Source organism: Sandaracinaceae bacterium, from assembly GCA_020633055.1.
In the GTDB taxonomy this organism is placed as follows: domain Bacteria; phylum Myxococcota_A; class Polyangia; order Polyangiales; family Houyiibacteriaceae; genus JADJJE01.
On sequence record JACKEJ010000005.1, the window covers coordinates 288358 to 346028 of the forward strand.

General features: G+C 70.8%; 49 protein-coding genes and 1 pseudogene (2 of these 50 only partly in view). 26 read left to right on the top strand and 24 right to left on the bottom strand.

Annotated elements, in window-relative coordinates; genetic code table 11:
• On the bottom strand, positions 1-290 hold the 5' portion of the coding sequence (gene erpA / locus H6726_06065) for an iron-sulfur cluster insertion protein ErpA (protein MCB9657201.1). The gene continues 40 nt to the left of window position 1, outside the view; only the first 290 of its 330 coding nucleotides appear in the window; the start codon lies at positions 288-290; its stop codon lies off the left edge, out of view.
• A 212-nt stretch (positions 291-502) separates the two neighbouring features.
• Between erpA and H6726_06070 the strand changes: the two genes are divergently transcribed.
• On the top strand, positions 503-1345 hold the full coding sequence (locus tag H6726_06070; GenBank protein MCB9657202.1) for a sigma-70 family RNA polymerase sigma factor: 843 nt from the start codon (positions 503-505) through the stop codon (positions 1343-1345).
• A gap of 138 nt (positions 1346-1483) precedes the next feature.
• On the opposite strand, the gene H6726_06075 is transcribed toward H6726_06070, so the two are convergent.
• The 4 genes from H6726_06075 to H6726_06090 all read right to left on the bottom strand — a co-directional run bounded on the left by H6726_06075 (position 1484) and on the right by H6726_06090 (position 5057).
• The gene (locus tag H6726_06075; protein ID MCB9657203.1) at positions 1484-3142 is read right to left on the bottom strand and encodes a hypothetical protein; all 1659 of its coding nucleotides are present in this window, start codon (positions 3140-3142) and stop codon (positions 1484-1486) included.
• A gap of 63 nt (positions 3143-3205) precedes the next feature.
• Positions 3206-4141 (bottom strand): OmpA family protein, encoded by a 936-nt coding sequence (locus H6726_06080; protein MCB9657204.1) that lies wholly within the window; start codon positions 4139-4141, stop codon positions 3206-3208.
• A gap of 38 nt (positions 4142-4179) precedes the next feature.
• Positions 4180-4509, bottom strand: a complete 330-nt coding sequence (locus H6726_06085) for a DUF4398 domain-containing protein (GenBank protein ID MCB9657205.1) — start codon at positions 4507-4509, stop codon at positions 4180-4182.
• Positions 4506-5057 (bottom strand): hypothetical protein, encoded by a 552-nt coding sequence (locus H6726_06090; protein MCB9657206.1) that lies wholly within the window; start codon positions 5055-5057, stop codon positions 4506-4508. Before H6726_06090 ends, H6726_06085 begins: the two co-directional genes overlap by 4 nt.
• Before the next feature lie 233 nt (positions 5058-5290).
• On the opposite strand from H6726_06090, the gene H6726_06095 reads away from it, so the two are divergent.
• The 3 genes from H6726_06095 to H6726_06105 are packed head-to-tail and all read left to right on the top strand — an operon-like array spanning position 5291 to position 8112.
• On the top strand, positions 5291-6661 hold the full coding sequence (locus H6726_06095) for a thioredoxin family protein (GenBank protein MCB9657207.1): 1371 nt from the start codon (positions 5291-5293) through the stop codon (positions 6659-6661).
• A 43-nt stretch (positions 6662-6704) separates the two neighbouring features.
• Entirely contained in the window at positions 6705-7652 is a 948-nt protein-coding gene (locus H6726_06100; GenBank protein ID MCB9657208.1) for a diacylglycerol kinase family lipid kinase, read from the top strand.
• A 1-nt stretch (position 7653) separates the two neighbouring features.
• Positions 7654-8112, top strand: coding sequence for a hypothetical protein (locus tag H6726_06105; GenBank protein MCB9657209.1), 459 nt, complete (start codon positions 7654-7656; stop codon positions 8110-8112).
• Positions 8113-8120: 8 nt separating this feature from the next.
• Here H6726_06105 and H6726_06110 read toward each other — a convergent pair whose 3' ends face one another.
• The gene (locus tag H6726_06110) at positions 8121-9020 is read right to left on the bottom strand and encodes a hypothetical protein (GenBank protein ID MCB9657210.1); all 900 of its coding nucleotides are present in this window, start codon (positions 9018-9020) and stop codon (positions 8121-8123) included.
• A gap of 169 nt (positions 9021-9189) precedes the next feature.
• On the opposite strand from H6726_06110, the gene H6726_06115 reads away from it, so the two are divergent.
• Genes H6726_06115 through pncA form a run of 5 tightly spaced genes read left to right on the top strand, consistent with a single transcriptional unit; the run spans position 9190 to position 16872 of the window.
• Complete coding sequence (locus H6726_06115; protein ID MCB9657211.1) at positions 9190-11772, top strand: AMP-binding protein; 2583 nt, start codon at positions 9190-9192, stop codon at positions 11770-11772.
• Entirely contained in the window at positions 11769-13274 is a 1506-nt protein-coding gene (gene pncB, locus H6726_06120; GenBank protein ID MCB9657212.1) for a nicotinate phosphoribosyltransferase, read from the top strand. The genes H6726_06115 and pncB overlap by 4 nt, the downstream gene beginning before the upstream one ends.
• A 23-nt stretch (positions 13275-13297) precedes the next feature.
• A complete protein-coding gene (prs, locus tag H6726_06125; protein MCB9657213.1) occupies positions 13298-14221 on the top strand; it encodes a ribose-phosphate diphosphokinase in 924 nt (307 codons plus the stop codon).
• Positions 14218-16200: an NAD(+) synthase gene (gene nadE / locus H6726_06130; GenBank protein MCB9657214.1), complete on the top strand. Its 1983-nt coding sequence runs from the start codon at positions 14218-14220 to the stop codon at positions 16198-16200. Before prs ends, nadE begins: the two co-directional genes overlap by 4 nt.
• Positions 16201-16260: 60 nt before the next feature.
• Complete coding sequence (gene pncA, locus H6726_06135) at positions 16261-16872, top strand: bifunctional nicotinamidase/pyrazinamidase (GenBank protein ID MCB9657215.1); 612 nt, start codon at positions 16261-16263, stop codon at positions 16870-16872.
• Between the two features lie 103 nt (positions 16873-16975).
• On the opposite strand, the gene H6726_06140 is transcribed toward pncA, so the two are convergent.
• Positions 16976-17125 carry a hypothetical protein gene (locus H6726_06140; GenBank protein MCB9657216.1) on the bottom strand — a complete coding sequence of 50 codons (150 nt, stop codon included), beginning with the start codon at positions 17123-17125 and terminating at the stop codon, positions 16976-16978.
• Between the two features lie 879 nt (positions 17126-18004).
• Between H6726_06140 and H6726_06145 the strand changes: the two genes are divergently transcribed.
• The 3 genes from H6726_06145 to H6726_06155 are packed head-to-tail and all read left to right on the top strand — an operon-like array spanning position 18005 to position 22025.
• Entirely contained in the window at positions 18005-19291 is a 1287-nt protein-coding gene (locus H6726_06145; GenBank protein ID MCB9657217.1) for a hypothetical protein, read from the top strand.
• On the top strand, positions 19288-20586 hold the full coding sequence (locus H6726_06150; protein ID MCB9657218.1) for an outer membrane protein transport protein: 1299 nt from the start codon (positions 19288-19290) through the stop codon (positions 20584-20586). The genes H6726_06145 and H6726_06150 overlap by 4 nt, the downstream gene beginning before the upstream one ends.
• A complete protein-coding gene (locus tag H6726_06155) occupies positions 20583-22025 on the top strand; it encodes a hypothetical protein (GenBank protein ID MCB9657219.1) in 1443 nt (480 codons plus the stop codon). Before H6726_06150 ends, H6726_06155 begins: the two co-directional genes overlap by 4 nt.
• A gap of 57 nt (positions 22026-22082) precedes the next feature.
• Here the strand turns inward: H6726_06155 and H6726_06160 are convergent, their stop codons facing one another.
• Complete coding sequence (locus H6726_06160) at positions 22083-23846, bottom strand: hypothetical protein (GenBank protein ID MCB9657220.1); 1764 nt, start codon at positions 23844-23846, stop codon at positions 22083-22085.
• A 143-nt stretch (positions 23847-23989) separates the two neighbouring features.
• Here H6726_06160 and H6726_06165 point away from each other — a divergent pair, with 143 nt between their 5' ends.
• Genes H6726_06165 through H6726_06175 form a run of 3 tightly spaced genes read left to right on the top strand, consistent with a single transcriptional unit; the run spans position 23990 to position 25540 of the window.
• Positions 23990-24643, top strand: coding sequence for a hypothetical protein (locus H6726_06165; protein MCB9657221.1), 654 nt, complete (start codon positions 23990-23992; stop codon positions 24641-24643).
• On the top strand, positions 24640-24966 hold the full coding sequence (locus tag H6726_06170; GenBank protein MCB9657222.1) for a YkgJ family cysteine cluster protein: 327 nt from the start codon (positions 24640-24642) through the stop codon (positions 24964-24966). Before H6726_06165 ends, H6726_06170 begins: the two co-directional genes overlap by 4 nt.
• 46 nt (positions 24967-25012) lie before the next feature.
• Positions 25013-25540, top strand: a complete 528-nt coding sequence (locus H6726_06175) for a hypothetical protein (GenBank protein ID MCB9657223.1) — start codon at positions 25013-25015, stop codon at positions 25538-25540.
• Between the two features lie 360 nt (positions 25541-25900).
• Here H6726_06175 and H6726_06180 read toward each other — a convergent pair whose 3' ends face one another.
• The 4 genes from H6726_06180 to H6726_06195 form a co-directional block, all read right to left on the bottom strand.
• The gene (locus tag H6726_06180) at positions 25901-27364 is read right to left on the bottom strand and encodes a NupC/NupG family nucleoside CNT transporter (GenBank protein MCB9657224.1); all 1464 of its coding nucleotides are present in this window, start codon (positions 27362-27364) and stop codon (positions 25901-25903) included.
• A 183-nt stretch (positions 27365-27547) separates the two neighbouring features.
• Positions 27548-27991, bottom strand: coding sequence for a hypothetical protein (locus H6726_06185; protein ID MCB9657225.1), 444 nt, complete (start codon positions 27989-27991; stop codon positions 27548-27550).
• A gap of 247 nt (positions 27992-28238) precedes the next feature.
• The gene (locus H6726_06190) at positions 28239-28724 is read right to left on the bottom strand and encodes a YajQ family cyclic di-GMP-binding protein (GenBank protein MCB9657226.1); all 486 of its coding nucleotides are present in this window, start codon (positions 28722-28724) and stop codon (positions 28239-28241) included.
• Positions 28725-28900: 176 nt separating this feature from the next.
• On the bottom strand, positions 28901-29506 hold the full coding sequence (locus tag H6726_06195; GenBank protein MCB9657227.1) for a hypothetical protein: 606 nt from the start codon (positions 29504-29506) through the stop codon (positions 28901-28903).
• Between the two features lie 319 nt (positions 29507-29825).
• Here H6726_06195 and H6726_06200 point away from each other — a divergent pair.
• From H6726_06200 to H6726_06215, 4 genes and pseudogenes are all read left to right on the top strand, one after another.
• Positions 29826-31851: pseudogene (locus tag H6726_06200) on the top strand (protein meaA).
• Between the two features lie 10 nt (positions 31852-31861).
• Positions 31862-32866 carry a protein kinase gene (locus H6726_06205; protein MCB9657228.1) on the top strand — a complete coding sequence of 335 codons (1005 nt, stop codon included), beginning with the start codon at positions 31862-31864 and terminating at the stop codon, positions 32864-32866.
• A gap of 121 nt (positions 32867-32987) precedes the next feature.
• Positions 32988-34463: a hypothetical protein gene (locus H6726_06210; protein MCB9657229.1), complete on the top strand. Its 1476-nt coding sequence runs from the start codon at positions 32988-32990 to the stop codon at positions 34461-34463.
• A gap of 65 nt (positions 34464-34528) precedes the next feature.
• A complete protein-coding gene (locus H6726_06215; GenBank protein MCB9657230.1) occupies positions 34529-35695 on the top strand; it encodes an HYR domain-containing protein in 1167 nt (388 codons plus the stop codon).
• On the opposite strand, the gene H6726_06220 is transcribed toward H6726_06215, so the two are convergent.
• The 5 genes from H6726_06220 to H6726_06240 form a co-directional block, all read right to left on the bottom strand.
• A complete protein-coding gene (locus tag H6726_06220) occupies positions 35692-36327 on the bottom strand; it encodes a response regulator transcription factor (GenBank protein MCB9657231.1) in 636 nt (211 codons plus the stop codon). The genes H6726_06215 and H6726_06220 overlap by 4 nt on opposite strands.
• A complete protein-coding gene (locus H6726_06225; protein MCB9657232.1) occupies positions 36324-37442 on the bottom strand; it encodes a hypothetical protein in 1119 nt (372 codons plus the stop codon). The genes H6726_06220 and H6726_06225 overlap by 4 nt, the downstream gene beginning before the upstream one ends.
• A 9-nt stretch (positions 37443-37451) precedes the next feature.
• Positions 37452-38591, bottom strand: a complete 1140-nt coding sequence (locus H6726_06230; protein MCB9657233.1) for a beta-lactamase family protein — start codon at positions 38589-38591, stop codon at positions 37452-37454.
• A 228-nt stretch (positions 38592-38819) separates the two neighbouring features.
• Positions 38820-39428, bottom strand: a complete 609-nt coding sequence (locus H6726_06235; protein MCB9657234.1) for a hypothetical protein — start codon at positions 39426-39428, stop codon at positions 38820-38822.
• Between the two features lie 71 nt (positions 39429-39499).
• Positions 39500-40177: a hypothetical protein gene (locus H6726_06240; GenBank protein MCB9657235.1), complete on the bottom strand. Its 678-nt coding sequence runs from the start codon at positions 40175-40177 to the stop codon at positions 39500-39502.
• An 81-nt stretch (positions 40178-40258) separates the two neighbouring features.
• On the opposite strand from H6726_06240, the gene H6726_06245 reads away from it, so the two are divergent.
• The 3 genes from H6726_06245 to H6726_06255 all read left to right on the top strand — a co-directional run bounded on the left by H6726_06245 (position 40259) and on the right by H6726_06255 (position 45041).
• Entirely contained in the window at positions 40259-41224 is a 966-nt protein-coding gene (locus tag H6726_06245) for a pirin family protein (GenBank protein MCB9657236.1), read from the top strand.
• Between the two features lie 97 nt (positions 41225-41321).
• Entirely contained in the window at positions 41322-43895 is a 2574-nt protein-coding gene (locus H6726_06250; protein MCB9657237.1) for a hypothetical protein, read from the top strand.
• A 96-nt stretch (positions 43896-43991) separates the two neighbouring features.
• Positions 43992-45041: a B-box zinc finger protein gene (locus H6726_06255; GenBank protein ID MCB9657238.1), complete on the top strand. Its 1050-nt coding sequence runs from the start codon at positions 43992-43994 to the stop codon at positions 45039-45041.
• A 29-nt stretch (positions 45042-45070) separates the two neighbouring features.
• Here H6726_06255 and H6726_06260 read toward each other — a convergent pair whose 3' ends face one another.
• Both H6726_06260 and H6726_06265 read right to left on the bottom strand, forming a co-directional pair.
• On the bottom strand, positions 45071-47599 hold the full coding sequence (locus H6726_06260; protein ID MCB9657239.1) for a serine/threonine protein kinase: 2529 nt from the start codon (positions 47597-47599) through the stop codon (positions 45071-45073).
• Positions 47600-47717: 118 nt separating this feature from the next.
• Positions 47718-48791, bottom strand: coding sequence for an NAD-dependent epimerase/dehydratase family protein (locus H6726_06265; protein MCB9657240.1), 1074 nt, complete (start codon positions 48789-48791; stop codon positions 47718-47720).
• Between the two features lie 157 nt (positions 48792-48948).
• Between H6726_06265 and H6726_06270 the strand changes: the two genes are divergently transcribed.
• The 4 genes from H6726_06270 to H6726_06285 all read left to right on the top strand — a co-directional run bounded on the left by H6726_06270 (position 48949) and on the right by H6726_06285 (position 52557).
• Positions 48949-49578: a TetR/AcrR family transcriptional regulator gene (locus tag H6726_06270; GenBank protein MCB9657241.1), complete on the top strand. Its 630-nt coding sequence runs from the start codon at positions 48949-48951 to the stop codon at positions 49576-49578.
• Positions 49575-51020, top strand: a complete 1446-nt coding sequence (locus H6726_06275) for a cytochrome P450 (GenBank protein ID MCB9657242.1) — start codon at positions 49575-49577, stop codon at positions 51018-51020. Before H6726_06270 ends, H6726_06275 begins: the two co-directional genes overlap by 4 nt.
• Before the next feature lie 67 nt (positions 51021-51087).
• Positions 51088-51696 (top strand): TetR/AcrR family transcriptional regulator, encoded by a 609-nt coding sequence (locus tag H6726_06280; GenBank protein MCB9657243.1) that lies wholly within the window; start codon positions 51088-51090, stop codon positions 51694-51696.
• Positions 51697-52353: 657 nt separating this feature from the next.
• Positions 52354-52557 carry a hypothetical protein gene (locus H6726_06285; protein ID MCB9657244.1) on the top strand — a complete coding sequence of 68 codons (204 nt, stop codon included), beginning with the start codon at positions 52354-52356 and terminating at the stop codon, positions 52555-52557.
• Positions 52558-52844: 287 nt separating this feature from the next.
• Here the strand turns inward: H6726_06285 and H6726_06290 are convergent, their stop codons facing one another.
• The 5 genes from H6726_06290 to H6726_06310 all read right to left on the bottom strand — a co-directional run.
• Positions 52845-53297, bottom strand: coding sequence for a PIN domain-containing protein (locus H6726_06290; protein ID MCB9657245.1), 453 nt, complete (start codon positions 53295-53297; stop codon positions 52845-52847).
• Positions 53294-53551 carry a DUF2191 domain-containing protein gene (locus tag H6726_06295; GenBank protein MCB9657246.1) on the bottom strand — a complete coding sequence of 86 codons (258 nt, stop codon included), beginning with the start codon at positions 53549-53551 and terminating at the stop codon, positions 53294-53296. Before H6726_06295 ends, H6726_06290 begins: the two co-directional genes overlap by 4 nt.
• A 67-nt stretch (positions 53552-53618) precedes the next feature.
• Complete coding sequence (locus tag H6726_06300; protein MCB9657247.1) at positions 53619-54452, bottom strand: hypothetical protein; 834 nt, start codon at positions 54450-54452, stop codon at positions 53619-53621.
• Entirely contained in the window at positions 54449-55918 is a 1470-nt protein-coding gene (locus H6726_06305) for a hypothetical protein (GenBank protein MCB9657248.1), read from the bottom strand. Before H6726_06305 ends, H6726_06300 begins: the two co-directional genes overlap by 4 nt.
• 247 nt (positions 55919-56165) lie before the next feature.
• Positions 56166-57671, bottom strand: the 3' portion of a protein-coding gene (locus tag H6726_06310; GenBank protein ID MCB9657249.1) for a sel1 repeat family protein. It continues 294 nt past the right edge of the window; the window shows 1506 of its 1800 coding nt (coding positions 295-1800); its start codon lies off the right edge, out of view; the stop codon is at positions 56166-56168.

Consider the following 57671-nt stretch of genomic DNA (forward strand, 5'->3'; position numbering starts at 1 on the left):
GCGGCAGGATTCAGGAACTTGAAGCCGGCGCCGTGGAGACCCTCGACGTAGTCGATCTCGGTCCCCTCGAGATACTGGTAGCTCATCATGTCCACGTAGATGGGGATCCCGTGCGACTCGAAGGTCTGGTCCATCTCCGTGGTCTCGTCCTCGAAGAAGAGGTCGTACGAGAAGCCGCTGCAACCACCACCGATGACGCGGACGCGCAGCCCTTGGTTGCCGAGGTCCTCTGCCTCGCGGATTTCACGAACCTTTTCGGCGGCTTTGGTGGTCAGGGTGAGGTCGGACATGGGCGTGGGACTCCAGGGCTGGGGACCGCCGAACTATAGGGCGCCAGCCCGGTGCGTGCCAGCCGGAATGTCACGTTAGGGGACCCACGTAACGCTCCGACACGGAAAAACGACCTGTGTTCATTCTCGGGCTTGACGTTCTCCAGCCTAAACATTACGTAACGTCACGTTAGTTTTGAGACGTCAACGTCAGAAAGTGTTCTAGGTGTTCCATGATGATGCCGCGTGACGCATCGCTCGACCGATACATCGACCGCGTCAGGTCCCTGCCGAAGCTCTCCCGCGAGGAAGAGCACGAGGTGGCCCTGCTCGCGCGCAACGGTGACGAGCAGGCGATCCACCGGCTCGTGGAGGCGAACCTACGCTACGTTGTGGCCATCGCCCTCCAGTACCGGCGCTACCCGATCCGCATGGGGGACCTCATCGCCGAGGGCTCCCTGGGGCTCATGACCGCGGTCACCAAGTTCGACCCCGAGCGGGGCACGCGCTTCGTGACCTACGCCGGGTACTGGATCCGGGCCTTCGTGCTCGAGTGCGTCGTGCGCTCCACCACCATGGTGGGCGGGGGCACGGGAGCGCTGCGGTCCAAGCTCTTTTTCCGGCTGCGGCGGGAGCGGGCGCGCATCGCCGCGACCGAGCCCAACACGGACCGGCAGGTGGAGCTGCTGGCCGAGCAGTTCGACACGACCCCGGAGCGCATGCGCTCCATGCTGGGTCAGCTGGACGCACGGGAGCTCTCCCTGGACACCCCGGTGCACGACGAGGGTCGCGAGACCCTGGGCGCGATGTTGCAGGACAGCGCGCCGTCTGCGGACGAGCAAATGGACCGGTCGCGCACGGACGCGCGCGTCTCGGCCATCCTCGAGCGCGCCATGGCGGAGCTGGATCCGCGCGAGCGGTACATCGTCGAGCAGCGCATGCTGGCCGACAACGACGACGAGGCCTCCCTGGCGAGCCTCGGGCGTGAGCTGGGCGTGAGCCGTGAGCGCGCCCGCCAGCTCGAGTCGCGAGCGAAGCAGAAGCTCCGCAAGCACCTCGAGGCCGTCACCGCCTGAGCGCGAACATGCGCGCGACGCCCAGCTGGGTCACCGGCTGGGCGTCGTCGCATGACGCTGACTCGTCTGCGCGGGGGCGCACGGCCGTGCTGGGGTCCAGCCGCATCCGCGGTCGGCCCCCAAGAGCACCTCAACGCGTCAGAAGGCGATCTCGACCCCGACCGCCATGTCGAACCCCCAGCTGAGCTTGTTGCCGGCCCCCATGGGGACGAGCACCACGAACTCCGGCTCGATGTAGAAGCCGAACCCGTTCAGCACGCGGTAGGACAGCGTGAGCCCGGCGCTGCCGGAGAGCAGACCCGTCTGAATCCAAGGCTCTTTCATGCGCACGTCGGGTGTGGCCGGGTTCGGAGACTGGGACGGCTGCAGCTGGATCTGACCGATGCCAGCGCCCGCGTGGAGCGCGACGTTGAGACCCGTGAAGCGCGGGCGAGTGAGCTGCAGTTGTCCGCGGATGTTGAACATCACACGTGACAGTGTCCCCAGCCCTGCCTTGACGTTCACGCGCACACCCGCCGCGATGCCCACGCGGTCCGTGAAGTACCCGCCGATCTCGATGTCGAGCTGGTAGCTGGGGACGAAGCCAGCGCTGGTGACGCGCACGTAGCAGTCGTCCTGCTGCGCGTACGTGACGCCATCGATCACGCGATCGGGACCCGGGTTGCAGCCCGGCAGGCCAGTGCTCGGGTCGATGTACGAAGCCCACTCGGCCGAGTTCCAGTCGCCGGGCGGGATGGCGGGGTTGTTGTCGGGGGGCGGGAGTCCGTCTGCCACCATTCCGCTCGTGGCCCAGAACATCCCGGCGCCTCCCCCGAAGTGGAAGAAGACGTTGGGGCCAGGCTCCGCCGGCATGGACGCACGATCCCAGGTGCAGAGTCCCTCGTAGCATTCGAGGCCTTCGGCGCACTCGACGCTCTCGGTACATGCGGCGCCTTCTCCCTGCGGCGCGCTGTCGTCGCACTCGTCCAGAGCGCACTGCGGTTGCCCGACACACTGCGCCGCGGGCTGTTGACCAGGGAGCGCTGGAGCGGCCATCGAGCGCTGCGCGGAGACCACCACCTCGTACGGTTCGTTGGCGCTGCCCGCGAAGCCCACCGAGCTGCCCCCTTGGCCGAACACGACGATGTAGTAGCGCACCGAGGGCGCGACGACACGCCGACAGGGGATCTCGGCGCCGTAGCCGCCGGCCATCTGAGTCATGGCGACACGCTCGTAGCGCCGCATGCCCGACGTGCGGTAGTAGAGCATGACCTCGCTGACGCTCGCGCCCGACGGGATCTCCAAGTAGACCGGGATGGGCGTGTTCACCAGCTGCTCGGCGATGGGCTCGTGCTCGAGCGCGAGCCCGTGGCCGCCTGCGGCGGCGCCCGCAGTGGTGCCCCCACCGCGGCTGTGTCGCTGCTGGGCCAGCTGGAAGCGCGACTGGATGTCGGGCGAGCTCAACGCAGGGTCCAGCTCGATGTGCTCGTCGGCGTTCAAGGCCTGGACGAAGAGGTCCAGGCCGGCGCCCGTGTCCTGCCGCGCCCCGATCGCGACGATGGCGAGGTTCATGTACGTGCGCGCGAGCGGGGTGTCCGTGATGTTGTGCTGGCGGCACAGCGCGAGCGCCTGCTCGAGGAGCTCCTGAGCGCGGTCGAACTCGAAGCTGCTGTACTCGTTCATCGCTTGGATGTTGAGCGCCGACACCGCCTCGCGCTCGCGTGCCTGGGCGCCCACGGGCTGGGCGACGCAGAGGACCACAGCAGCCAGTACCCACGGCGTGAGTGCCGCGAACATCCTCGTTCGGAGACCTTCCATCGGCGGCATCCTATCGTGGTTCCGCACGCACGTCGCGCTCAAAGACGCGCGCTGAACGTGCGCTCAGAAGCCACTCGCACCAGCGTCCATTCGCCGCATCTCGATGCGGTCGTTCGCGGCCCGCCCCTCCGGCGTACCGTTGGACTCGATCGGGAGCTCTTCCCCGTAGCCGCGCGCGTGGACCCGCTGGGGGTCGGCCCCCAGTTGGACGAGGAGCGCGCGCACCCGCTCGGCGCGGCGCTGAGACGACGCCAGGTTCTCCAGCTCGGTGCCGTCCGAGCTGGTGTGTGCCCCGACCTCGAGGACCATGGCAGGCCGGTCCCGCAGCGCATCGACGACGGCGCGCAGCAGAGCGCTGGTGGCCTCGTCTGGTGCGCCGCTCGGGTCCAGCACGACCTGCCGCAACAGCACCACACGCTCGGACTGCACGACGAGCCCCGCATATCCGCTCGGACACGCGGCGCCCGCCTCACCCGGGACGCCGGGGCACTCGTCCTCCGCGTCGGGTACACCGTCGGCGTCCCGATCCGGCGTCACGGCGCCGTCGGGGACGTCGACCTCGTCGAGCGCAGCCGGTGGGTCGGGCGTGCCGCGCGAGGGTTCGGGGTCCTCGACCGGCAGATCCGCGGCATCCGGCAGGGGCGCCTCGGATGCGTCCGTGGGAGGACCTTCCGAACACCGTCCGGGAGGGCTCAAGTAGACGGCCGCGTCTGCGTTCGGTTCCGACACCGCGAGGTGCTCTTCGGCTCGCGCGCGGTGTCCACGCTCGCGCTCGAAGCGCGCAAACCCCAGGTGGGCACGCGCCAGGGCCAGCTCTCGGGGAGCGCACTGCAGCGCCCCGAGACGCTCCGCCTCGGAGAGCGTCGCTTCGATGGCGCTCACCCGCCGCTCGTAGGCGGGGTCGGCCGCGCACGCGAACGAGACGAGCGCGAGCAGAGCAGGCGCACGGGCGCCCAAGAACGAGCGCCCCACCGCTGTGGCTCCGGCGCAAGAACCCATGCCACCACGCTTGCGGCCGCGGTCCGACCCCCGCTGCGTCACGGCGAGCCCTCCACGCTGCGGCACGATGCCTCGGCGCGCTCCGCGTGCTCCCGCGCCACGCGCGCGTGGTCGGCTGCGTCTTGAAAGGCGGACTCGGCCGCCTCCTCGCGCGCCTTGTCGAGGTGCGCGAGCGCAAAGTAGTAGTCGTACGGCGCGTGTTCTTCCGCTCCCGCGGCCTGCGCGCGCTCGATCGCCCGCGCGGCAGGGCGCAAGGCCGAGAGGTACAAACCCGGGCCGCAGCCGGCGAGCGCCGAGACTGCGAGCATGAGCCCGAAGACGACCGTGCGGACGCCAGCGCGGGCCCACCAGGCCGAGCACCGGCTCACCCGCGCCTCCGCCCCCAGAGGACGCGCCCGACCGTCGCCAAGAGACCGACGGCGAGGATGATGGTCATCACCCACGCGCTGGGCAGCAAGGATCCAGCCGTGAAGTCCGTCAGACCGAAGCCCCGCGTGAATTGCGCATAGGTCCCCACGACGGAAAGGCGCTCGCGCCACCCGAGCGCCAACGCCGCGGTCGCGACGAGGGATGCGACGAGCAGCGCACCGCTGACGGCGTCCCGCTGCGCGCGCGCCAGGGAGGCGCCGGCAGCGAACCCGAGCAGGCCGACCCCCACCAAAATCACGAAGCCCACCAGGGCGAGGGCGGATGGAATGCGCTGCACGTCGACGGTGTAGAGCAGGAACCAGTCTCCGTAGAGAACGTAGAAGTAGATGCCCACAGGCACTACGAGCAAGGTCGCGTAGAGGACCAGCGCCATGGCGCTGGTCGTGAGCAGCACAGGGCGCGGTGAGACGCGGATCTCGGACCGACCAGCCAGCGCGAGCGCGACGCCGGCCGCGAAGACGAAGCAGAGGAGCGACGGAAGGGGCACGCCCCGAGCTAACGCGATGCGGGGCGTTCCCGCAAGTGGCGAGTCGTGCGCCCGGCGCCCCCCCTCCCCGCCGCCACCCACTTCGGCCCCCCTCCCGGGCGTGAGCGACGCGGAGGGAGCGGCAGGCGTGTGGGGGGGACCGGAGGACGGCGGGCCATCGCCGAGACCCGTTCGAGAAGCGCCGTGGAAGCGGGGCTTGCGGGCACGCCGCGTGCTTTCCATGATGGCGGTCCATGCTGCCCCTCCGTCCCTCCCACCCAGGTCGCACCGGAGTCCGCCTCGACCGCGTCATCGCCCGTTGCGCCGCGGCTCTCGGCGCGCTCGGAATGACCTGGCTGCTGGCGTCGCACGCCGACGCCTCGTTCCTCGACGAGATCTCGGAACGCTACCGGGCCGCGCTGTCCGAGGGACGCTATGGGCCAGCGCTCGGAATGACCTACGTGGCTGGCCTGCTCACCGCGCTGACCCCGTGCGTCTACCCCATGATCGCCATTACGGTGAGCATCTTCGGGGCGCGCCAGAGCACCTCGCGTTGGCGCTCGGCGGGCCTCTCCAGCGCCTACGTGCTGGGCATCGCGGCGCTGCTCACGCCGCTGGGGGTGCTCTCTGCGCTCGCGGGTTCGCTGTTCGGCGCGTGGACGGGCAACCCGTGGGTGATGGTGCCCATGTCCGTGCTGTTCCTGGCCATGGGCGCGAGTATGTTCGGGGCGTTCGACCTGGCGCTCCCCAGCAGCGTCCAGACGCGTCTCTCGCAGTCGGGCGGCGTGGGCTTCAAGGGTGCGTTCGTCATGGGGCTGGTCAGCGGCCTCATCGCCGCGCCGTGCGCAGGGCCCGTCATCAGCGCGCTCTTGGCGTACGTGAGCACCACCCGCGACGCCACGTTCGGTGCGCTCAGCATGTTCTCGTACTCGCTGGGGCTCGGCACGCTGTTCTTCGTGGTGGGGACGTTCGCGCTGTCCTTGCCCAAGACGGGCCGCTGGGTGGACGCGGTGAAGAGCCTGTTCGGCCTCGTGATGGTCGTGATGTCCCTGTACTTCGTGCGCGACATCCTGCGACTCCCCGCTGCCGTCACCCGCGACGTGCGCTGGCTCCAGACGGGGCTCGCCCTGGTGCCCGTGGGGCTCCTGCTGGGCGCGGTGCACCTGTCGTTCAAGGAGGGCGCGTGGCACCAGCGCGCCCGCAAGGGGGTGGGGGTGCTGCTGGTGGTGACGGGGGTGTTCGCGCTCATCCGCCATCAAGAGGCGTTGCCAGAGGGTGCTCAGATCGCGTGGGAGACGGACCTGACCGCGGCGCGCGCGCGAGCCACCGAGTCGGGCATGCCCATGCTCGTCGATTTCGGCGCCGACTGGTGCTCGGCCTGCCGAGAGCTGGACCACATGGCGCTCACGGACGCGCGCGTGGTGTCGGAGGCGCGTCGCTTCGTCACCGTTCGGGTGGACTTGTCAGACGCGGGTGACGACGTGGCGCAAGGTCACCTGCGCAGCTATGGGCAGTCGGGCCTGCCCTTCGTCGTGATGCACCACACGGATGGGTCCGAGGGCCAGCGCATCACCGCGCCGATGCGCGCCGAGGCGTTCTTGGCGCTCATGCGGGCGGTGCGTTGACGGTAGCGAAGGTGGCCACGAGCGGGCATCCTCTCGCTCCATCATGATCGATCCCGCGAACACGTACGTCATCGCCAACCCACACGGCCGGGGTGGCTGGGTCGGCCTGAATTGGCATCGCCTCAGCGCCGAGATCCGCGCCGAGCTCGGGGACGGCGTGCGGTTCCTGCAGACCCAGAGCATCGGAGACGGGGTGCGCTGCGCGCGCGAGGCCATCGACGCAGGCGCGACCACACTGGTGTCGTTCGGTGGAGACGGGACGCACAGCGAGATCACGGACGGCATCATGCGCGCAGGCGCGGGGACTGGCGTGTCGCTGGGCATCTTGCACGCAGGAACGGGGGGCGACTTTCGCCGCATGCTCACCAACACCGAGGACCTGAGCGCGGCCTGCCGCAGCATCGCGCGCACGGAGCCCGTCACGGTCGACTGCGGGTGGGTGGAGTACGTCACCGAGGGAGGCGAAGCTCGTGGGCGTCACTTCTTGAACATCGCGTCCTTGGGCATCGGCGGGCTGGTGGACCGCTTCGTAAACGAATCCAAGCACCGCTTGCGCGGTGGCCCCGCGTACGCCCTGGCGACGCTGCGCGCCAACTCGGTGTACCAGCCAGCGGAGGTGGAGCTCGAGGTGGACGGAGAGCCGCTCGGCGTCTTCCGCATCTCGAACATCTGCGTGTGCAACGGGCGTTGGGCCGGCGGCGGGATGATGTTCGCCCCCGACGCACGGCTGACCGACGGCCTGCTGGACGTGGTGGTGCTGGAGTCCGCGAGCACGCTGCGCTCGCTGCCCGTGATGCGCGGGCTCTACAAGGGCACGCACACCCGCTCGAAGCTGGTACGTGTGTTCCAGGGGCAACGCGTGAAGGTCACGCCGCAGCGACACACGGCGTACATGGACATCGACGGCGAGGCCCCGGGTATCGCGCCTGCCTCGTTCCAAGTGCGTGCGGGCGCCCTGCGCGTGCACGGCGTGCGCCCGGAGTTCCTCTGAAATGCCACGGCGTTGGTCGATCGCGCGCGTGAGCGGCGCGCTGCTGGCGGTCGCACTCGTTGGCTGCCTACACGGCAACAACGCACCGAGCGGGCGGGCCGAGCTGCGGGTCAGGAGCAGCCCGGAGGGGTTCCTCGTGAGCTGGCCGATGGGTGAGGTCGTGGAGGTCCAGGTTGGACGCTGCGCCGCGGCCTGTCAGGAGACCGAGCCGTTCGATCCGACCTCCGAGTTCTCCGAGGAGATCCCCGCGCCCGAGTTCGCGGACCTTGCATGGCACGTGACCATTCCGACCGGCGCGGCAGCGCCGCTGCGCCTCGGGGTGTCGCCCCCGAGCGCGACCGTGCTGGTGCCGTTCACCGAACCGACGCTCGACGATGGCGCTTGGGCGGTGTTCGTCGTGCTCGAGACGCCGCGCGGGGACACGGTGCTGGTCCAGACGGGCGTGGCACGGCTGAACTGAGCGAAGCGTCAGTGCATGGGAAAGCCTGCGTTGCGCAGCAGGGCACGCAGGCACGCGTCCGCGTGGTCGCGGACGAACGCCAGGTCGCGGGCGGGGTCGTAGCAGCTCCCTCGCGAGGCGGCGTACGCCGCGCGCAGCAGCCGGATGGTGCCGAGGTGATCGCCCGCCACGCAAGCCGCGCGCGCCGCCAGCCCGAGCCACAGCACACGTCCCTCGGTGTCCGAGCGCAGGGAGCGCTCCTCGACCACGCGCGCCGACACCAAGCCCTCCTCGGCCATGCCGATGGCCTCGGGCGTGGCGCCATCGAGCGTGGCGAAGTGGAACACGACTTCGGCCGTGACCCCGAGCTGCATCAAGATCCGCAGCGTGTAGCGCACGCGCTCCTGGTACACCTCGCACGGCGTGAAGCGCTGGAGCCGGCGCCAGCTCAGCTCGGAGGGGTCCTGCGCGAACGCCGTCACAGCCCGTGCCCAGCCGCTCGGCGCGAGCGAGACCTCCGCCAAGAGCGTCTCGAGCTCCTGTCGGTCCCGCTGCTCGTTCGCGTCCAGGAGCGCGATGGCCATGCTGACAGCGCGGGCGCTGTGCCCGTTCTGGACCAGCAGGCGCAGGTACTCGACATGGGATCCGCCCGCGAGCCAGCGCTCCCGCGCCTCGCGGAGCAGCGCCTCCGGCATCCCGAGACAGGCGTCGATGGTGTCGCGCAGGGTCATCAGCGAGCTGCGTTCGCGCGTCAAAGGGTGACTGTGGTGCAGCGGCACAGGCAGGGTGCGCAGCTGACGCTCCAGCTCGTCGCGGAGCGCGTCGAGGTGCTCACGGGCACTCCGCGCGAGGAGGGAACGCACGAGTCTGACCTCGCCGCACGCTACGCGGCTCATCAGGTGGTCCAAGTCTGCGTTGGGCTGGTCCACGGCTCGACTATACGCCAATCGGCCCACACGGATCGAGAGGTTAGGGCGTCGATGTGTCGACGTGCGCCGGGGATGTCCTGGTGGTCGCTCCCGCGAGCCAAGGCCCGAGCCGTCCGTGGCGCTGCCGCGTCGTCGGCCTCGAGGCGACCAGGGCCGGGACGCGTGGTACATGCCGCCGGTGTCCATGTTGCTCCCCCGCCTGATGGAACCCGACGACGCCGACGCCTTGCGCATCGACGACGTCACACTGAGCTACCGCGCCCTCCGCGCTCGCGTCGACGCGCACCTCGCGCGTCTCGAAGCGGCGGACGTGCGTACAGGCGACCGCGTGGGCGTGTTCACCCACGCGAGCATGGAGGTCGCCGCCGCCTTGCTGGCGCAGCTCACGCACGGGGTGGTCTCCGTGCCGCTCAACCCGGCGCTCGGCGCGCGGGAGCTGGAGCACGTCCTGCGTGACGCCGCGCCGCGCAGGGTGTTCGTCGACGAGGCGCACGCCGAGGGGCTCCGCGCGGCGACGCCGCTGCCGGGGCTGCACGAGGAGCTCCAGCTGCTGCGAGGGAGCGACCTGCCACACGCCACGTCGGAGGGGGCGCTCACGCCGCGCCCCGTCGCGGACGACGTGGCCCTGATCCTCTACACCTCGGGGACTACTGGAGCGCCGAAGGGGGCGCAGCTGAGCAGCCGCAACCTGGCCGCCAACCTCGACGCGCTCGCCCAGACGTGGGGATGGTGCGCGGAAGACGTCGTCGTGCACGCGCTGCCGCTGTTCCACGTCCACGGTTTGGTGTTGGGGCTGCTGGGCGCGCTGCGGGTGGGTGGCGCCCTGCATCACGTGTCGCGCTTCACGCCGCTCGCTCTGAGCGCCGCGTTGAGCGAGGCGCCGGCGGGCAGAGGCGTGCTCTTCGCGGTGCCCACGATGTACCACCGTCTGCTGGACGCGGCGGACGCGGGTGGTCCGAACGCGGCCGTCATCGCCGACGCGCTGCGGCGCGCGCGCCTGCTCGTCTCGGGCTCCGCCGGGCTCTCGACGCGCGAGCACCGCCGCGTCGAAGCGCTGAGCGGGCGCGGCGTACACGAGCGCTACGGCTTGACGGAGACGCTCATCAACTGCGCGGTACCCGCCGACGGGCCGCCCCGTCCTGGGTACGTCGGGCCGCCGCTCCCCACCGTCGCGCTGCGCCGCGTCGACGAAGCGCGCCGACCGCTGCCCCCGAGCGCCGACGACGACAGCACGCTGGGCGAGATCGCGGTGCGCGGACCGAGCGTGTTCCTCGGCTATCTCGACCGCCCCGATGCGACGCGCGAGGTGCTCGACGACGACGGCTGGTTCTACACGGGGGACCTGGCGACGCGGACCCCCGACGGGGCCCTGCGTATCGTGGGGAGGCGCAGCACGGACCTGATCAAGACGGGTGGCTACAAGGTGGGCGCTGGTGAGATCGAGGCTGCCCTGCTGGAGCACCCCGCAGTGGCCGAGGTGGCCGCCGTGGGCGTGCCGGACGAGGACCTGGGCGAGCGCATCGTGGCGTTCGTCGTGCCGCGCGCGGGGGTCGCCGTGGAGGTGGACGCGCTACGCACGCACTGCGCCACGCTCCTGACCCGCCACAAGCAGCCCCGCGCGTTCGAGTTGGTCGAGAGCTTGCCGCGCAACGCGATGGGCAAGGTGCAGAAGCGCCGCTTGCTCGAGGGGCGGGAGCCGCCCGTCCGCGCCCCAGCGGCCCCCGCGAGCACGGCGAGCACGGCACCCGAGGTGCGTGTCGACCGCTTCACGGGCTACCCCGTGATCGTGTCCTCCGTGCGCGCGAAGATTCGGCACGGGCGCGACCCCGGCGCGGGTCTGCCGCAGCCCGCTGGGCCCTGCCCTTTCTGCCCGGGCGCCGAGGACCACACCGAGCCCACCGTGGTGCGCGTGCCGGCCGACCCGACGCAGCCGTGGCGCGTGCGCTTCGTCCCCAACCTCTACCCATGGGTGTTCGAGTCGCTCGAGGGCGCGACCTTCGCGCCTCCTGCCGGCGGTCTCGCCGCGCCAGCGCTGGGGGTGCACGACGTGGTCATCGAGCACCCCGAGCACGCGCTGGACCTGGTGGACTACGACGAAGCGCACATGACGCTGCTGCTCACGGCCCTGCGTGACCGGATGCGTGTGCTGGAGCAGACTCCCGGTGTCGTGAGCGTCAGCCTGTTCCGCAACCGCGGGCGACGGGCGGGCAGCTCGCAGCCGCACCCCCACGCACAGATGATCGGGGCGAGCGTCGCCGGTCCCACCCAAGCCGCGCGCCGCGCGCGCGCCTACGAGCACTTCGTGGAGACCGGGACCAACATCCTCGCCGCGCACATCGCGAGCGAGCGCGAAGCCGCCGTCCGCGTGCTGCTCGACGATGGCGAGTGGTTCGCGTCGTGCCCCTTCGCACCCCGCCACCCGTACGAGGTGCTGGTGGCGCCGACGACCGCAGGCAACGCTCCACCGGCGCCCTTCTCGGCGCTCGACGACGGCGCCCTGCGCGCGCTGGGCGGCCACCTGCAGCGGCTCGCGCGCGCCGCGCTGCAGGCATCGGGCAAGACCGACTACAACCTCGTCTGGCACCAGCTGCCGGTCGCGGAGCGAGAGGCAGCGCACGCCTACTTCGCGATCGAGATCGCCCCACGCGGCGGCGGCGGTGCGGGCTTCGAGCTGAGTACGGGGCTCGCGATGAGCTCGACGCCTCCCGAGGTCACGGCCGCGCGCATCCGTGCGGCGCTCGAAAACCCATGACCGTCGCGGACGCTTCGTGTACGACACGAGCGATGTCCGCACTGTCGCCGCTGCTCACCGACCTGTATCAGCTGACCATGGCGCTCGGGTACTTCCGCGCCGGGATCGCGCAGCGCGAGTCGTGCTTCCACCTGCACTTCCGGCGCTGCCCCTTCGAGGGCGGCTACGCGATCGCCGCAGGCCTCGAGCAGGCGCTCGACTTCCTCGAGGCGCTGCGCTTCAGCGAGGCCGAGTGCGCCTACCTCGCGACGCTGCTGGACGCGCAGAAGCAACGCCTCTTCCCCGACGACTTCCTGCAGTTCCTGCGCGACACCCCCAGCGGGCTCGAGGTGGACGCCATCCCGGAAGGGACGGCGGTGTTCCCGCACGAGCCGCTGCTGCGCGTGAGCGGCCCGCTCTACCAAGCCCAGCTGGTGGAGACGGCGCTGCTCACCATCGTGAACTTCCAGACGCTCGTGGCCACCAAGGCCTCGCGCGTCGCGCACGTCGCGGGCGCCCGGCCCGTCGTCGAGTTTGGGCTGCGGCGCGCCCAGGGAGTGGATGGCGGGCTGGCGGTGAGCCGCGCGGCGTACCTCGGGGGCTGCACGGGCACCAGCAACGTGCTGGCCGGCATGCGCTACGGCGTGCCCGTCACCGGCACCCACGCGCACAGCTGGGTCATGGCCTTCCCGGACGAGCGCACGGCGTTCGAGGCCTACGCCGACGCCATGCCGGGCAACTGCATCTTCCTGGTGGACACCTACGACACGCACACCGGCGTCGGCATCGCCATCGAGGTCGGTCGCCAACTCGAGGCGCGTGGCAACCGGCTGAACGGCGTGCGCTTGGACTCGGGGGACCTCACGGCGCTGTCCAAGGACGCGCGCGCGCAGCTGGACGCAGCGGGCATGTCGGACGCCAAGGTGGTGGCCAGCAACGACCTCGACGAGTACCGCATCGACGCGCTCCAGCGGGAAGGCGCCACGATCGACATCTACGGCGTGGGGACGCGGCTATCGACCTGCTACGACCAGCCCGCGCTGGGCGGGGTGTACAAGCTCGCGGCGCTGGCGGACGAACACGGCGTGCTCACGCCGCGCATCAAGCTCAGCGAGCAAGCCATCAAGGTCTCGCTGCCCGGGCGCCTGCTGGCCAAGCGCATGTACGATGGTGAGGTGCCCGTGGGGGACGTGCTGCTGGACCTCGACCACAGCGCTGGGGCGCAGGACGAAAGCGCGCCCCTCGCGCTGTGCTCGCTCGCGACGGGAGAGCCCGTGGCCACCCCAGAGCACACGCGTATCGAGAGCCTCTCCGTGCCAGTGATGCGGGCGGGCCAGCGGGTCGCGGCGTCACCGGCCCTCGCCGACGTCCGCGCGCGCGCAAAGCGTGAGCTGGCCGGGCTGCCCGCCGCGCTCAAGGCCCTCACGAGCACGGGCGAGTATCCCGTGTACCTGGACGCTCACGTCGCGCAGTCGCGCAGCACGCTGATGTCCGAGCGCCGCAGCACGGAGGCCGTGTCGTGAGCGCGCCGCTCCTCCACGGGCCCGTGCTGGTCTTTGCGACGCGCACCTACGCGTCTCTCGCCGAGCGCCTCTGCGCGTACGAGGAGCTGCAGGCCGGGACGCTCGAGCGGCGTCAGTTCCCGGACGGGGAGCGCTACCTGCGCATCACCGAAGCGTGCAGCAACCGCGACTGCGTCGTGCTGGGCGGCACCATCAGCGACGCCGACACCCTCGAGCTCTACGACCTGGCCTGCGCGCTGGTGCACCAGGGCGCGCACACGCTGACGCTGGTCATCCCGTACTTCGGCTACCAGACCATGGAGCGCGCCGTGAAGCCCGGCGAGGTGGTCGTCGCCAAGACCCGCGCGCGCCTGCTCTCCAGCATCCCCACGGCGGGCAGCGGCAACCGCGTGGTCCTGCTGGACCTCCACGCGGAGGGCATCCCGCACTACTTCTCGGGCAGCATCCGGCCGCTGCACGTGTACGCCAAGCCCGTCATCATCCCGATGCTGCGAGAGCTGGGCGGTGACGACTTCGTGCTCGGCGCGACCGACGCGGGCCGCGCCAAGTGGGTCGAGTCGCTCGCCAACGACATCGGCGTGTCTGCCGGCTTCGTGTTCAAGCGCCGCCTGAGCGGATCGGCCACCGAGGTCACCGCGCTCGCTGCGGACGTGGTGGGTCGCAAGGTGGTCATCTACGACGACATGATCCGCACCGGGGGCTCGCTGATCGGGGCTGCGCGCTCGTACCTCTCGGCGGGCGCGGCCGAGGTCGCGGCGGTCTGCACGCACGGCGTGTTCCCGGGCGACGGCCTCGCCAAGCTGCGCGACTCCGGGCTGTTCACGCACGTGGCGTGTACGGACTCGCACCCCAACGCCGAGTCCTTCGGCGACGACCCCTTCCTGCGCGTGACCAGCATCGCGCCCGTGCTGCGCGACGCGCTCGCGACCCAACGAGGTGCCTCATGAACCGCATCCACGCGGCCATCGCCGTCCTCAACCAGACCCCGTTCGCTTGGGACGAGAACCGCGCCAACATCGAGGCGGCCATCGCCGAGGCGCGCCGCCGTGGGGTCACGCTGCTGTGTCTGCCCGAGCTGTGCATCACGGGCTACGGCTGCGAGGACATGTTCCTGGCGTCGTTTCTCCAGGAGCAGGCCTTCCACACCCTCGAGCGCCTGCTGCCGCTGACGCGTGGGATGATCGTCAGCTTCGGCATGCCCGTGCTGCACCGGGGCTGCGTCTACAACACCGCCGCGCTCGTCGTCGACGGGGAGATCGCGGGGTTCGTGGCCAAGCAGTTCCTCGCGGGGGACGGCATCCACTACGAGCCGCGCTGGTTCAAGCCGTGGCCCACTGGGCGCCGCGCCACGCTGGAGCACGGCGAGCGCCGCTACCCCATCGGCGACCTCACGTTCGACGTGGGTGGCGTGCTGCTGGGCTTCGAGATCTGCGAGGACGCGTGGGTCGCGCGCCGCCCGGGCGCCAGCCTGTCGCTGCAGGGCGTGGACGTCATCCTCAACCCCAGCGCCAGCCACTTCGCGTTCGGCAAGCAGCGCATCCGGCGGCGCTTGGTGCTGGAGGGCTCGCGCGCGTTCGGCGTGAGCTACCTCTACGCCAACCTGCTGGGCAACGAAGCGGGGCGCGCCGTGTACGACGGCGGCGGGATGATCGCGGCCGCCGGCAGCCTGCTGGCCGAGACGGTGCCTTTCTCGTTCGCGGGGTCTGGCGTGTACGACGCGGTGCTGGACATCGACCACACGCGCCTGATCCGCGCGCAGTCGGCCAGCTTCCGGCCCGAGGTGGAGGGGGACGAGCGCTGCGTGCGTGTGCCCTTCGACCACGACCCGGTGCCCGCGCGGCGCCACGAGGTGCAGCCCCCCCCGTGGGTGGAGGGCCCTCACCGCAAGGAAGAGGAGTTCACCCGCGCCATCGCGCTCGCGCTCTTCGACTACATGCGCAAGTCGCACGCCCAGGGCTTCGTCGTGTCGCTGAGCGGCGGCGCGGACTCGGCCGCGTGCGTGCTGCTGGTGTACACGGCGCTCCGGCTCGCGGCCGCCGAGCTGGGCTGGGAGGGCCTGTCCAAGCGGCTCGCGCACCTGCGCAGCATCGGCCGAGCCAGCAGCGTGGACGAGCTGATGCCGCACCTGCTGACCACCGCCTACCAGGCCACCCAGAACAGCGGCGACGTGACGCGCAACGCCGCGCGCGCCATCGCCGAAGCCGTGCACGCGGACCACTTCGAGCTGGACGTCGACGCCCTCGTGAAGAGCTACGTCGCGCTCATCGAGGGCGCCGTCGGGCGCCCGCTCACGTGGGAGCAGGACGACGTCACGCTGCAGAACATCCAGGCACGCACGCGCAGCCCCAGCATCTGGATGCTCGCGAACCTGCGCTCGCAGCTGCTGCTCTCCACCAGCAACCGCTCCGAGGCGGCCGTGGGCTACGCCACGATGGACGGCGACACGAGCGGCGGCGTCTCCCCCATCGCGGGCATCGACAAGGCCTTCCTGCGGCAGTGGCTGCGCTTCATGGAGAGCACCGGGCCGCACGGCCTCGCCCCCACCCCGGCGCTCGCGCACATCAACCGACAGCAGCCCACCGCCGAGCTGCGGCCCCGGGCGGCCGAGCAGACGGACGAAGGCGACCTGATGCCCTACCCGTTGCTGGACGCCATCGAGATGGTGGCCATCCGCGACAAGAAGGGCCCGAGCGACGCGTTCGACCTGATGCGCGCCGAGTTCCCCCAGTACGCCCCCGAGCAGCTGCGCACCTGGGTGGTGCGCTTCTTCCGCTTGTGGTGCCGCAACCAGTGGAAGCGCGAGCGCTACGCGCCCTCGTTCCACGTGGACGACAAGAACCTGGACCCCAAGACCTGGTGCCGCTTCCCGATCCTGTCGGGCGGCTACGAGCTCGAGCTGCGCGAGCTGCTCGACCGCACGCTCTGACACCGGGGGGGCACAGCCCGCTGCGCGGCGCCGCGCGCGAGCACGACAAGGAAAGACACGATGCACGCCGATGACCACGCCCTCGTCCTGGTGGACCTGCAGCCGGACTTCCTCCCCGGAGGCGCGCTGGCCGTCGCCGAGGGTGACTTGGTGGTGCCCTATGCGGTCGCGCGCATGCAGGAATTCGGCTGCATCGTCGCGACGCAGGACTGGCACCCGCCCGACCACGGCTCGTTCGCCAGCCAGCACCCGGGCAAAGAGCCCGGTGAGCTGATCGAGCTGCACGGGCTCACCCAAGTGCTGTGGCCCGACCACTGCGTGCAGGGCACCGCTGGCGCCGAGCTGTGCGCCGAGCTCGACCGTGAGCGCATCACCGCCGTGTTCCGTAAGGGCAGCGACCCGACCGTCGACAGCTACAGCGGCTTCTTCGACAACGGCCGGCGGCACGCGACCGGCCTCGGGGACTGGCTGCGGGAGCGCGGGGTGCGCGCGCTGAGCGTGCTGGGGCTGGCCACGGACTACTGCGTGAAGTTCACCGCCCTGGACGCGCGCGAGCTCGGGTTCGAGGTGACGCTGCTGAGCGCCGGGTGCCGTGGCGTGGAGCTGAAGCCCGGCGATGTGGCCCGGGCGCTCGACGAGCTGCGCGCGGCCGGGGTGCAGATCGCGGAGTGAACGGGGAACGGTGGACCGCGGTCCGCCTGGCAGCCCCGCATGGAGGGCGCCTCGGGTCCCTGCAGGCCCATTCGATGATACAGTTCACCTCTGGTTGTTTCTGCTATCGGTGAGTCGTGCACTTCTGATACACCAGCGCCACGGTGATGGAACGCACGACGAAGGTCTGGTCGACGTGGCTGGGGCTCGCGCTCTTGGCGGGTGCCTCTTGCGGCTGTGGGGACTCGGGAGCCACCCCGCCACGGCCTGACATGGGGCCACCGCCCCGCGACGGCATCTGTAGCCCACAAGAAGGCGCCGTGAACCTCGCGGGCCAGTGGGCGGCGCAGGCGGACCTGCAGGTGGAGCTCACGGGCCTCCCCCGGGCGCTGGTCGCGCTGTGCCCAGACCCTCAGGTGCGTCCGTCTCGCCTGACCATGCGCGCCGTGGTCTCGGACGATGGGAACGGTGACGGCGTGTGGTCGCGCTCCGGGTGTGCCGCCTCGATCACCCACCATCACCGGGAGCGCGTTCCGATGCCCGGAGGATCCACGGCGACGCCGACATCGGATCTGATCAGCGGGCGTTCGGCGCCCTGCTGCCGACGCTGGACGTGGGCTTCAACAGGGCTGCCGATCGAGCGCCGGCGGCACCGCGTTCCGGACCCACCTCTGTGGTGACGTGGGCGCGAACCTGGGCGACACCGGCCCCTCCCGCTGGGACCTCGGCCTGCCAGGCTGCATGACCGCCGGGACCACGGAAGAGTCCGTGCCCGGCTACGAGTCGCCGTTCGGCGAGGACGGCGACGAAACTCGGTGTCACGCCCTGGCCAACAGCGGCGAGGGAGGCCTCGTGGAGGTGAGGCGTACAGTCGCCGTGCGAATCGCTCCGTCGTTCGACGGCATCATCAGAACCCCAACTGTGGACGGCCAGGTGTCGCTCAACCTCGACTTCTCCATCGTGGACAGCGACGTGCGCGTGGTCGGCCTCGGGCTCTCGACAGGCGCGGTGACGCCAGAACATCCCGCCGCTCAACTTCCTCCCCACCAGCCGCTTGCTGCTGCGCGCCGACCAGCAGGGGCTCGACTTCGACGACGGCGACGACAGGACGGTACGTGCGCAGAGATCCTGAACAACGAGGGCAGTTCCAGCGATGAGGCGAACTCCACGGAACAAGGTCGCGGCGGCCGCGCTGCTCGCCGCGCTGGTCTGCGCGCTCGGCGCTCCCCGGGCCCGCGCCAACGCTGGCGACGTCGCGGGCTTCGGTTCGGAGGCCATCGCGCGCGGCGGCGCCATGACGGCGGTCGCGGACGGCGCAGAGGCCCTCCACTACAACCCCGCCGGGTTGATCGCGGCCGAGCGCGCCGAGCTGAGCGTGGGCTACATGCGCTTCCTGTCCACGCTCAGCTGGACGGGGGTCGCGGGTGGCACGCCCGAGACGCACGACGAAGACATCCTGAGCCCTGACAACATCACCGTCGGGCTGGTCGTGCCGCTCGGGCGTGTGTCCATCGGCGCATACATCAGCACGCTGCCCACGGACCTCTTGCGCCTGCGCATCGAGACCACGGCGGACCCCACCTTCGGGTACTACGCCAACCGCACGCAGCGGATCGTCTTCCTGCTGGGCGGTGCGGTGGACCTCGGCCATGGCTTCTCGTTCGGCGGTGGTGTCAGCGTGTTCGGCGGCGTCGATGGTCTCGTGCTCGCGTCCGAGGGCCCCACCCGTGACGTCGAGCCGGGCATCTTCATCAGCGCCGACACCGCCCTGTCGGGGATGCTTGGCCTGCGCTACGAACTCAACGAGCACGTCCGCTTCGGCCTGACCTACCGGCACCGCTTCCGGGTCCCCGTGAAGATCCAAGCAGACAGCACGGTGGGAAACGTGCCGCTGAACATCACCTTCCGACTGGACGGCATTCAGACGCCCTACGAGCTGGCTGCGGGTGCCGCGGTGGACGTGGGCATCGCGCAGCTGTCGCTGGACGCGACGTGGCAGCGCTGGCGCAACCTGCGGGCGCCCTGGATCAACGTGAACACCATCGTGACGGGGCTCCCGATCGAGAACCCGCCCATCGAGCGCGCGTACCGTGACGCGTTCGACCTGCGGTTGGGCGCGCAGATCCAGCAGAACCTGTCCGAGCAGTGGACGGTCTTCTACCGGGCGGGGGCTCGCTTCGAGACCTCGATGGGCACGTCGCAGCCTGGGCTCACCACCATGATGGACGGCAACAAGCTGGGCATCGCAGGGGGCCTCGGGGTGCGCTTCGGCAACTTCTACGGCCTGCCGGTCACCGCGGACGTGCACTTCTCGATGGACCACATGTTCTCACGCACGTACGTGAAAGCGCCGGACTCGGGCTCGCGCTTCGAGCGCGTGACCGGCGGCGGTCAGGTCATGACCATGGGCTTCACTCTCACGCTGGGGCTGACGCAATGATCCAGACGCGCACCATCGTCGCCGCGCTGGCGTGGCTGCTCCCACTGACGACCGCGCTGACCGTCGCGCGCGCCACACCGACCGAGCAGATCGGCTTCGGCACGCGCGGCCCAGGCATGGGCAACGCGATGGTGGCTGGCCCAGACGCTCTCGGCGCGCCCATCTACAACCCCGCGGCAGGCGTCCATGGCACGGGCAGCTACGAGTTCAGCCTGGGCTACTCGTACGCCGAGCTCTCCATCGACGTGAACGGCCGCGACCCGAACACGCTCCCCGTCCGTGGCTTCTCGCTTGCGGGCGCCGTGCCGTTCGACATCGGCCGCGCACACATGGCGTTCAACCTGGCGGCCTACGTGCCCGACCAGTTCCTGCTGCGCGCGCACACCGTGCCCGGGACCGAGCAGCGCCTGGTGATGTGGGACAACGGCCCGCACCGCCTGGTCATCAACGCGACGCTGGCGGTGCGCCTCGCCAGCTGGCTGTCGGTGGGCTTCGGCGCATCCATCTTGGGCGCCGTGCGGGGCAACCAAGTCGACTTCCAGCTGGACGCGGACCCTGCCGGGACGCGCGCCGAGAGCACGCTCTCGATCGACTACCCCATCCTGGCCGCGCCCGTCGTCGGGGTGATGGTCACGCCCATCCCCGAGCTGCGCCTGGGGGCGCGCTTCACGGACGAGCTCGCGCTCACCGTGCAGCTGAACGTGCTCGCCACGGTGCGCGTCCCGGGCACGCCCGTGGACGGCGACTTCAACTTCCGGTTCCGCGGCCCGAGCGGCTTCACGCCCCGCGAGCTCGTCATCGGCGGCAGCGGCGACATCGGTCGCTTCACGCTGAGCGCGGAGCTGGCGTGGCAGCAGTGGTCACGCGTCGATCAGCTGACCGCGCTGGTGCTCGTCGACGTGAACCTGGGCGCGCCAGTGCCAACGACCTCGTTCATGGAGCCCGACCCCGGGCTCCGGAACACCTGGACGCCGCGCTTGGGTGTCGAGTACCGGCACCCCCTGGCCGAGGGGCGTGAGCTCCAGCTGCGCGCGGGCTACTGGTTCTCGCAGACGCCCGTTCCGCTGCAGACGGGCGTGACCAACTATGCGGACGCGAACCGACACGCGGGCACGGTGGGCGGGACCTACTCGTTCGACGTGTCCGGCACGCGCGTCGGCCTCGAAGGCGCGTTCCAGCTCCAGTACATGGAGCGGCGCGTGAGCCCCAAGGACGATCCCACCTCGTCGGGCGGAGACCTTTCGGTGGGGGGACCGATCTACGTGTTGTCGCTGGGCGCGAGGGTGTCGCTATGAACACGCATGGAAAGAGCCAGAGCGGGCGGAGCGCCCTCCTGCGAGCCGGGGTGGCGGGTGCTCTGATGGTCGCGGCGGCGTGCGGCCTGGCGCCGCAGCCGGAGAGCGACGGCGTCCGGGTGCGAGACGGAGTTGCGCCCTACGCCGATCAGGGGAGCCTGCAGTTCTGCATTGGCACTCAGCGGCTGCTGCCGAGCGTCTCGCGCGAGGGGACGTGCCGCGCGGACGAGCAGGTCCCGTCGGCGTGCGAGACCCACGAAGACTGCCTCACGCCGGAGTCGTGCGTCTGCGGCCAGTGCATGGTGCAGTTCTGCGAAGCCACCTCGGACTGCCGCGACGGCCTGGTGTGTGCCGGGCGGCCCAAGCGCTGCCAACCGCGCTGCGACAGCGATGAGCAGTGTGGCCCGTACGGGGTGTGCAACGGCGGCGCGTGTGAAACGGCGTGCTGGGACCAGAGCGACTGCCCCACCGGTGAGCTGTGCCTGGTGGGACGCTGCGCCGCGGTGGGCTGTGGGCCCGATGGCCCGAACTGCTTCGACGGCGAGACGTGCCTGGTGCAAGCCGCGGTCGGCGCGGTGACCGGCGTCTCGGCGATCACCGCGGACGATGTCAGCGACACGGAGGCGAGCACGCGCGTCGTGGCGTTCGCCGAGCTGCAGACGCCCTCGGCGATGTCGTCCATCGTGCGCTTCGAGAGCGCGGACGGACGACGCTTCGTCGCGACGCCTGGGCAGGGCATCCTCCCCCCTGGCGGGGCGACGCGGCTCTCGAACCCGGCCGTGCTGCGAACGCCCGACGGCCTCTACCTGTTCGTCGAGGTGGACGGCGGGTCGTCCATCGCGCGGGCGCTGGACCCGAGCGGGGCAGGCACGTCGGTCAGCACGTTCGAGACCGTCGCGACCCCCGCCGGCTGGGCCAGCGAGCTGCACGCACCGAGCGCGGCGTACGTGAACGAACGCGTGGTGTTCGCCGTCGCCGGTGCGGCGAGCGAGGGTGTGGGCGTGGGCTACCTGGACGGCGCGACGTTCACCCTGGGGGCCACCGCGACGCTGACCCCCGCGTCGTTCGAGGACCCCGAGCGCTTCGTCGGGGTCACGACGCTGGGCGGTCCGGATCTGCGCGTCGAGCGCTCCTCGGCGGGACGCAACATCCTGCGCCTGTACGCCGACGCCTACGGCACGGCCCTGCCCGTGGGCATCGAGGGCGGCTCGCTGGACGTGCCCACGTCGAGCGTCGTGTTCGCGGCGGCCGTCGTGCCGGACGAGGGCGACGCGCTGCCGTTCGTCATCGCCGCCGACAACCCGACCTTCGGCCGCGTGCAGAACTTCGCGCCCCTCGAGGAGTACGACCCCAGCGTCGTGCGGATGGGGAACACGTACCTGATCTACTTCGCGGACGACGTGGGGCCGCGGGTGGCGCAGAACCCCGTGCGCGACTGAAGGCCTCGGACGCGAGCTCGGTAGCGCGTTGCAGGCCAGCTGCGAACGCGGTCGGCCCTACTCGTCCAGGTCGAGCCGCAGCGAGCCGCCGCCGAGGCTGAAGCTGCTGGGGTCCCCCATCAGGATGGTGGGATCGCCGGGCTGGCCGTGCTGGATGGGGCTCTCGCGCTCGTCGTCCGAGAGCAGCGAGGGACCGCTGCCAGCCGCTCCTCCGAGACCAGGCGCGCCACCGAGACCCGGGACCCCGGGCACGCCGTCGAGGCTCAGGCCGGAGCCCAGCTCGAACTCGTCGTCTTCCCAGTCCTCGTCAAGCGCGTCGTCCTCGAGCTCGTCCAGCTCGTCGTCCTCGATAGGCTCCTCGAGCGCCGTGGGCCCGAGCATCTGCAAGATGAGCGCGCTCACCCGCTCGCGCATGGACTCCGGCGTGAGCTCCACCGCACGACGAGCTGCACGTCGCATGGCGTCGAAGTCGCCAGCCTGGCGAAACACCTGCGCCACCTGGATGTGCGCCTGGGGGTCGAGCCCCGCCTGGGTGAGCGCCTGACGCGCGTAGCGCACGGCCTCCCCCGGGTTGCCCGTCTCCAGCTCCAACATCGCGAACCACACGGCGAGCTTCTGCAAACCCGGCTCGAGCCGGCGCGCCTCCTCGAGCTCGTCTCGCGCGCGCCCGTCTTCTCCGCCTTGGAGATAGATGAGGCCGTTGAAGGCGTGCGCCAGCGCGTAGTCGGGGAACTCCTCGAGCGCTGCCGCCACCTCGCGGCTCGCGCCATCGAAGTCGTTGGTGGCGATGAGCACACCGGCCCGCGAGAGGCGCCGCGGTGCGTCCGCCCGGATCTCGGCGGCGGAGCTGAGCTCGCGGATGGCCTCCTCGTGCGAGCCGCTGCTCAGCAACACGGCAGCGCGGACGCCGCGCGCATACGGGGCGCGACCATCCAGACGCAGTGCGTGCTCGGCGCGCTGCATGGCGCGTGGGCCGTCATGCTGATGCACGTTCCTGTAGAGCGCGTCGAGGCTCATCATGGCCGCGACGGCCTGCGTGTCGTCGAGGACCCGCACCGCCCCTTCGGCAGGCGCGCTCGTGCGGCCCCCGTAGGGGTCCAGGTACGTGGGGTCGCCGACTCCGGGCTCGCCTTCGTAGACGGCCACCACGAAGTAGCCGATCTGCCCTGAGGGGTCGGGGGGCCGACGGTCGCCTTCGAACCTCCACGCCTCGGCGAGCATCGCCGGAACGCCGGCCGAGCGCAGCGCCGCCACGGCCGCCCCCGCCACCTCGAGCGGATAGAGGTGCTGGTCCGCCTCGTCGAGGTCGTCCGCCACGGCGGACGGAAGCTTGGGCGCCGTCTCGCGCGGGACGTCCATTGGCCACGCGACGAACGCCCCCGCGGCAGCGCGCTCACGCAGCAGCGCGACCACGCCACGGGCCTTCTCGAGGGCCCCCGACTTGCCCTCCGTCCCCTGCTCCCCGAGGTGGGTGATGGCGTCGTTCGCGCTGAAGAACCCCACGTAGGGCTCGGGCGTGACGTCACGCGCCGCGAGGTGCCCCTGCAGCTCCGTGCGCGACAGCGGATGCATGGGGACGTCGCCCGCCACGGCGGGGGTCCCCGCGCTGCGGTTCATCAACAGATAGCCACCTCCGAGCAACGCCACCGCGAGCAACGCCGCCGCGGGCGCCCACACGTTGCGCTCGCCGGACGCTGCGCTCGCCTTCGGCTCCTCGCGGGCCTCGAGCCCTCCTTTGCGCATGCAGGAGGGGCAGCGCTTGGGAGGCTCGGTGCCCTCGTGGTCGAAACGGTGATCGCAGTGAACGCAGAGATATCGCATGTCTGGCGGCCAGCATGGCGCGGATCGGAAGGGCATGCCAACGCGGGGCCTGGCCGCCTGGCCGCCCTGCGCAACCCATCGAGAGCCCGCGCGATTCTCGACGTGCCGCTCGACCGAGGGACGGGGGCGGACATACTGCGCACATGGGTTCCTCCGAGACGGTGCGAGAGCGTGGGGCAGGAGCGCCGCGAGGGTCCCGTTCGGGACGCTCGTCCACGGGCAGGGCGCGGCGACGAGTCGACGCGGGGCTCGCGCTGCTGCTCACGTTCAGCGCCATCGGGTGCAGCGAGGGGCCGCCCGCGCCCCCCGACGAGCCCCCGGAGATCCCGCCTGGGCCGCGTCAGACGCCGAGCGGGCGCATGCCATACGGCGACCTGGACACCCTGTTCCCGGAGCGACTCGGGCCCTACGAGCGCAGCGGCGTCACCGAGCGCAACCACGCCGAGGTGAACGAGGTGCACATCCCCAGCGCCCGGCAGCAGTACCTGGACGGTGAGCGCGAGGTCGTCATCGAGGTGTTCGACGCGCGCATGGCCGCGGTGTTGGCTCAAGGCTTCTACGCGGCCCGGATGCTGGAGTCGGATACGCTGGACGAGCTGGTGCGGGCCGAACGCGTGGCGGGCCAGGACGCGCTGCTGACGTGGACGCGCGCTGACGCGGAGAGCGCCGTTCAGGTGATGCTGCCTGGCGGCGTGCTGGCCCAGCTGCGCGTCTGGCCCGCCGATCGACGGGACCACGCCCTGCAGCTGCTGGCCGCGGTGGACCTCGAGGGCCTCGGGAGGCGGCTGCACCGATGAGCGCAGACGACCCGGCGGAGCTCGACTGCCTCACCTGTGGGGCCTGCTGTCGCACCGGCCACGACGGGCGCATCCTGATACCTCCCGAGGACCTGCTGCGCTGGAAGGAGCTCGGCCGCACAGACATCGCAGACGCGATCCAGCCAGGACACTTCGGCCTCGTGGCCTTCGCGACACACGCGGACGGCAGCTGCGTGCACCTCGGGACCGAAGCCAGCGACAACGCCTGCCGCATCTACGCGCTGCGGGGCACCACGTGCCGCGAGTTCGAGCGCGGAAGTTCACAGTGCATGGAATTTCGGCGCGACTTCGGGGTACGCTGACGCGCACATCCACACGGGCATGGCCCGTCCGACCCAGGAAGACACGATGAAAAAGACCCGCTACGGCATCTCCGGCTGCGCCCTCGTGGCCCTCACGGCCCTCGCGCTCTCCGGTTGCGGCCTCTTCGGACCGCCCGAGCCCGTCAACCAGACGCACAACGGGAGCCTTGCCACCGGTGATGACATCAACTCCACGGACGGCTCGCTGCAGGACGACTACACCATCCGTGTGCAGCAGGGCTGGGTCATCACGGCCGTGCTCAGCGCCCCCCAGTTCGACCCTTACGTGTGGATCCTCTCGCCCAACCAGTCGAACGCCCAGCAGCTGGCTTCACAACCGGGGACACACGTCGTGACGCTCACGCACACGGCGGAGACCTCGGGCAATTTCATCGTCCGCGCCAACAGCAACACGGCGGGCCAGACGGGTGACTACAACCTGCAGATCACGGCTGGCCCCCCGGGCACGGCCGCGCCCGCCCCGGCCCCCGCGGCCGCCCCCGGCGCCCCGGTCCCGCCTCCCGGCGCCCCGGTCCCGCCCCCGGGTGCCCCCACCGCCCCGCCCGCACAGTGATGTCCGGGCGGATCGCGATCACCTGAGGTTGCTGACCCGAACTCTCAGAGGCCGTCTCAGAGACACCACGAGTCCCTATTCATGGGCACCTCGGACTGAGGAGCTGTCTCAGAACGGCAGACCATCCTGAAACAGGGGCACCCCGGACTTCAATACTGAAGTCCGGGGCAGCATCCTTTCGAGCACCCGGCTACCGCCGGGCACTCGGAAAAGTCCTCCCCACAAGGGGGAGGACTGTCTTGCTCGGCCCATCGACAGGTTTGCAGGCAAGGCGCGACGACGAGTCGATGCGTGCATCGGCGGGGAGGAGCAACGCCGCCTGCGGGCCTTCGGACAAGCCAAACTCGCCAGCATCGCGCTCTAAACGGCGCCCGCCACGCTGGCCGTCATGCACGCCGCCAACGCACCGCCGATCATCGCCCGCAGACCGAGCCGCGCCACGTCCGCGCGCCTGCTCGGCGCGATGCTCCCGATGCCGCCCACCTGGATGGCGATCGAGCTGAAGTTCGCGAAGCCGCAGAGCGCGTACGTGACCAGCACCACCGAGCGCGGAGAGAGCGCCTCGGGCGTGGTGCGCAGGGTCTCCCCCAGGTGCAGGTAGGACACGAACTCGTTCAGGACGATCTTCTCGCCCAAGAACCCCGCGACGAGACCGCACTCCCCGACGTCGACACCCATCAGGAACGCGACCGGCCAGAACACGACGCCCAGGATCTGCTCGAGCGTCACTGCCGTGGCGCTCGCCCCCGTGAGATGGTTGTAGGCGTCGAAGGGGACGGCCAGCAGCGCGTTGGCGAGCGCCACCAGCGCCACGAAGGCGAGCAGCATGGCGCCCACGTTGAGCGCCAACATGAGCCCCTCCGACGCCCCCCGCGCCGCGGCCTCGATGACGTTCGCGTCGACCTTCTCGAGAGTCAGGTCCACGCCAGATGCCGTGGCGGAGGTCTCGGTCTCGGGCTGCATGACCTTCGCGATCACCAAGGCAGCCGGCGCGCTCATCACGCTGGCTGCGATGAGGTGGCCCGCGATGTCGGGGAAGTACGCCTGCAGCATGCCGACGTAGGCGGCCAGCACGCCGCCAGCCACCGTCGCGAACCCGCCCACCATGATGGCCATCAGCTCGGAGCGGGTCATCGCGTCGAGGTACGGACGGACCACCAACGGCGCCTCGGTCTGTCCCACGAAGATGTTGGCGGCCGCAGACAGGGTCTCCGAGCCGCTGGTGCGCATGGTGCGCTGCATGACCCAGGCGATGGCCGCGACCATGCGCTGCATCACACCCACGTGGTAGAGCACCGCCATCAGCGCAGAGAAGAAGATGATGGTGGGCAGCACTTTGAGCGCCAGCGGCGCGCGCGCCAGGAAGGTCCCAGCCTCCCCCGGCTGAGCCCCCACCCAGAGGTCCGTGGTGTACGCGCCGAACAGGAAGCTCGTGCCGCGGTCGGTGTAACCGAGCAGCGCGACCACGCCGTCGTTCAGGAACGAGAAGAGCGCCAGGCCCACCCGCGTCTTCAGCGCGAACAGACCGAACAGGAGCTGCAGGCCGAGGCCCCACGCAATGATGCGCCTCGGGATGCGGCGCCGATCGCTGGACATCAGCCACGCGAGGCCCACGAACGCAAACAGACCGAACGCGCTGGTGAGGCGCTGCGTGACGGTGGACTCGGGCGCGCCACGCTGCGCCGTGAGCGAGATGGGCTCGGGCGTCGCGTCCGCCTGGGCCGCCGCCGGCGCGTCGTCTTGGGCACTCGCAACAACGGGGCGCAGCGTGAGCGCGAGGCTGGCGAGGAGGGCGAGCACGACCAGCGGGCGAGCGACGGGCATCAGGCTTGCTGGCGTATCACAGCCGGCCACTCGGGTGGCGCAGGAATGCGCTGCGCCACCATCCGCGCTGCCGCGCCAGGCTCTGCGCGGGCCGCTCCCCAGGCGACAGTGTGGTCGGCGGACGGAAGCCCGTGCTGCTTGGACGGGAGGGACGCGCGGTGCAGCCGAAGGCAGGCGAGCGCGTCAGATCCGAAGCCCCACGCCGACGTATGGCCCCACGCCGAACGCGCGCTGCTCGAACGCCTTGCCGGGCATGTGGACATCGAAGTCGGCGCCCGCGTGGATCATCCAGTCGCGGCTGCCGCGCAGGTGGATCTCGATGCCCAGCTGCGACACCAGGGTGGGCGAGAAGCGCAGCGTGCGGTCCAGCTCGTTGCCCCACCAGCTCAGCCGGAGACCGCCCATCAGGTAGGGCACCAGCGTCTCGTTCACCTCGAAGCGCAGGCGCGCGCCGAAGCCGACGAACGGACCGTACGCCGTGACGCGCCCGGAGCCCAAGGGGTCTCGGGCGCCGAACTGCTGGAAGCCGGCGTGCCCCTCGATGACCAGGATGTCGATGGCGTACCCGGCGCGCACCGTGAGCTTGGTCCCGAGCGACGGGTCGTAGGCGTCCTCGCTGTCCAACATCCCGCAGGGGCCAGCGCGAGACGTTGAGGTGCCGGCGACCGGCCACCTCCTCCTGAGCCTGAGCGCGCGCGGCCAGTGGCAGCGAGGCCCACGTCAGGAGCGCGAGCGCGAGGGCCCCGGCCCCGGCGGCGAAGCCGAGGCGACGCGGGTGCCGAGCAGACCGATGCCGGGTGGGGCTCACGGGTGTCGCGTGTCTCACGGAGGAGTGGGTCATGAGCGAGCTTCTGGGGGCCACGCCGGCCGAAGGTCAATCGCGGAAGTTCTTGTACTGGAGCGACATCTCGAGGTCTTGCCCGCGCAGGTAGGCGATGGCCTCTTGGAGGTCGTCGCGCTTCTTGCCGCTGACGCGGACGACGTCGCCCTGGATGCTGGGTTGCACCTTGAGCTTGCTGTCCTTGAGGGCCTTCACGACCTTCTTGGCGCCGTCCTTGTCGATGCCCTGCTTCAGGTTGATGACCTGCTGGCTGGCACCTCCGCCCACCGCCTTGATGGGCTGCGCGTCCAGCGCCAGCAGCGACACGCCGCGCTTCACCAGCTTGCCGTGCAGCACCTCGAGCACGGCGGCCACACGGTTCTCGCTGTTGGCGCGGATGACGATGGTCTGGTCCTTGAGCTCCACCGACGCGTCCGTGCCCTTGAAGTCGAAGCGCTGCGCCACCTCCTTCTGGGCCTGGTCCAGGGCGTTCTTCACTTCTTGCAGATCCAGCTCGGACACGACGTCGAATGTCGGCACGCAACAGCTCCTTCGAAAGGGTCGAGAGCGTCGCCGGGAGCGCGCTCGCGCATGCACCCGAGCACACGCGGGGCTCACCGTATCGGTGACCGTGCGGGTCCGCAAGCGGCGGACGTGCGGTGTCGCCATGGACCGCTCGTGTCCCGCGTCACGCGGCGTCGTTGGACGTCTCGGTCTCAGGGGAGCGCGAGCAGTCGCCCGTGCTGTCCTTCGTACGAAGGGAGCCCGGCCCGCATCGCGCCGACGTGCGGGCGCCGGGGCGGGTCGTTCCAGGCGTAGTCCAGCTGGCGCAGGAGCTCACCGCGCACCTGCTGATAGAACGACGAGGCTTCTCGCACGGCGGAGACGAAACGCAGACTCTCGAACTCGAGAGGCGCGAGCTCGGACGGATGGACGCAGCGCAGCGTGCCCGCCCCGTCGCGCCAGGTGAGCAGCAGGTGCGCGCCGTGGATGTGGAGCGTGCGCTCGCCCGAAGCACACTCTCCCATCTCGGCGGCCGCCTCGAACCACAGCCCGGCGTAGCTGACGTAGTCGAGGGTCACCGGCAGAAAGTCCGCCTGGTCCTCGGCGAAACCCCACGGACCGACGGTGGACCAGAAGAGCAGACCGCCACAGAGGTCGTAGGGCGTGGGTGACCGAACGCGCCACCACGCGTCCAGGAGCCGCCGGACACGCACGCGGCCATCGGCTCGGACGAGCGCGTCGGCCGGGATGAAGTGCGCCTCGAAGTCTCGACGCGACGGGTCGATGGGCGAGACCTTGAAGCAGAAGCGCGCGCGCATGCGGAGCGCCCACAGCGTAGCAGCCCCACTCGCGCCCCGCCCTCTGCCTGGTGCGCATCCGGAGCGTGCGCCCGGATGGTCGGTGGGGCAGCCCCAACGGCAAGGCGAAGCACCTGAAATGCAACGCGTTTCACCATTCGTCCGGCGTCGCCGCGAATTGACAGGCCCTCCCCTGCGCACTAGCGTTCGACTCATGACGCGCAGCGGCATCCGCTGTCGCCGTGCGTCACGTCCCTCCCCTGGCCGCGACCCCACGCCACGTGACACGCTCCGTGGAACAAGGCGCGGACCCACCCGCAGCCCCGGAAGCGAGCAGATCATGAGCCCGAAGGCCCACCAATTGGTCACCAAGGCCGGCGACGTCCTCGACCGCGAGACGCCCTGGATCTTCCGTACGTACGCCGGTCACAGCAGCCCGCGCGCGTCCAACGAGCTCTACCGCAAGAACCTGGAGGCGGGCCAGACCGGCCTCTCCATCGCGTTCGACCTGCCCACCCAGTGTGGCTACAGCTCGGACCACAGCCTGGCGCGGCCCGAGGTGGGCAAGGTGGGCGTGCCCATCAACTCGCTCGACGACTTCCACGTGCTCTTCGATCAGATCCCCCTCGATCGGATGAACACGTCGATGACCATCAACGGCACGAGCATGTGGTTGCTGGCGCTGTACGTGGCGCTGGCGCGCGAGCGCGGCACGGACGAGAAGCTGCTGCGCGGCACCACGCAGAACGACATCGTCAAGGAGTACCTGGCACGCGGGACGTACATCTTCCCGCCCGAGGCCAGCCTGCGCATCATCGCCGAGATGTACGAGTGGTGCCTGGAGCGGGTGCCCAACTGGAACGCCAGCAACATCTGCTCGTACCACCTGCAAGAGGCTGGCGCGACGCCAGGACAGGAGCTGGCCTTCGCGCTGGTCAACGCCATCGGCACGCTGGACACGCTCAAGGAGCGCGGGCACTTCACGCCCGAGCAGTTCGAGCAGGCCGTGGGGCGCATCAGCTTCTTCGTGAACAGCGGCATCCGCTTCGTCGAAGAGATGTGCAAGATGCGCGCGTTCGCGGAGATGTGGGAGGAGATCACCACCGAGCGCTACAAGGTCGCGGACAAGCGCATGCGGCGCTTCCGCTACGGCGTGCAGGTGAACTCGCTGGGCCTGACCGAGAACCAGCCGGAGAACAACGCCTGGCGCATCCTGATCGAGACGCTGGGCGTGACCCTCAGCCGCAACGCCCGCTGCCGCGCGCTGCAGCTCCCCGCCTGGAACGAGGCGCTCTCGCCGCCGCGCCGTGGGACCAGCAGTGGTCGCCGCCTGCAACAGATCTCGCGTACGAGACGACCTGCTCGAAATGCCGGACCTATTCGACGGCAGCCCCGTCATCGCCAGCAAGGTCGCGTCCCTCAAGGAGACCGCGTACGCCGAAATCGAGAAGATCCTCGAGATGGGCGGCGTGAAAGCAGCCATCGAGAGCGGCTACATGAAGTCCGAGCTGGTGCGCAGCATGAGCGAGCGCATGGGGCGCATCAACACCGGTGACCTCACCGTGGTGGGCGTGAACAAGTGGCAGGACGGCATCCCCTCGCCCCTGCTGGGCGGCGAGGACGGCGGCGTATTCAAGATCGACCTGAGCGAGGCGGACGAGACGCGCGCCGGGCTCGAGGCGACGAAGAAGAAGCGCGACGCGGCGCGCGTGGCGCAGGCGCTCGAGGCGCTGAAGGCGGCCGCGAAGAGCGGCGAGAGCATGATGGAGCCCAGCATCGAGTGCGCCCTCGCGCGCGTGACGACGGGCGAGTGGGCCGACGCGCTGCGCGAGGTGTTCGGCGAGTACCGCCCGGCCACCGGCATCGAGGGGCAGCGCCTGACGCTCGAGGGAGAGCGCGTCGAGGCCCTGCGCCGCCGCGTGACCGACCTGGTGCAGACGCTGGGTCACCGCCCGCGCATGGTGGTCGGCAAGCCTGGTCTGGACGGGCACAGCAACGGCGCCGAGGTCATCGCGGTGTCGGCGCGCCACGTGGGCTTCGACGTGATCTACTCGGGCATCCGCCTGACGCCGGAGCAGATCGTGGAGAGCGCGGTCGAGGAGAACGCCGATGTGATCGGCGCGTCCGTGCTGAGCGGCAGCCACCTCGAGCTGGCGGACCAGCTGATGGGCGGCCTGCGTGAGGCGGGCGCCGCGGACGACGTGCTGGTGGTCTTCGGCGGCATCATCCCGCGCGACGACTTTGCGACGCTGCAGCAAAAGGGCATCGCGCGCGTGTTCACGCCGGCCGACTACGAGCTGATCGACATCATGGAGCAGATCGTGACGCTGCTGGAGACGCGCCATCAGCGCAGCGCCGCCGAGTGAGCCGCACCGCATGCCCGGTGACGGACAGAAGCAGGCGCCGGGCGCGGGGCTGAGCGAGCAGCACGCGCAGTGGATCGACGCGGCGCTCGACGCACACAAGTTCAGCACCGCGCGGCTGATCTCGCTGTTCGAAGACCAGCGCCCCGAGGCCGTCCCCCAGCGGGCGGCCGTGCTGGCCGCGCTGGATGCGCACCCGCGCGCGCGGCGGGCCACGTTCTTGGGCATCACGGGCACCCCCGGCGCAGGCAAGAGCACGCTCACGGGGCAGCTCGCGCGGCGCATGCACGAGACCCGCAGCGACCTGCGCTTCGCCGTGCTGGCGGTGGACCCGAGCAGCCGCTTCTCGGGCGGGGCGCTGCTGGGCGACCGCACCCGCGTGCGCTTCGCCACCGGGGACACGCGCCTGTTCTTCCGCAGCCAGGCGAGCGACACCGAGCTGGGCGGTCTGTCGCCGCGCAGCTTCCAGGTGTGCCGGCTGCTGTACCGCCTGTTCGACTGCGTGCTGATCGAGACCGTCGGAATCGGCCAGAGCGAGGTGGACATCCGCTTCCTGGCGGACCGCGTGTACCTCGTGGTGCAGCCCATGGGCGGCGACGAGATCCAGTTCCTCAAGGCGGGCATCATGGAGGTGCCCGACGAGATCGTGCTGAACAAGTGCGACGCGGTGGACGCCGCGCGGCGCAGCTATCAAGCGCTGAAGAGCAGCATGGCGCTGGCGCGGCCTTTCGACGGGGACCACATCGCCATCCACCGGGTCAGCGCCACGGAGGGCATGGGCCTCGACCGCTTGGCGGGGGTGCTGCTGCAGGCAACGGACGCGTACCGCGCGGACTCGCTGCGCGGCAAGGAGGAGCACTACTTCGCCAAGTGGGTGAAGGAGGAGTTCGGGCGGCGCGGCTCGCTCTACCTGCGCGAGCACCACGAAGGCGCGCGCGAGTACCTGGATGCCCACGGCAGCTTCGACGCCGCCGAGGTCGCCTTCGAGCGCGAGTATGGCGCGGGCCGGCGAGGCTGACGTGCGCTCGGGGACGCAGGCGCACGTGTCGAGGCCCCTTCGAGGGACGGACCGCGGGCGTCCCTCGGGTGTTTGCCACGGCGCGCCTTGCTGGGCGGAGCGTGCACTGCGACGCGCGGTCTTGCTGAGCGTCCTCGCCTCCGGCGCGTGTGCGTCGGCCCCGCTGCGCCCGCAGCCGCTCGGGTGGGAGTCCGTCGCGTGGCGCGCGTGCCCTGCGGACGTGCCTGGCGCCGAGCGGGCCGAGTGCGCGCACGTCACGGTGCCGCTCGACTGGGACGAGCCCACGGGGGAGACCATCACGGTGTTCGCCCGGCGCTTCCTGCCGGACGGCGCGCCTCGAGGGCAGCTGTGGGCGCTGGACGGGGGACCGGGCGAGCCCGGAGATGGCCTGTCGCAAGGCGAGCTCGTCGACACGGTGCTGGGCGCAGGGTTCGAGCTGGTGGTGCCCACGCACCGGGGCAACGCGTACGGCACGACGCTGCAGTGCCCCGGCGCCACGGACGAGCCCAGCTGCGTCGCCGCGCTGCACGCGCAGTGGGGCGCGGGGCTGCGGCACTTCGAGGCGCGCCAGGCAGCCCGTGATGTGGCGGCGCTCGCGACGGCGCACCGGCCGGTCGCGCCCGGCACGGCGCGCATCTTCGGCGGGTCGTACGGGACCATCTGGCTGCAGCGCACGCTGCAGGTGGCGCCCGGGCTGTTCCACGGCGCGTACATGGACGCCGTGGGAGACCTGGACGCCGACTTCGAGCACATCGGCGCGTGGTTCGACGCGGCCGGGCGCGCGCTGCTGGACCGCTGCGAGGCCGACGATGTGTGTGCCGCGCGTTTCCCCGGGGGCGTCCAGGCGGCGGCCGACCAGGTCCACGCGGACGCCGTTCTGGGTGTCGGCTGCGCGGGTACCCTGGGGGTGGGGCTGGACGAGCTACAGGCCCTGTTCTCGCGCTTGCTGCAAGGCACGCGCGAGCGCGCGCTGATCGCACCGCTGCTGCATCGCGTGCAGCGCTGCTCGGACGGTGACCAGCGTGCGCTGCGGGCCGCGCTCGCGAGCGCGCCGCCACCGCCGCCGACGTCCCCGCGCTTCAACCCGCTGCTCAACTGGACCGCGATCTACCGCGGGCTGTACCACGTCTCCGCCAGCCCCGCCGAGCTCGAGGCACTCGCCGCGGCCAGTCTGTTCGACAACGGCGCCATGGTCGTGTTGGCGCGGCGTCGGGCCGAGTTCCCGGACGACTTCGACGACCGTACGGAGCGCGGAGACATCGACGCCTACACGGGGCCAGTGCACCTGGTGCAGGGCGCGCTGGACCCGCTCACCCCGGAGCACTTGCTGCCCGCGGTCGAGGCGCGCTTCGGGAGCGCGCAGGTACACACGCTCGTGCTGCCGGACGGTGGGCACGCCTCCCCGCGCTTCACGCAGCGCGCCGACGGCGAGCGGTGCACCATGCGCTGGCTGGGTGGGTTCCTGGCGGACCCCAGCGACCCGTTCGACACAGCCTGCCTCGGCGACGTACCCGCCCTCGACGTCGCCGCGACGCAGCCCGCCACCCAAGACGCATCCGAAGCGTTCTGGGGCACGCGCGACCCGTGGGACGGCTAGCGGCGCGCAACGTCCAGTGCAGACGGCAAGTGGGCCGAGCGCACGATGACGTGTAGTCTGAGGCCATGCGCGTCGTCCCTGCCCTCTCCTTCCTCGCCGTCGCCCTCGTGTTCGCCCCGGCGGCACAAGTGCTCTCTCAGCCCATCCCGGCTTGCCGGGGCACGGTCCAGGTCACGCTCGGCGCCAACGGCACTGTCACCCTCGACCCGGCGCAGGTCGACGATGGCTCGTCCGACGGCAGCGGGCGGCCGGTGAGCCTCTCGGTCTCGCCCAACACCTTCGACTGCGCGAGCATCGGGTCGAACCCGCACGCCGTGACGCTGAGCGTGACCAGCTCGATGCAGACCGCGACGTGCATGTCGTCCGTGACGGTAGTGGCGCCGCCGCCCGTGGTCACGTGTCAGAACATCTCCGTCAACCTGGACGGCTCGGGCATCGTCACCGTCCTGCCGAACGACCCGCTCGTGTCCGCCAGCCGGGTGTGCGGGGGCGCCATGCAGGTCTCCTTGTCCTCGACTTCCTTCACGTGCGCGGACGTCGGCGCGAACGCCACCACGCTGACGGTCACCATCGGGGGCGAGAGCGCGCAGTGCACGCCGACGGTGACGGTCGTCGACAGCGGCTCGTCGACCCCGCCCGTGATCACCTGCGGCGCGACGGTCACCCTGCCCCCCAGCGACGAAGCGCTCTTGCCAGCCACGCTCACCGCGCCCACCGCCGTCGACAACTGCTTTGTGGCGATGGTCGGCAGCGACGCCCCGGCCGCGGGCTTCCCGCTGGGCGACACGCTGGTGACGTGGACGGCGACGGACCCCTCGGGCAACCAATCCAGCTGTGTGCAGACGGTGCGCCGCGACTGCTGCGCGCCCGACATGGGCGTCGTGGACATGGACATGGGCGTGGTCGACACGGACATGGGCACCGGCGCGAGCGACATGGGCGCGGCAGACGCGGACACGAGCGACACGGGGATGCCCACGAGTGACGCAGCGACGGTCGACGACATGGGGAGCGCGGCGACCGACATGGGGAACGGCGACGGCGGCGGTGACGCGGAGACCCCCAACCCAGACCAGGCCACCGGCGCGGACCAGGGCGCGCGTGTGGACGCCGGGTCCACCCGGAGCTCGGGTTCCTCGTGCACGGCAGGCCCATCGGGTTCGGGTGCCTCCGTCGCGTTCATCGGCGTGTGTGCGCTTGCGCTCGCCGGGCGGCGGCGCCGGGTCCGCTAGAGCCACCCGAGCGACAGCGCCTTGAGCACGGCCTGGGTGCGGTCGCGCACGGAGAGCTTCGAGAGGATGCTCGACGTGTGGTTCTTCACGGTGCCCTCGCGGGTCCCGAGCGCGTCCGCGATCTCGCGGTTGGAGAGCCCACGCGCCATCAGGGCGAGCACTTGAGTCTCCCGCGGCGTGAGGGGGTCCACCGCCATCCCACCGAGCTGCTCCGCGCCGCCGCCCCGGAGCTGGTCGCGGGCTGGCTGGTGGACCACCGGCCCGAGAAAGCGCTCGCCGCTCGCCACGCGCGCGAGGACGTCGACGAGCGTGTCGAGCGCGACGTCTTTCAAGAGGAACGCGCCTGCGCCCGCGGCGGTCGCGCGCACCAGAGCGTCCGGGTCGTCGAAGGTGGTCAGGAGGACCGTCGGCGGACACCCGTCGCCGAGGGCGCGCATGACGCCGATACCGTCCAGCTCGGGCATGCGCACGTCGAGCAGCAAGACGTCGGGCTCGCACGCGCGCGCGAGCTCCACCGCGGCGTGGCCATCGCCCGCCTCACCCACCACCTCGATGGCGGCGCTGAGCTCGAGCAGCCCGCGCAGCCCGCGGCGCAAGAGCTCCTGGTCGTCCGCCAGCAGGACGCGGGTCATGCGTGCTCCGGGAAGCGTATGGTGATGGGGAAACCGGGGCCGGCGCGCAGCTCGAGCGTGCCCCCCAGCTCCTCGACACGCTCCCGCATGCCGGTCAGGCCGTTGCCCTCGACGACGGCGTCCGCCCCGGGTCCGTCGTCGCGCAGGGTGGCCACCACCCCCGCGGCGTCACGCCACACACGCAGCTGCGAGGAGCGTGCGCCGCCGTGCCGGACGGAGTTCGTCAGGGCCTCTCGCACGCAGCGCGCGAGGGCATGGGCGTGAGGGGTGACGGGCTCGGCCTCGATGGCCTGGTGCAGGACGATGCCGCGCGTCGCCGCCGTGAGCTCGGCAAGCTCCGCGGCCAGCGTGGTGCGCGGCGACTCGCGCATGGACCCCACCACGCCGCGGACGTCCGACAGCAACGACGCCGCGATGACGCGGGCGTCTCCGATGACCGCGGCGGCGGGACCGTCCGGGTCTCGGCGCTGCGCCAGGTCGAGGTTGACCGACAGCGCCGCCAGGTGGTGGCCCAGCACGTCGTGGAGGTCGCGCGCGATGGCCAGACGCTCCTCGAGGCGAGAGCGCTCGGCGACGAGCGACTGCATCTGCTCGAGCTCCTCGCGACGCATGTCGGCCACGTGCGCTATCCGACCGACGAAGAACGCGAAGCTCTGCCAGCCGATCTCGACGCCGCCCACGATGGTGAAGACGGCCCACGGGGAGAGAGGCGAGGCGCGCCACTGACCATAGAAGAACACGAGCGTCAGGAAGGCCGACACCGAGAGCAAGACCTGAGCGAGCAGCCAACGGAGGGCCCAGCGCGCTGGCAGCACGAAGGGCAGCTGGACGGCGAGCACGTAGTAGAGGCTCTCGTCGACCAGCGCCGCCACGCACTGCAGCGCCAGCGAGAAGACCCGTGCCCGCAGCGACCATCGCGCGCCCCGGCGCAGGGTGAGGAACGACCCCACACCCACCGTGCCATACCCGGCTCCAGCGATCACCCAGCGCCAGTGACCGAGCTGCTCGAGGTGACCGACCCCCTCGCTGGCCACCAGCGCAGCGACCGCGGCCAGCATCGCGGTGATGCCGACCGCGAGCCAGGCGATGGCGGTGCTGGCCCGGAGCTCGCTCACGGCGCCAGTCTACTCGCTTTCGGCCTGCCGAGCCGCGTACCACGTGAGCACCAGCTCGAGCGCGGCCTCGGCGCGCGGGCTGCCGACGTTCGTCGCCACCAGGAGCGCCTCGTCCGTCCCCGGCGTGAGGATGGCGAGGGAGTAGAAGTGCGTGTTGCTTCCGTCGTGGACGAGCTGGAGCGGGTCCTCTCGCGCCACCCACCCGAGCGCATAGCCGTCCTCGGAGCGCGGCGCGCGGAGCTCGGCGAAGCCGGCCGGGGACACCAGCTCGTCCGTGCTCCCCTCGAGACCGCGCAGCATCATCGCTGCGAACCGCGCCCAGTCGCCGAGCGCGCAGTGCACCGTCCCCGCCGGGCCCAAGACGGGTGCGTTGTCCGCTCCGTCGGCGCCGGGGTCGATGGGCCGAAGCCGACGCCCGAGGACCTCGTGGCCCCACGGCTGGTCCACCACGCCAGGTTCACCGGGTGGCCCGAAGCCGCAGGAGCGCATCTGGAGGGGCTCGAACAGGCGCGCGGTGAGCAGCCGCTCCCAGCTGTCGCCGAGCGCGACCTCCAGCATCCTCCCCGCCGCGACGTAGCCGACGTTGGAGTAGCGAAACGTGCCCCGAGGGCCCTGCGGAGGCACGGCCAGGACCACGCCGAGGCTCTCCCGACGCGCCGTCGAGGGGTCTTCGTCCAGCTCTTCGACCAACGGGATGACCGTGGCGTCGTCGATGCCGGCCGTGTGGGAGAGGAGCTCGACCAGCGTCACGCCCAGGTACCCCTCGTCGAGCTCGGTGAGCTCACCCCCGAGCACGTCGCCCAGCGTGCTGGTCCACGAAAGGGCCCCCTCGTCCACCGCCATCGCGGCCAGCGCCGCCGTCATCGCTTTGGTGTTGGAGCCCAGGTGGTATTGGTCATCGACGGTCACGGGCACGGCGTCGCCCGCGCGGCGCACGCCCGCGGCGGCGATGGAGGTCACGCCGGTATGATCGACGAGCGCGACGGCGACCGAGGGAACGTCCGCGGTGTCGACGGTGTAGGTCACGAGCTCCTCGAGAGGGAGCGCCGCAATGTCCACCGTCCCGGCGTCGGTGGGCGAGTGGGTGTGATCGGCGCATCCGAGCAGCGCGACGAGGGTGAGAGCGGGGGCCAGGTGTCGTGGTGTCATGGCCACAGCGTCGCGAGGCGCGGAGGCGCGCACATGTGCCATTGGTCATGGGTCGGGACGTTTGCTCTCGGACACCGACCTGCGGCGGAGGGCCGCCGCGTCGCGCGTCCGCATCGCTCGCCGCGCCATCCAGGACAGCGTCGTCGAGGCCGTCCAACGTGCGCGGTGACGGATCCCATGATGGCAACGGACACCTGGGCGGCGACGCCCGGGCGAACACAGTTGCTGCTAGCGGTTGGTGCACGACACGGTGCGCGCGTCCGCCCAGCCGGAGCCGCGACGCCGCAAGCGGTGCGTGCAGCCCCCCCGGTGCTGCCAGCTCCCGTCGAGCATGCGCCGCACGCGGGCGACGCTCACGACGCCCCGCGGTCCGCCCGCGAGATCCTCGAAGACCGTCGCCTCCGTATCGTCGACCTCCGACGGTGCCGCTCGCACTCCCCAGAAGACGGGCACGTCCGGGCAGTCACCGCGCACCACCACCGGGCCCCGGGGCACCGCGAACAGATGCATCTGCCACAGGACGTGCACGACGGGCGACTGCGCGGAGCACGGTCCCACGGACGGGACGCGCGCCGCCCCCTCGAGGCGCCTCCGCGCCGCAGGCCCGGCCTCTCTGTAGACGTCCTGCAGGTTGGCGAGCGCGACGCGCACCCGTCGGCAGTCGTCCGCCTCGGGCGAGCACGTGGCCGGACCGACCCGACGCACCTCATCCACGAACGAGGCCTGCGACACGAGCGCGATGGCGCCCTCGAGACGCGCGCGGGGGCTGGGCTCCGCGCGGTGAGCAGCTCCCTCCCGAGTGGGCAAGCACAGCGCCACGACACCGAGCAGCGCCACGCACGACGAGCGCGACCGATGGCGAGGTCCGCGAGCCCGACGCTGCCCGCCACCCGCACGGAAAGCCCACATCACTCGACCCCTCCCCTGGCGCGGAGGCACTCGGTGGCGCCAGGGTGTGCGCAGCGCGCCGGTGGGGCGCCTTCGTCACGGGCTCCCGGCGGGCCATCCGCGCCCGCTGCGCGTGACGTCGCCGCGAGCGCGTAGGATCTTTCGATGCATGCGCCGAGGACCTCGAGGAGCTCGTGAGGCTCACGCGTGGTCGCCGGGAGGGTGACCACCTCCCCTTGTCGGCCGTACGCGTGGACCCCGCTCCACGAGAAGTGCTCGTCCTGCGTCACGCGCGCGTCGTGTGCTTCGACTCGCACGAAGAGGGACCTGGCGGACGTGAAGGTGACCGACACGTCGAACTCCTGAGTGAAACGCGGGTGTCGGCGAACCAGCTCCACGTACGACTTCGAGCGCGCGTCGTGCACGGCCATCGCGACGGACCACGTGTCGCCCACACGCTCGCCGGGCCCCACGACAAGGCGCCCACCAAACACGGTCATCTCCGAGCGCAGGCACTGCAGGAGCGCGCCCTCGTCACCCTCGACGACCCCCTCCACCGGGAGGTCGCGCGACGGGGCGTCGACCCTCGCGGGATGACCGCTGCACGCGGCCGCAAGCCCCGCGAAGACCAGCCACGCCTGTCCACGAAAACTCCGACGCCGGAAGGCATCCCTCGTCTCGCTCCGCGTCCAGTCCATCTCTGCGCACTGTACACCCGACGCTCAGCGATTGCCCGGCCGCTCCCTCCGCACGTGTGTATGCTCGCGGGCGAGGCCCCTATGACCGACACCCTGCACTCCGATGATCCTTCGCGCTCGGCCGACTGCCCCCCGTGCACCGGGACCCCCGCGCTCGACAGGATCGAGGCGCACCGCGCGGAGATCGGCGAGGGCTTCGTCATCCGGCGCGCGCTCCCGACCGCCAAGCGGCGCATGGTGGGACCATGGTGCTTCCTGGATCACCTGGGCCCCGCCGCCTACAGCGCGGGGAACGGGCTGGCCGTGGGGCCGCACCCGCACATCGGGCTGCAGACGTTCACGTGGCTCGTCGAGGGCGAGATCTTCCACCGCGACAGCCTGGGCACCGAGCAGATCATCCGGCCGGGTCAGGTGAACCTCATGACGGCGGGTCGCGGCATCGCCCACTCGGAGGACACGGTCACGCCAGACGCGGGCCGCGTGCACGCCGCCCAGCTGTGGATCGCGCTCCCCGAAGCCGAGCGCCACCGCGCCCCCAGCTTCGCGCACTATCCCAGCTTGCCGCGCGTCACACGGGACGGCGTCACGGCCACCGTGCTGGCGGGCGAACACGCCGGTGAGCGCGCTCCGGCGGAGGTCTTCTCGCCGATGGTGGGCGTGGACTTCCACGCGCCTGGTCCGGCCGCGACCGAGGCCCCCTTGGACCCGCGCTTCGAGCACGCGGTCATGGCCATGTCGGGCGAGGTCGACGTGGAAGGCGAGCGCATCTCCCCGGGCACCCTGCTGTACCTCGGTCGCGGCCGGTCCACGTTCTCGCTGCGCTGCAACGACGAGGCGCGCCTGCTGCTGGTGGGCGGTGCCCCGTTCGGTGAGGAGATCCTCATGTGGTGGAACTTCGTCGGGCGCACGCCGGAGGACATCATCGAAGCCGCGGCGGACTGGAACGAAGGACGTAGGTTCGCGGAGGTGGTGGGATCGCCGTCGCCTCGCATCCCTGCACCCGACACTGCACGAGTCCGGATGCGTCGCCCATCGGGACCCGTGTAAGACAAAGACCTACACGATTGATCTCGATTCGTTTGCTGATAGCCTGATGGGGCTTTTGGAGGCTCAGATCATGAATCGTCTTACGCTCGCCACAGTGATGGCAATATCGGTCAGCGCGTGGTTGTCGACCGGCTGCGATATCGACATGGGGGACACGGTGCTCGGCTGCGTACAAGACGCGGACTGCGCCTCGTGCACGGACTGCGACTGCTCCAGCTGTGTGGCATGTGACGGTTGCACCACGAGCCTCATCACATTCCCGCCGGCAGAACGCTTGCCGAACGCGACGCAAGTGCGTCTGAGCCGCTCGGGCCTCGACTTCATCGAGGACAACGCGGTGAACCTGCTCGGTGGGGTGGTCGGGGGCATCGAGGATCTGCCCGTCGCGATCACCGTCAACAACGGCGTGCTCAGTGTTCCCATCAACAGCAGCCTGCTCGACGGGGCCAGCACCCCCGTCCAGGTCACGATCTGCCCGGCCAACAACTGCACGCTGGACATCAGCCTGCCGTCGCTCTCCATCACAGCGGTGGACGGTGGGGCAAACCCGGACCGCCTCGCCATCGCGGTGCAGGTCGACCTGTCGAGCAACCGCAACACCCCGGTGACGGTCCTCGGCCAGACCTGCAACTTCAACTTCCAGACTGACCACATCGCGCCGAACACGCTGAACGTGTCGATGGAGGTGGTGTTCACGGAGGCGAACGGCTACGGACAAGGCACCGCGCCCACGATGGTGGTGGACCAGAGCACCCTCCAGGGCCTCGACATCCAGCTCTCGTGCCCGGGCCTCGCGTCGACGCTGTACTTCACCTTCGACGACAACAGCGCGGGCGACTACCAACCACCGGCCGCCAACGCCAGCCAGTCGATGGCGATGGACATCATCGCCGAAGTGAAGACTACGCTCACCGAGACGGTGGCGACGCTCATGGCGAAGCTCTTCACGTTCTGCGCGGTCCCGCAGGCGGGCCAGTGCCCGGCCGGCAGCAGCAACATGAACGGCGTCTGCATGATCAACCAGAACACGTGCGCGCCCATGCGCATCGGGGTGGAGACGCAGATCGACGCGAGCGAGATGCTGAGCAACATCTTCCCCGGCAGCACGTTCATCATGGACCTGCTCTTCGCGCTCCAGGGTGAAGCCCACGCCGTCAACAACGGCTACAACCTCAACTTCTTTGGCGGCTTCGAGAACGCCGCAGCGCCGGCCAGCTGCGTGGCAGGCATCACGCTGCAGAACCCGCCCACGCGCCCGACCGACATCCCGCTGGCGGACGCCATCCAGAACAGCGAGGACGCGCACGTGGTCGTGGGTGTCTCGGAGCGCATGATGGACTGGGGCGCCTACCAGCTCTGGGAGGGCGGCACGCTCTGCATCGAGGCCGGGACACGCCTGAGCCCGCTGCTCAGCAGCGGCCTCTTCTCACTCCTCATCCAATCCTTGAAGCGTCTCACGTTCCCGGACAACGAAGCCGCCCTGGCCCTCGGGCTACGCCCGCAGACCCCACCGGATGTCACCATCGGCGCTGGCACGGCCGGCGACCCCATCATCCAGGTGGATCTCGCCGCGCTGGAGATCGACTTCTACGTGTGGAGCACCGAGCGCTACGTGCGGTTCATGACCTTCCGCGGTGATCTCCACCTGGCGCTCAACATCGAGTTCTCGGACGGTGGAGAGATCGTGCCGCTCATCGAGGAGGTCTCGGTCACGAATGCCTCGGTAATCGACAGCGAGCTGGTCACGGAGGATCCGGGCACGCTGTCGGACGCCGTCCAGGATGCCCTGCCGCTCATCAGCAGCTTCGCAGGCGGCCTGATCCCCCCGATCGCGCTCGACACCCTGCTGGGCGACACCCTGCCCATCGGCGTGAACCTCGGACCCAACACGTTGCGCCAGGTCACGCAGGGGAGCGATCGCTTCCTCGGCGTCTATGTCGACCTCGCGATGCCCGCAGCGCCGACCCCGTTCGTGGGCCGCGTGGACACCACGCTCGAGCTGGTCTCGGTCCGCGTGCCCGACCCAGCGGCGCTCGCACCCGGGCGCCTCGGCCAGGGTGAGCGCCCCAGCATCGAGATCGCGCTCGCGGCGACCGGCCCCGAGAACGTGAGCTTCGAGTTCCAGCACCGCCTCGACAACGGCCGGTGGAGCGAGTGGAGCCGCAGCCCCTACGCCACCATCGACGACCAGGTCCTGCTCCTGCAAGGCCGCCACACGGTGGAGGCCCGCGCGCGCGTCGTGGGTGCGGTCGACTCGGCCGACATCATCCCCGCGAGCACGGAGTTCCTGATCGACGTGCTCGCTCCCGAGCTCGAGGTCAGCCGCGAAGAGGGCCTCGTGCGGGTGGCGGCCATGGACGTCGTCTCTCAACCCGCACAGATGCAGTACCGCTGGCGCAGCGCCACGCGCGAGGACTGGAGCGAGTGGGCCGTCATGCCCGACAGCCGCTTGAGCTTCGCGAGCGCAACAGACGTGGTCGTCGAGGTGCGCGATGAGGTCGGCAACGTGGCCAGCAGCGAGCAGTCCCTGCGTGGCCTGCCGCCGCCCAGCGATGGCGGCGGGTGCGGCGACTGCGCCGTGGCTGGCGAGTCCGACGCGACCCGTCCGCTCACCGCGCTGCTGATGCTGCTGGGCATGGTCGCCCTCCTGCGCCGCCGCCGCGAAGACTGAGCGGACGCTCGCCCACATGAGAGACGGCGGCCCGCGGGTCGCCGTTTTTCGTTGCGCACGATGGGGGGATGGACGGCATCCTGGCCACCACGCCCCATGAATGCTCACCCCGCCCCGCGCTGCCCGCAGCACCCCGACGCCCGCGCCGAGACGCCCTGCACGAGCTGCGGGCGCCCGCTGTGCGCGGCGTGCTGGCGCTTCGACGTGGACGAGAGGCCCAGCTGTGCGCACTGCGTAGAGCACCTGCACGACCGCTCTCCCGCGGCGTTCCCGCTGGCGTTCCTGGGCGGCACGGGCACGCTGCTCGCCGCGCTGCTGCTGCGCTTCCGCGACCACCCGAACGCCCTGCACGTGGCGCTGGGCAGCGCCGCGATGCTGCTGGTGACCACGGCCTTCCTCTACCGCCGCGGCCTGCAGGTAGCCTCTTGGCGCCGCATCGTCGAGCGTCCGGAGGCCGAGGGGCGCCCGCACGAAGACGCGCAGGGGGCCTACCGCTCGGCCGCCCACGTGCGGCGCCTGGTGGCCATCGTCCCGCCCGTGTCGGGAGAGCTCTCGACGCTGGTCGTCCTGCTTGCGCTGGCCTTGCCGGTGGCCATCGCGCCCGGCCTGCTGAACGTGCCCGCTTGGCTGGCCATCGACGCCACGCTGCTGCTGTGGTGGGGCGTGTTCGTGCTGGTCTTCGCGACCCTGCTCTACCGCGGCAGCCGGCTGGCCGAGGACGGACCGAGCCTGGACGACGCGCGGCCGCCCGAGGGAGAGGACTTCCGCCGGCCACGCAAGAAGAGCTCACTCGACGGCTGCGGCGACGGCTGCTCGGGCTGCAGCCTCGACACGGGCGGGTGCAGCTCGAGCGAGGGCTGCGGCTCCGCTGGGGGCGAAGGTGTCCTCGGGGTCCTGGTGGTGCTGATCGCGCTCGCTGCGCTGGTGCTGCTGGCGTGGCTGTTGGCGGAGTTCGTGCTCCCGCTCCTCTTCACGGCGGCCTACTACGTGGTGTCTCGCGGGCTGCGACGCGTGGCCAACGACACCCACGACTGCCAGGGTGACCTCGTGCGCTCGCTGGGCTGGGCCATCGCGTGGGCCACGCTGTACACCGCGCCGCTCGCGCTGGTGGTGGTGCTGGTGCAAGGCATCCTGGCTGCGCGCTGACCGCGCTGACCGCGCTGGCCGCCGCAGCGTCAGTCCGGCTCGGCCAGCGACCGTGTCCAGCCCTGGTGCCATGTGTCGCGCACGTCCCGAAACGCTCCCAGATAGCGCGCGCGCGCGTCGAAGAACCCATCCTGGGGCGGCGCCTCGGCCGTCTCCAGCACGGGCTCGGTGGGCGCGACTCGGCCGCTGGCGCAGTCGATCGGCTGGCCCACCTCGGGCGGGTCGTAGCGCGTGCCCGAAGCCACGTCGTAGCGGCTGATGCCGAAGATGCCGATGCCGCCCAGGTCCACCCCGGTCGCGTCCCCGCGCGCCTCCACGCCAATGTGGAACCCGGACGCGAGGACGTTGCGCAGCAGCCCGAGCGTCGCGCGCCGTGCGAACACACCGTGGCTCGAGCCGTCCCCCGAGCCACCCCCGCCGCACAGCGTCGCGTTGAAGATGGTGGGCGCGCTGCGGGGCTCGCTGCCGAGCCCGTTCGGGTCGCCGTCCCCCTCGAACCCGTTGCTCCCAAGCGAAGCGTCGGGCGTGCCGCGCATCAGCAGGAACTGCAGCCGCCCACGGTAGCCCTGGTCCCAGTCGAAGGCGTCGTCGCCCGGGCTGTCGCACACCAGGTAGCGCGCGTCGACGGTGCCCCCGAAGAACTCGAAGCAATCATCCAGGGGCCGGTAGACGTGCACGTGGTCCACGCGTGTCTCGCGCCCGACCCCCGCCAGCGTGAGGCCGTTGATCTCGTTGTTGGGCGCGATCTCCACACCGGGGTACTCGATGCGCACATAGCTGATGACGCCGCTGCTGTCGTCGTCGCGCTGCCCACCGTAGGCCGCCTCCTCGCCCACCTGCTCGAGGCCCTCGATGCGACCGCTGATGGGCGCGCCGTTCACGTCGCGCGCGTTGATGCTGGCGCGCCCGAGGACGATGACGCCGCCCCAGTCGCCCGCGCGCCGCTGCCCCTCCGGCTTGTCACTCGTGAACACGATGGGCGCCGTCGCCGTGCCCTCGGCCACGATGCGCGCGCCAGGCAGCACCACCAGCGTGCCGCGCGTCTCGCTGTCACCCAGGATGAGCGTGCCCGCCTCGATGGTGAGGGTCACCCCCGGGTTCACGAAGGTGTTGTGGCGAAGCAGGTAGCGGCGGTTGCAGCGCAGCGTCGCGCTCGTCTCGATCTCGCCGGTCAGCTGGACGATCGGACGCTCGGGATCATCGCAGCGGAACTCGGGCATCGCCCCGGAGCCCGTGGCGCTACCGGCACCGACCAGCGCGCTGTGTCCACCGCCCGCAGCGCCGTCGCCCTCCGGCGAGCTGGCCACGTCCGGGGACGCGGCGGGAGGCATGGCGTAGCGGTCGATCGCGAACAGCACGGCGCCCAACACGGCCGCGAGGCCCAACAGCGCAGCCCACACGGGGAACGCGCGCTTCGGCGGCGCGCTCGTGCTTGTACGCAGTGCCTGCGCCCCGACGTGATCGGTGCGTGTGACGGCGGTGAGCGCCGTGTCGGTGGCGACGGTCGGCTGACCGAACACGGCCCCTCGCACGAGGCTGGGCGGCAAGCTCTCGCCCGTGGACAGCCGCGCCATCCGCGTGCGCACAGCCTCCCGCAGCGCGTCGCGCTCCTCGGCGAACGTTGCCAGCATGAGCCCGCTCAGCTGCCGGTCGTCGACGTGCACGCCCAGCTGATCGATCAGCGCCTCGATGGCCGCCCGCGCGGCCGCCGCGCTCTCGAAGCGGTTCTGCGGGTCGTGCGCCATCAGGCGCGAGAGCAGCGGCCGCACGGACGCAGGCACGCTCTCGTCGAACGTGGCGATGGGTAGCTTGCCCGCCAGCAGGCGCGCCGCGACCGACGCGTCCGGGACGCCGCCCCACATACGCTGCCCGGACACCAGCTCGAACAACACGACGCCCAGCGCGTACAGGTCCGTGCGCGCATCGACGGGCGTCCCCGCGGCCTGCTCGGGCGCCATGTACGCGATCTTGCCCTTGAAGTCCCCCGCGCGCGTCTCGGAGGTGTGCGTACTGGCCTTCGCCACACCAAAGTCCAAGAGGCGCACGCGCCCCTCGTAGCCGATCATGATGTTCTGCGGCGAGACGTCGCGGTGCACCACGCGCATGGGCTGACCCTGCATGTCCACCAGCGTGTGCGCGTAGTCCAGCGCGCTGGTCACCTCGCGCGCGATGTGCAGCGCGATGCCGAGCGGCAGCCCCTCTCCCTCTCGGCGTCGCATGAGCCGGTCCAGCGTCTGCCCCTCGTAGTATTCGAGCACCATGTAGTGCACGCCGTCTTCACGGGACACCTCGAGCGTCTGCACCACGTTGGGGTGGCGCATGCGGGCCGCCAGCCGCGCCTCGTCCATGAACATCTCGAGGAAGTCCTCGGACTCCGCCAGCTCGGGGCGCAGCGCCTTGACCACCACCTCCTTGTGGAAGCCCGAGGGCCCGAGCGCTGCGGCGAGGTAGACGTCCGCCATGCCCCCGCGGCCGATGTGGAAGAGCAGACGGTGCCGACCGAGGACCTCGGGGGTGAGGCCTGCGCGGCTGGTGGGCGTGATGGGGGAGAGGTGCATGCCCGCAGCTTCCCTTCCGCGCGCGTGGGGTCGAGCAACCTTTGCTCGACGTCACGGTGTCGTCGGTGGCAGCTGCGTGACGATGCGCGTCACGAACGGACGCGGCCCGCGTCTCGCCTCAGGCGAGGCCGTGGTAGAAGCGCGCCGCGTCCTCGGCCGTGCGCCGCAGGCCCTCTTCCAGCGTGACCAGCGGTGCGTAGTCGAGCTCACGACGCGCCTTGGCGATGGAGAAGAAGTTGTCCTGCGTGCACAGCGCGACGCCCACCTCGGTGATGGCGGGGCGGGGCTTGCCGAAGCGCTCGAAGGCGAACTCCGACGCGAGGGCCATGCCGCGCGCGACGCGCCGGGGAATGCGCCGCGCCTTCGTGCCGAGCCCCATCAGGCGCACCAAGCGCAGCGTGAACTCTGCGGGGTTGATGGGCTGATCGTCCGTGACGAAGTACGCGCTGCCGCACACGGGCGAGCCCGGCACGAGGCGCTCGGCCGCGCGCAGCTGGCCGTCCACGAGGCTGTCGATGTACGTGTAGTCGAGGCGCGTGCTGCCGTCCCCGAAGCCGATCACCGGCATGCCCTGCTGGATGGAGGTCACGATCGGGCCGACCATGGTCTTGCGCTCACCCGGGCCATAGATGCCGCCAGGGCGGATGGCGCACGTGTGGAAGGTCGCGCTGTTCGCGGCGAGCGCCACGCGCTCGGCCTCGGCCTTGGTGGACGAGTAGAGGTCTGGGCTGGTGCTGTAGGGGAGCGTCTCGTCGGTCCCCACGCAGCGCTGCCCGAAGACCACGTTGGTGGAGCTGGTGTGCACCAGGCGCGTCACGCCGCACGCCGCCGCCGTCTGCACCAGCACGCGCGTGCCCTCGACGTTCACGCCGCGCACCAGCGCCTTGAAGGACTCGGGCGCGCGTCGCGCGAGCTCGATCAGCGCGGCCGTGTGGAACACCACATCGACCCCCTCGCACGCGGCCCGCACGTCGGCCTCCTTGCGGATGTCACCCACGAACCACTGCACGCGCTCGTGACCGGCCAGCTCGGGCGCCGCCTGCGCTCCGTCGACCGTGTCGAGCACGTGTACGGTGCAGCCGCGCGCCAACAGCGCGCGCGCGAGGTTCTGGCCGAGGTACCCTGCCCCTCCCGTGACGAGACAGCGGAGGCCGTCCAGAGGCGCGAGGGTGTAGTCCGGGGGGGTGCTCATGCTCGGCTATAGCTCGTTAGCTGGCTGAGATCCAGCGGGCCGCGGCGCGTACCCCGATTCGCCGTTGACACGCCAGGAATGGCCGGGCATGTTTTAGACCACTCGGTCGAACCAGTGAGTTCGACCCCTCGGTCAGACACCCAGCCGCGAGACCCCCGTGCCCCTGCCCCGCTTCGAGAAGCTCGACGAACCCCGCAAGACCAGCATCCTCGACGCCGCCGCCGACGAGTTCGGTGAGCGCGGCTTCGAGGGCGCCTCCTACAACCGCATCATCGAGCGGGCGGGCATCAGCAAGGGCGCGATGTACTACTACTTCGCAGACAAGGACGACCTCTTCCGCACCGTGCTGGACGCCGCGCTCAACCAGTGGCTGGAAGAAGTGGGCTTCCCCGTCGGCGCCGACGACGCGCCCTCGTTCTGGCGCGCGTGCGAGACCATGTACGTGCGCAGCCTGCACTTCGTCCTGCGCGATCCTCGCAACGCCGCGCTGTGCGTGGGCATCACCAAGGCGCGCGCCGAGCTGGCGGACCACCCCGTGGTGCAGCAGCTCAACGCGCGGATGCTGGAGTGGGTCTCGGCGCTCGTGCAACACGGCCAGGCCATCGGCGCCGTCCGTGACGACGTGCCCACCGAGCTGTTGGTGCACAGCGCCCTCTCGCTCATCGACGCCGGCGACCGCTGGCTCGCCACGCGCTGGGCTCAGCTCAGCGACGACGGCGTCACATCGACCGCGGCCATGATGGTGGACTTCCTCCGCCGCATCGCCGCCCCGGAGGTAACCCCATGACGGCAGCCGCTCCCTCTCCCGCATCGCCCACGCGCAGCAAGGCCCCCGCGCCGAGCCCCACCCCCGCACGCCCCACGGCGAACGTCGGCCGCGCCCCCGGCCCGCGCGACCGGATCGGCCTGCGCAACGTGGCGCGCTTCGCGACGGGCACGCTGCCCTTCCTGCGCGGCATGGCGGACCGCTACGGCGACGTCGTGCAGATGAAGATCTTCGGCAAGGAGTACTTCCTCGTCAGCCACCCCGATGACATCGAGAACGTGCTGGTGAAGCAGGCCGCGTCCATGGGCCGCGACGAGTACATCGAGACGCTTAAGCGCACCCTGGGCGAGGGGCTGCTCACGAGCGACGGCGACCTCTGGAAGCACCAGCGCAAGCTGATGTCGCAGGCCTTCACGCCCAAGCGCATCCGCAGCTACGGCGACACGATGGCCAGCGTCACCGAGGCCTCGCTGCACTACCGCGACGGCGACCTGGTGAACATCCACGCCGAGATGTCCCGCATCACGATGGAGGTCGTGGCCGCCGTGCTCTTCGGCGCCACCATCGGGCAGCGTGAGTTCGACCTGGTGGGAAAGTCCATGGAGACGCTCAACACCTACTACGCGAACAGCCCGGAGGCGATCCTGATCCTGCCGCGCTGGGTCCCGACGCCGCTCAACATGCGCGTGAACGCCGCGGTGGAGCGCCTGGACGGGCTCATCTACTCGATCATCGCGAAGCGCCGCGCGGCGCGCAGCAGCAGCAAGGTAGGCGATGGCGCGGAGCCCACGCGCGACCTGCTGGACGTGCTGCTGAGCGCACAGGACGACGGTGGCTCGGCCATGAGCGACCAGCAGCTGCGCGACGAGGCCATGACGCTGTTCCTCGCCGGGCACGAGACGACCGCGCTCGCGCTGGCGCACACCTTCTACCTGCTGAGCAAGCACCCGCACGTCGAGCAGCGCCTGCGCGCCGAGCTGGACGAGGTGCTGGGCGACCGCCTGCCCACCGCGGAGGACGCCAAGCAGCTGGTGTACACGGAGCGCGTGCTGAAGGAGGCCATGCGCCTCTACCCGCCCGCTTGGACCACGGGGCGCCAGGTCAACGAAGAGGTCATGGTCGGCGGCTACCGCGTTCCCGTCGGCTCCCAGATCTTGGTGAGCCAGTGGGTGGTGCACAGGGACGCGCGCTTCTACCCGGACCCCGAGGCCTTCGACCCGGACCGCTGGGAGCCGGAGCGCGCGAAGATCATCCCACGCTACGCGTACTTCCCCTTCGGCGGTGGTCCGCGCATCTGCATCGGCAACCACTTCGCCATGCTGGAGGCCACGCTCATCCTGGCCATCGTGCTGCGGCGTTTTCACTTCGAGCTGCTGCCAGGGCAGACGCTGGCGTTCAATCCGTCGGTCACCCTGCGCCAGAAGGGGCCCGGTCTGCAGATGCGGGTCCGCGCGCAGCGCTGACGGCGCAGGCCGAGGCCCGCGGAAGACTCCTGTCGTCCCCGCCGGCGTTCCGTGCTTGACTCGGGGGATGGGTCCAAAAGCCACACCCTCGCGGCGCCGCGGGCGCCCCGCCCGTGACGACGTGCGCGCCGAGGTCCTCGCGGCCGCCGAGGAGCTGCTGCGCAACACGGGCCTCGAGCCCATCACGGTGGCCGACCTGCTCGAAGCCGCGGGCGTGTCGCGCACCACCTTCTACAAGCACTTCGACGGGCGCGACGACGTCATCGCCGAGCTCTACATCGACCACGTGAACTCGGCGCGCATGGAGGTCGTGAAGGCCATCATCGGGTCCACCACCGTGCTCGAGCTGCTCACGCGCGCGACCGCCGCGTACCTGTTGGTGATGCGCAGCCGCGGTCCGCTGACCGTGGAGTTCGCCAAGCTGCGCTACTCGAACGACAAGATGCGCGCCGCGCGCGACGGCGTGGTGGACGGCTACCGCATGGCCGTCAACGGCGTGCAGCGCATCCACGGGCGACCGGAGTACCCACGCTACGTCGTCGAGGCGTTCGTGAGCGGCATCGAGAGCCTCGGGCACAGCGTCAGCCAGCGCTCGGACATCCCCCCCACCGAGGAGGGGATGGCGCTGGTGATGAACGAGCTGCGCAGCTCGGCGCTGACGTTGATCAGCGGCTAGTACCGCCGCCCGGAAGTGCGTTCCTAGTTTTTCCGAAGGGATCGGCTTCGTGGGCAAGGCGCACTGCCGAAGGAAGGTCCGTAGACCTTTCGAGGTAGGGCAACGCCGCCCACGGAGTCGAGAACGAGGAAAAGCGGATCGAACTTCCGGGCGGCGGTACTAGCAGTCCGTCGGTCGCAGAACATCGCAGAGACGGCTGGTGGCGCTCAGCTGTAGGCAGCGAGCCTTCTGCCCGCGCTGCCTCGGCCGCCGCATGGCCCGCCAGGCGCACGACTGCTTCATCGGAACGACCCTGTGGATTGAGCCCGTCCATCGGAGACGTGGCCAAGCCATGGAGGCGAGCGATGGGCGGAGTACGAGACCGAATGGAGCAGGACCTGTTCCCGACCTGGATTCGGGACGCGGTGTGCCGACCATCCGCCGTACGAAGAGCCGTCGTGACCGCATCGTGCCGCTGCCGGCCGTCACGCTCGAGGCGCTGCCAGAGTGGATGCGCCTGCGTCTTCCCCCTTGCGTTCTAGAGAGCGAGCGTTTGCGGCGAGGCGACCGAGGTGTCGCTGTCACGTCTCGACGGGCAGCACACTCCGGGGCTAGCCTGCGGTCACCGGCGGACTCAGCCCGCCTGCGGGACAGCCCGCCGTCACCAGGAGGAGTCCGATGCGCGTCTTGGTTCTGTTGGTCACTCTCATCATCAGCGTCGGCAGCACCAGCTGCTCATCTACCCCAGGGCCGGACGATTACTCCGCCTACCAAACTGCCAACGGTCCCCGATGTGGCAACGGGGCCTGTGAGGCGGGTGACCTGTGCGTCGACCCCGAGTACCAGAACCACGCGGGGCTCTGTCGACGTACGCCGCACTGAGCACGTGGGCCGCCCATCCCGCGCGACGCCCAGCGGCTCGAACGGCGCAGCCGTCGCCTGCAGGGTCGGGCGCCGCAGCCACCACTGCTCACGGGGAGCACGGAGCCATGAGCCTCGAAATCCAGAACGCCCCGCGTGTGCGAGCGACCGAGCACAAGTGCCTGGGCTGCGACTACGAGCATCGGGCCTTAGGCCGGTCTGCGTCCGAGGGCACGCCCGCGCCGCTGCGCGATCACTCGAACGACGCAAAAGTGGCGGCGGCAGCTCTCAGCGCAACGCGCGTGGAGTCACGGTGGCGACCCGAGGGATCCAAGCAGCGGATTGCGCGTGACGAGCCCCACCATTCCGCTGAAGTCGCGGTCGGCGCTCCACAGCTCGCGGACGCCATGCTGGATGCAGAGCGCCGCGATGCGCGCGTCGTGCACCTTGGGGCCCACGACACGCCCGGCCCCGAGGACGGAACGGAGCGCGGGCCAGTGTGCGGTGGTCTCTGTGAGGAGGACCAACGAGGGGCTCGCGAGCCACGCCTCCACCTGTCGAGCCGCGACCTCGAAGGGCGAAGGGGGTTGGTAGATGCGGGGATGCGTGGCGATGGCGATGAACTCGTGCAGGCAGGGCCAGGGGATGGCCCACGGTTCCGCGCCCTCGGCCAAGCCCCGGACGGCAGCCTCCGCGCGGTCGTGCCAGTCCGAGTCGGCCCGGTGGGCGTAGACGAGGAGGTTGGTGTCGACCGCGATCACGCCCCCCGGCCCTCGTAGGCCGCCGCACGGATGCTGGCCCAGTCCGCCTCGACAAAAGGCTCCTGGAGACCCTCGCCACGGAACGACGCATCCTCCAGCCGAAAGGGCTCCCTCTGGGCGCGGCGGGCCAGCACGAGTCGCAAGCCCTCCTCGAACAGGGCTCGAAGGGTGGTGCCCTCGCGCTCCGCGAGTTGGCGGGCGTCCGCGAGAAGACCGTCTGCCATATCGATGGTTGTCTTCATATGGGTACCCATACTGCTCGACCTCCGACGCGTCAATGGCCCACCTCGAAGGCGGCACGGGCTGATCGGGGGCTGACCGTCAGTCGCAGAACATGTCGTTGGCCCAGCACGGCACGCACCGCTGGTACGTCTCGGGGCAGTCGTTGCGCAGGAACACCGCGCCCACGGTGCCCACCAGTGGCACGCAGGTCGGTAGGCAGCGCCCCTCGGCGCCCACGCTGTTCGTGCACGTGGGCGGCGCGAAGTCGTCCTCCTCGAAGCCCGTCGGCACACAGACGTCGTCCTGAGACGTGCCCGTGCAGCTGTCCTCGCCGAGGCTCTCCTCGCTGTCGTCCGGGACCGCCTCGCGCGGGATGCACAAGCCTCCACCCTTCCCACTGCAGCACGGCTCGAACACGTACGGCGCCTCGACCGGCGCGTCGCACACGCTCGCGTCACAGGCCCCGGTGGACTCGCCGGTGAACGGGTCGTAGCAGGGCGCGCACAGGTCGCCCTCCTCGCACACGTCCTGCGGCAGCTGGTCGCGCTTCTCGTGCACGCTGGGCACGCACAGCGACATGCAGCGGCCCTCCGCGCCGCCGAGCGACGCGCACACCGTGGGCTGGGTCCGGCCGTCGGAGATCAGGAGCGGGACGGGCACGCAGTGCGACGGCGTCTGTCGGTCGCACGCGCCGAGCAGGGCGAGCTGCGCGTCGTCGAGCTGGTTGTCGTCCACGCAGCGGCCGCGCATGGCGTGCTCCGGCTGGTCGCCGCACATCGCGAGGTCGCACGGAGGGAACACCTCGAGCAGCACCTCGCGATCGCGGGGGTCTGGGTCGCAGGTGTTCGAGGGCAGCGGCGCATCGACGCCGAGGTCGGTGATGCACCCCTGACAGGCCAGGAGCGCGAGGGTCCACAGAGCAGAGCGGTTCATGGGGCCTCCTGCGTGGACGCGGAGGGCGCCGACGCGGGTCGAAAGGTCAGGCCGAGGGCGACCACGTGCATGCCCCCGCGGTAGCGTCCACCGTTCACGTAGAGAGTGCGGCTCGGGTCATCGAGGGGCGGCGGCGTCGAGGCCGTGGGCTGCGGAACGCGCGCGTCGGCCGGGTCGACCGTGACGTTGGGCTGGAACACGCGCGAGTAGCCCAGGGTGACGCGCAGCGCGGGGTGCACCTGCACGGTCGCGCCCAGGTGCAGACCGACGCGGCGCGCGAGAAAGTTCTCCACGGAGGTGTACGCGCGCTGGTTCCCGTTGCTCTCGAACGAGAAGCCCGCCCGTGCCCAGAGGCGCTCGGGCATCACCAACACGTCCCCGCCCGCGCGCAGCACCAGCTGGTTCTTCCAGCGGCGCTCCACGTAGCGCTCGTCGGGCAGGGCCCCCAGCGCCACACCGTTGATGCTCACGTCGATGGGCAAGACCGCATCGTCCGGGATGTCGACCGTCGTGCGCTGCGTCGTCGCGTGGCCCTGCACCATCAGGTCGAGCTCGACGTCGAAGCGCGGCTGCGCATAGCGCACGGCGAGCGTGCTCTCCCACCCGAACGCCTGGTTCACGCGCACGCCCGGGACGCGCACGGAGTAGCCCCCGCCGGTCTCGCCCGAGAGAAACAGCGCCGCCTTCGCGTTCAGGTCTGCGGTGTAGTGCGTGACCCACGCGAGGCTCAGGCCCGGGGCGGGCTCGACGTCGAGCGCGAAGCCCACGCGCGGCACGAAGAGGTCGCGCCCGGAGAGCGCCGTGCGCGTGTCGTACGAGGGGCCTGCGCCCGGGATGCCCGCCGTGTACGAGATGCTGTTGACCATGAACACGCCTGCGCCGAACGACAGACCGAGGCGCACACGCTCGTGGGGCGCCACGCTGAGCGCGACCGTGGGAAAGAGCCCCGTGTTGTCGGTGATCACGTTCGCGTAGCGCGAGGGCGACGCGACGGGCTGCCCGTCCACGCGGATGGTCCCGTCACGCGCGGAGCCGAACGCGAGCGACGATGTCCCAGACGGCGGCGGCAGGATGCCGAAGCCGAGCCCCACCCGATCGCTGAGCGCGAACGACGCGCCCAGCTGCGGGACCACCAGCGGAGGCGCCTGGTTGCAGACCGAGGGGTACGTGCGTCCGTCGGCGTCGAGGCGGTCGTAGCAGACGTCCACGATGTGCAGCTGCGCGTCCAACCCGATGCTGAACGGTCCGTCGAGGTGGAGCCGCGCGGGGTTGAAGCGCAGGGCGTCGAGCCCCGTGGCCGAGGCCGTCATCGCGCCCCCTCGGCCAACGGCGCGTGCCCCCGCCACCGTCGCCTCGACCCCTCCGGCGCGTGCGCGGGGGGTGTTGCCCGACAACGACGAGGCGAAGCAGACGAGGGTCGCGGCGACGAGCCGCGAGCGACGACGGAGAGTGGCGCGGGACCTCATGGGGGCCTTTCCGATGGCCGCGAAGGCCACCTACGAAGCGCTGCTCGCCAATAAACGAACAGCGTGTTCGTTTTGTCGACTACCATAAAACGAACACGCTGTTTGGTAATAGAATTGTCACGGATAACCCCTCGTGGATGCTGCGCAATTCAGGAACACCTCGCGCCACTGCCCGACCTCCAGGGCGACGACCCGCCTGGATCGAACACGCACCACGTGGTGCCGGTCCCCGGTCACACGGCTCGGCTCAGGGGCGCTGCGCGACGCCCAGACGCCCGAACAGGCGGATGTTCGGGAGGAACCCCAGCTCGTCGTCTTCCAGGCTGAACGTGCCGGCGCGCACGTCGATGACGAGGCGCGCGTCCTGGTTCCCGCGCGTGGTCTCCGTGTCCGCGACGAGGTCCGGGTTGCGCCAGTGGATGACCGACATGGGCGGGTAGATGTAGCGGCCCGCGCAGGTCACCCTCAGGCGTACCGCGTCGGTGCCGGTCATGACGGTCGCGGCGCACACGTCGCCCACCTGAATCCAATCCGGCGCGTTGTGGGCCTCCAGGATCTCGACGTCCCAAGCGCGTGCGCCGGGTACCTCGCGACCCATGAGGACGTCGCGCTGCAGGCACGCGCTCTCGTACTGAAAGGCGCATGCGCGCTCGTAGTAGGCCAGCGCCTGGGCACGCGCCGCCGCCTGGTCTGCGTGCGTCTCGAGGTCCCACGCCATCTGCACGAGCGGACGACCGCGCAGCGTGCACGCCCGCGCCTCGCCGAGCGCGCAAGCGTCCTCGAGCGCTTGCAGAGCGGCCTCGGAGTCTCGCGGGACACCACGGCCGTACGCCAGGACGATGCCGTGGTTGAGGCAGCCGCGCCCCGAGCGCTCTTCGCACGCCAGCGCGAACAGCTCCGCCGCCGCGTCCTCGGACGGCGGCAGGCCATTGCCATTGAGGTAGAGGACACCCAGATCATTGCAGGCATCAGCCGCCGCGAACACGCAGCCGCGCTCGTAGAGCTCGATGGCGTGCTGCGTGTCCTGCGGCACCCCCTCGCCCAGCTCGTACGCGATGCCAAGCGCCCCACAAGAGAGCCCGGCGCCTTCATCACACGCCTGCCGGTGCAGCGAGATCGAGCGAGGGACGTCCTTCTCGACGCCACGCCCCTCCGCGTACAGCACCCCGAGGTGGTAGCAGCCATAGGGCTCCCCGCGCTCGCACGCACGTCGGTAGAAGGACTGCGCGGTCGTGATGTCGTCTGGCACGCCCCGGCCGAACTCGTAGGCCATGCCGACGTTGTCGCAGCCGTCCGGGTCGCCCGCGTCGCACGCGTGGCGGAACAGGGCGAGCGCCCGCTCGTGGTCGGCCTCGCCCAGCATCCCCTCGTCATGGAGCGTGCCCAGCGACGTGCATGCGCGCACCACGCCCCCGTCACACGCGCGCTGGTACAGCGTCGCCGCAGCCCGTGGGACCTCGCCCTCGCCCAGGGCGTCCGCCTCGAGGCACCAACCGGAGTAGTGACACCCCACCAACTCACCCGCGTCGCATGCACGCGCGTGCACCTGGCACGCAGCGTCGAAGTCCACCGACTCGGCGGCGTGTTCCAGCTGCAACCACGCGTGCTCCGTACAGCCCAGCGGCTCTCCCGCCGCGCAGGCGTCCCGCGTGAGCTGCAGCGCGCGCCGTAAGTCGCGAAAGGCCTCGGGTCCACGCATCAGCGCCTCCCCCAACATGGCGCACCCACGCTGTGAGCCGCGCGAGCAGGCGAG

Bases quoted from the DNA above. Each gene is read 5' to 3' on its own strand.
- H6726_06140 (MCB9657216.1), bottom strand. From the start codon at position 17,125: ATGTCAGGCCGTGGCGGGGTGGCTCCCGAGTCCCCACAGCCGCAAGAG.
- H6726_06275 (MCB9657242.1), top strand. From the start codon at position 49,575: ATGACGGCAGCCGCTCCCTCTCCCGCATCGCCCACGCGCAGCAAGGCC.
- pncA (MCB9657215.1), top strand. From the start codon at position 16,261: ATGCACGCCGATGACCACGCCCTCGTCCTGGTGGACCTGCAGCCGGAC.
- H6726_06280 (MCB9657243.1), top strand. From the start codon at position 51,088: ATGGGTCCAAAAGCCACACCCTCGCGGCGCCGCGGGCGCCCCGCCCGT.
- H6726_06105 (MCB9657209.1), top strand. From the start codon at position 7,654: ATGCCACGGCGTTGGTCGATCGCGCGCGTGAGCGGCGCGCTGCTGGCG.
- H6726_06205 (MCB9657228.1), top strand. From the start codon at position 31,862: ATGCCCGGTGACGGACAGAAGCAGGCGCCGGGCGCGGGGCTGAGCGAG.
- H6726_06145 (MCB9657217.1), top strand. From the start codon at position 18,005: ATGAGGCGAACTCCACGGAACAAGGTCGCGGCGGCCGCGCTGCTCGCC.
- H6726_06100 (MCB9657208.1), top strand. From the start codon at position 6,705: ATGATCGATCCCGCGAACACGTACGTCATCGCCAACCCACACGGCCGG.
- H6726_06165 (MCB9657221.1), top strand. From the start codon at position 23,990: ATGGGTTCCTCCGAGACGGTGCGAGAGCGTGGGGCAGGAGCGCCGCGA.
- H6726_06095 (MCB9657207.1), top strand. From the start codon at position 5,291: ATGCTGCCCCTCCGTCCCTCCCACCCAGGTCGCACCGGAGTCCGCCTC.
- H6726_06230 (MCB9657233.1), bottom strand. From the start codon at position 38,591: ATGACACCACGACACCTGGCCCCCGCTCTCACCCTCGTCGCGCTGCTC.
- H6726_06160 (MCB9657220.1), bottom strand. From the start codon at position 23,846: ATGCGATATCTCTGCGTTCACTGCGATCACCGTTTCGACCACGAGGGC.
- pncB (MCB9657212.1), top strand. From the start codon at position 11,769: ATGACCGTCGCGGACGCTTCGTGTACGACACGAGCGATGTCCGCACTG.
- H6726_06255 (MCB9657238.1), top strand. From the start codon at position 43,992: ATGAATGCTCACCCCGCCCCGCGCTGCCCGCAGCACCCCGACGCCCGC.
- nadE (MCB9657214.1), top strand. From the start codon at position 14,218: ATGAACCGCATCCACGCGGCCATCGCCGTCCTCAACCAGACCCCGTTC.
- H6726_06245 (MCB9657236.1), top strand. From the start codon at position 40,259: ATGACCGACACCCTGCACTCCGATGATCCTTCGCGCTCGGCCGACTGC.
- H6726_06070 (MCB9657202.1), top strand. From the start codon at position 503: ATGATGATGCCGCGTGACGCATCGCTCGACCGATACATCGACCGCGTC.
- H6726_06195 (MCB9657227.1), bottom strand. From the start codon at position 29,506: ATGCGCGCGCGCTTCTGCTTCAAGGTCTCGCCCATCGACCCGTCGCGT.
- H6726_06260 (MCB9657239.1), bottom strand. From the start codon at position 47,599: ATGCACCTCTCCCCCATCACGCCCACCAGCCGCGCAGGCCTCACCCCC.
- H6726_06265 (MCB9657240.1), bottom strand. From the start codon at position 48,791: ATGAGCACCCCCCCGGACTACACCCTCGCGCCTCTGGACGGCCTCCGC.
- H6726_06175 (MCB9657223.1), top strand. From the start codon at position 25,013: ATGAAAAAGACCCGCTACGGCATCTCCGGCTGCGCCCTCGTGGCCCTC.
- H6726_06250 (MCB9657237.1), top strand. From the start codon at position 41,322: ATGGCAATATCGGTCAGCGCGTGGTTGTCGACCGGCTGCGATATCGAC.
- H6726_06220 (MCB9657231.1), bottom strand. From the start codon at position 36,327: ATGACCCGCGTCCTGCTGGCGGACGACCAGGAGCTCTTGCGCCGCGGG.
- H6726_06215 (MCB9657230.1), top strand. From the start codon at position 34,529: ATGCGCGTCGTCCCTGCCCTCTCCTTCCTCGCCGTCGCCCTCGTGTTC.
- H6726_06185 (MCB9657225.1), bottom strand. From the start codon at position 27,991: ATGTTGGACAGCGAGGACGCCTACGACCCGTCGCTCGGGACCAAGCTC.
- H6726_06305 (MCB9657248.1), bottom strand. From the start codon at position 55,918: ATGAGGTCCCGCGCCACTCTCCGTCGTCGCTCGCGGCTCGTCGCCGCG.
- H6726_06300 (MCB9657247.1), bottom strand. From the start codon at position 54,452: ATGAACCGCTCTGCTCTGTGGACCCTCGCGCTCCTGGCCTGTCAGGGG.
- H6726_06295 (MCB9657246.1), bottom strand. From the start codon at position 53,551: ATGGGTACCCATATGAAGACAACCATCGATATGGCAGACGGTCTTCTC.
- H6726_06240 (MCB9657235.1), bottom strand. From the start codon at position 40,177: ATGGACTGGACGCGGAGCGAGACGAGGGATGCCTTCCGGCGTCGGAGT.
- H6726_06170 (MCB9657222.1), top strand. From the start codon at position 24,640: ATGAGCGCAGACGACCCGGCGGAGCTCGACTGCCTCACCTGTGGGGCC.
- H6726_06080 (MCB9657204.1), bottom strand. From the start codon at position 4,141: ATGGGTTCTTGCGCCGGAGCCACAGCGGTGGGGCGCTCGTTCTTGGGC.
- H6726_06115 (MCB9657211.1), top strand. From the start codon at position 9,190: ATGCCGCCGGTGTCCATGTTGCTCCCCCGCCTGATGGAACCCGACGAC.
- H6726_06180 (MCB9657224.1), bottom strand. From the start codon at position 27,364: ATGCCCGTCGCTCGCCCGCTGGTCGTGCTCGCCCTCCTCGCCAGCCTC.
- H6726_06075 (MCB9657203.1), bottom strand. From the start codon at position 3,142: ATGGAAGGTCTCCGAACGAGGATGTTCGCGGCACTCACGCCGTGGGTA.
- H6726_06155 (MCB9657219.1), top strand. From the start codon at position 20,583: ATGAACACGCATGGAAAGAGCCAGAGCGGGCGGAGCGCCCTCCTGCGA.
- H6726_06150 (MCB9657218.1), top strand. From the start codon at position 19,288: ATGATCCAGACGCGCACCATCGTCGCCGCGCTGGCGTGGCTGCTCCCA.
- H6726_06285 (MCB9657244.1), top strand. From the start codon at position 52,354: ATGCGCGTCTTGGTTCTGTTGGTCACTCTCATCATCAGCGTCGGCAGC.